This window comes from Microvirga sp. GCM10011540 (assembly GCF_042650665.1).
Classification (GTDB): Bacteria; Pseudomonadota; Alphaproteobacteria; order Rhizobiales; family Beijerinckiaceae; genus Microvirga; species Microvirga lenta.
Genome location: NZ_JBHSBQ010000139.1, coordinates 56173 through 111806, shown reverse-complemented (window position 1 = coordinate 111806; position 55634 = coordinate 56173). Strand labels below are relative to the sequence as shown.

Here is a 55634-nt window from a genome sequence, read left to right as displayed (position 1 = left end):
GGCCCACAACCGACGCCGCACACAGAAGACGGTCGTGAAAACGCTGGCGCGCATCCCGCAACAGACGCTGCTTGCGCGCCAGAGGCTGAAAACCAACACCCCTGTCAACCACAACCGAACGAGCGGCTCAATCAAGGCTGGACAAACAGACGTGGCTCGTCTCCCTTGTCTCCATCGCAAGCAAAGAGGTGCACGGTGGCGACGAACAATTCCTCCATCGACGACTATATCCGCCTCGCGCCCGTGATCCCCGTGGTGACGATCGAGGACGCCCGGGCCAGCATCGACCTGGCGCAGACACTCCTGCAGGCCGGCCTTCCCGTCATCGAGATCACCCTGAGAACGCCTGCGGCGCTTGACGCGATCAGTGCCATCGCCAAGGCCGTGCCGGAAGCCGTCGTGGCCGCAGGAACCATTCTGCACGCGAGTCAGATCAGTGAGGTCGTCGATGCGGGAGCCAAGTTCATCGTCACCCCAGGAACGCCACTGCTGCTCGCCGAACAGCTGCGGCAGGCTCCTATCCCGGTGATGCCAGGCTGCTCGACAGTCTCGGAGGCGATGACCCTCGCCAGCCTCGGGTTCGACCGGCTGAAGTTCTTTCCAGCTGCTGCATCCGGCGGAGCCGCCTGGCTGAAGTCGGTACAGGGACCGCTCCCTGGAATTGCCTTCTGCCCGACCGGCGGCATCGATCAGGCGAATGCCGCATCCTATCTGAAGCTCCCCAACGTGGCCTGTGTCGGCGGCACATGGGTGACCCCTGCCGATGCCCTCAAGGCGTCCGACTTTGCGACGATCCGACGCCTCGCCTCCGAGGCTGCGGCTCTGCGCACGGCAGGCTGAACCATTCCTGGGCGCCTCCGTTGTGTACTTAGCTCAGCTTGAGGACCAACCGAGGAGGCCCCCATGGTCGATTACAGGAAACTTCTGGATGCCGTCGTCGGGGCATTGAGCCGTCCCGGTCAGCACCAGGGAGGGCAGGGTGGCCTCGCCGGGCTCGGAAGACAGGTCGAGACCGTCACCGGACAGTCCCCGGATCAGCTGCTGCAGAAGGCCAAGGACGTTGCGGCTCAGAATCCAGGGCTCACGCAGGCCGCCATCGTGGGCTTGGCGGGCCTCATGTTCACGAGGGGCCGGAAGAGCGGGTTGACCGGCAGTCTGGCCAAGCTCGGCGGCTTGGCGCTGATCGGCGGGCTTGCTTATCGGGCCTATCAGAGCCGGCAGGCCGGCCAAGGGGCACAGACGACGCCCGAGGGGGCGTCGGCCGGATCGACGGCGGCCGAGATATCCGCACCGCAGGACACCCTGGAACTGCCGGAAACCTCGCGCTTCCATCCCGTGTCGCAGACGGAGGACGATGCCCTTCTCTTCCTGCGCACCATGGTTGCGGCCGCCTCGGCGGACGGCCAGATCGACGAAACCGAGCGCGGGCGCATCGTCAAGGGCCTGACGGAAGCGGGAATCGATCCGCAGGCGACCCGCTGGCTCGAGAGCGAAATGGCCTCGCCTGCGGATGTGGAAGAGCTTGCCGCCACGGTCGATGACCCGGAGAAGGCGGCGCAGGTCTATGCCGCGGCGCGGATTGCAATCGATCCCGACACGATTCAGGAGCGCGAGTTCCTGCATCAGCTCGCCGAGGCTCTGGATCTCGACCAGGCATTGAGGGCGCAGATCGACGATACCGCCAGCAGCCTGCGCTAGAGATACCCGGGTTTTTCCGCACAGGCCCTATGCCCGGGCGTCGCGGGCCTCGATGCGCCGGCCTCCGAATTCCGCCAGCTCGACATTCTGTCCGCGCCGCCTTCTCGCGGACGGTTGATTTCCGTCGCGGCAAGGGGTCAAATCACGGCATGCGCATCAATCGGCAGTGAAAAGGACCGAAGAATGGCTGACAGGCCTCACCGTCGCACGCCCGAACAGCTCCGTTCCCGCCTGTGGTTCGACAATCCCGACAACCCGGGAATGACGGCGCTCTATCTGGAGCGCTACCTGAATTTCGGCCTGACGGGGAAGGAGCTCCAGGGCAAGAAGCCGATCATCGGAATCGCCCAGACCGGCTCCGATCTGTCGCCGTGCAACCGTCATCACCTCGATCTCGCCAAGCGGGTCCGGGACGGCATCACGGCAGCCGGCGGAGTCGCCTTCGAGTTCCCATGCCATCCGATCCAGGAAACGGGCAAGCGTCCGACAGCCTGCCTGGACCGCAATCTCGCCTACCTGTCTCTCGTCGAGGTGCTCTACGGCTATCCGCTCGACGGGGTCGTGCTGCTGACCGGGTGCGACAAGACCATGCCGGCCTGCATCATGGCCGCGGCCACGGTGAACATCCCCGCCATTTCCCTGAATGTCGGGCCCATGCTCAACGGATGGCACCACGGGGAGCGGACAGGATCCGGCACCGTCGTCTGGAAGGCCCGCGAACGCCACGCGGCGGGCGATATCGACTACCAGCAGTTCATGGACATCGTCGGCTCTTCCGCTCCCTCTGTCGGCCATTGCAACACCATGGGCACCGCCTCCACCATGAATGCGCTCGCCGAGGCGCTGGGAATGGCGCTGCCGGGCTCAGCCGCGATTCCCGCTCCCTACCGCGAGCGCGGGCAGGCGGCTTACGAGACGGGAAGGCGCATCGTCGACATGGTGTGGGAGGACCTGAAACCCTCCGACATCCTGACTCGGGAGGCCTTCGAGAACGCCATCGTGGCGAATGCGGCCATCGGCGGCTCCACCAACGCTCCCATCCACATCAATGCCATCGCCAAGCACATCGGTGTGCCGCTCGACTGCGACGATTGGGAGCGCATCGGCTTCGAGATCCCGCTGCTCGTGAACGTGCAGCCGGCCGGAGAATATCTCGGCGAGGAATACTTCCGGGCCGGCGGCCTGCCGGCGGTCCTGGCGGAGCTCATCGGCGCCGGCAAGATCCACGAGGATGCGCTCACCTGCACAGGCCAGACCATCGGCGAGAACTGCAGGGGCAAGCACACCTGGGATCGGGATGTGATCCGTTCCTACGACAATCCGCTGAAGGAAAAGGCAGGCTTCCTGAACCTCAAGGGCAACCTGTTCGATTCGGCGATCATGAAGACGAGCGTGATCAGCGAGGAGTTCCGCGAGAGATACCTTTCCAATCCCGAGGATCCGAATGCCTTCGAGGGGCGTGTCGTGGTGTTCGAGGGGCCCGAGGATTATCACCATCGGATCGACGATCCGTCCCTCGAGATCGACGAGAACACGCTGCTCATCATGCGGGGAGCCGGACCCGTCGGTTATCCGGGAGCGGCCGAGGTGGTCAACATGCAGCCGCCGGCAGCCCTCATCAAGAAAGGTGTGCTGTCCTTGCCCTGCATCGGCGACGGGCGGCAATCGGGCACCTCCGCGACGCCCTCGATCCTCAATGCCTCGCCGGAGGCCGCCGTAGGCGGCGGACTGGCCTTGTTGCAGACCGGAGACCGCGTGCGCATCGACCTGAACAAACGCCGCGCCGATATCATGATCACGGACGAGGAACTGCAGCGGCGGCGGGCCGATCTGAATGCACGCGGCGGCTTTCCCTATCCGGCGAGCCAGACGCCCTGGCAGGAGATCCAGCGGGCCATGGTCGATCAGCTCTCCGAGGGAATGACCTTGCGGCCTGCCGTGAAGTTCCAGAGCATCGCCCAGACCTTCGGCGTACCGCGGGACAACCACTAAACATCCGGCAGGATTTCAGCGCGAGGAGCATCATGGCTGACCGGCTACAAGGCAAGACGGCCCTTATCACCGCCGCCGGGCAAGGCATCGGCCGGGCCATCGCCGAGGCATTCGTGCGCGAGGGCGCAAGGGTCTGGGCGACCGATCTCAACCCCGAGAAGCTCGAAGGTCTTGCCGGGGCGGAGCATCGCAGGCTCGATGTCCTCTCGGATCAGGACGTGGGAAGGCTCCTGGCCGAGACCGGGCCTCTCGACATCCTCGTCAACGCGGCGGGATTCGTGCACCACGGCACGGTCCTCGATTGCTCGGACCGGGATTGGGATTTTTCGTTCGACCTTAACGTGAAATCCATGCACCGGACGATCAAGGCGGCGCTGCCGGGGATGCTGGACAGGGGAGGGGGCTCGATCGTCAACATCGCGTCCGGCGCTTCCTCCGTGCGGGGCATTCCGAACCGCTATGTCTATGGCGCCACGAAGGCGGCGGTCATCGGGCTCACCAAGGCGGTCGCGGCGGATTTCATCCGCCGCGGCGTCCGCGCCAATGCCATCTGCCCCGGCACCATCCAGTCGCCCTCCCTCGATGAGCGGATTCAGGCCCAGGCGGAGAGTTCAGGCCAGGGCCTCGATGCCGTGCGACAGGCTTTCATCGATCGCCAACCCATGGGGCGTCTCGGCACGGCGGAGGAGGTGGCCTGGCTCGCCGTCTACCTAGCCTCGGATGAATCCAGCTACACCACCGGGCAGGTTCATCTCGTCGACGGCGGATTTGCCCTTTGATTTGCCCTTTGAGAAGAGGGCGGAGCCTCCCTCGGAAGGCTCCGCCCAGGAAGTTGAGTGGCCCGCACCGGGACGTTGTTCTTATATCCTCGCGAATGCGAATTGGTGCCGGGTCGGCCGGTCCCAGACCGAGAGTGGGTGGATCATTCCATTCTCCTCACCCTCGGCCTGAGAGGCCTGTCGACGAAGGGTGATCCTATGGGCTCGTTCTGCCCTATCGATCCATATGACCACCCTCTCGTTGCGCCAATCGAGGCGCAAAACCTTGCTGAAGTCAGCAACAGCATTCTTATTGGCTCCTAGCAAGTAGAAGATCACTCCACGCAACAAAATGAATTTCGATTTTATTTCCTGCGCTAAAGGCGCGATATGGTGACTTATTATCTTGAAAAGTGAATGGTTATAGAAATATCGCTGAAGGAAGTTAGAGAGGCGATTATTTACTCTTGATGCGGTCGCTGATTTCATCTCTGCCTCCGAACAAAATTATTTCTCTTTCTTGTGCCGGTATTTCTCAGCGGTTAGCGTTGATTGCTTGCTGCTGTGAGAAAAAATTTGACAGGATTGTTTGCTGGGAGAAATCGGAAAGCCGCACGTCTTGTCGGAAAAGCGTAAGAATAGTAGCGTCTCTACGTCGTAACGTAGCTGAGAAGGCGGCCGATATGGCGAGAAGTCAGTATTCGAGTCGCGGTGATAGTAGTTTCACTCCGTTATTACCATCTCAGATTACCGGTTCTTCTAAATGCAACCTAGAGACGTCTCCGCAGACCATTCCTGAAGAAACCCTAAGTTATATGATAACTATCAAGGGGTTCTCTCCGGCATTTCGCGGTGCTCGTTTCGAGGGCAGTCCCGACCCCATCTCGTCGATGCGTCTTCTGCCAGTGCGTGGAACACGTCGGGAAGCGGAGCTCGGTTTGGCGAGGATCGCCGCTCTTCATGGGAGCGCTTGCGGCAGAATACCGAAGCGCACCCTGCACAGAAGCGGCAATCGGGCGGCGGGCCCCGGTCCAAGGGATGTCGGCCATGGCCGGATCTAGACATTCGAATGGCGGCGGAGACGCCTCGTCTCCCGAGAGCAGCTTGATCGCCGAATACAACTTCAGAACGGCTCGGCTCGACGAGTTCGAGCATGTTCTGAAAAACACCGTGACCGAGCACAGGCTCAGCCCCTATTCCCGAGGTGTGACCGTCGACGGCGAGTTCGGGTTCAACGGCTGGAGCGACCTGAGCGTCTTTCATGTTCGTTTCGGCTGCAAACTGGAGGCGGAGCTTGCGCCGGAGGATTCGGATGACCGGATCGGCTTCGCGATGAACACGGAAGGCAGCGGCCAGTTGCTTCTGCGGGGCCGCGAATATCAAAACGTGGGGCAGATGGGCGTCGTCTTCACCTCCGGCCCCCCGCGGATCCTGCGCTTCAGCGAAGACTGCCATGGTTCGGGCGTCATGATGAGCCGGCACCGGATCGCGGAGTACTGCTCAAAGCTCCTGGGCCATGAGATCGACGGGCAAGTGGAGTTCGAGACTCAGTTTCGCCTCGACGACGCGGCTGGGCAGAGCTGGCTGCGGCTCGTGCAGTATACGACCGGCGAGCTCAGGGATCCCATGTCTCTCGCAAGACGCCTGCCGGCCGCGCGTCAGCAGCTGGAGCAGATGGTGGTGACGGGGTTTCTGCTCGCGCATTCCCACAATTACTCGGACGAGCTTCTCCGCCCGCAATCTCCTGCTGTCCCGTACTACGTGAGGCGGGCGGAAGCCTATATCGAGGCGCATTTCTCCGAACCTCTGTCGCTTGCCGAGATCGCCGCTCAAGCTGGCGTAAGTGCGCGGAGCCTCCAGAACGGGTTCCAGAACTTCCGCCACACGACGCCGATGGCTTTCCTCCGCCAGATGCGTCTCCAGCACGCTCACCGGGCGCTCCTGAAAGCAGACCCGGCATTCGCTACCGTGACGGACATCGCCGTCAGTTGCGGTTTCGGCCATTTGGGCGAGTTCGCGACCCTCTACAAGCGAACGTTCGGCGAGACGCCGAGGCAGACCCTGCACCGCATCCGCTAAAGCCGAGAGGCAGCATCCATGGCAGCACACCATCGCCTGAATGGATTCAAGCCCGAGAGTGCTCTCGTGGACGACTGCGCCTTCAGGACACCCAGGCTCGACGAGTTCGAGGAGGTCGTCAGCAAAGCCATAATCGGCCACAAGCTGACCCCCTTGCATCGCGGCTCGGATTTCGACTGTGCCTTCGCGTTCAACGGGTGGAAGGAGCTCTGCATCTTCAGCATGAGTTTCGGACGCCCCCTCACGATCGAGCTCGATGCCGAGGAGGCCGATGACCGGATCGGCTTCTCCATGACATCGAAGGGGAGCTGCGACCTGCTGTGGAAGGGCCGACGCTACAAGAATGACGGTTCGCGCGGTCTGACCTTTTCGTCAGGCCCGCCCAAGGCCCTGCTCTTCGGCGAGGACTGCGTCGGCCTCGGCATGGTCATGAGCCGTCACAGGATCGCAGAGATCGGCGCGAAGCTGATCGGATGCGACATCGGCGAGCCCATCGAATTCGAGCCCGAGCTCCGTCTCGACGACGGGTTGGGGCGGAGCTGGCTGCGCCTCGTGCAATACGCCGCGGGCGAAATAAGCAATCCGCACTCCTTCGTCCGGCAGATTCCAGCAGCCCGCCTGGAGCTGGAGCAGACGGTGCTGACCGGATTTCTCCTCACCCACACCCACACTTATTCGCGGCTGCTCCATCAGCCTCAGAGGGCCGCAGCACCGCATCACGTGAGGCGGGCGGAGGCCTATATCGAGACGCATTTTTCGGAGCCGCTCTCCCTGGCCGACATCGCGGCCGAGGCGGGCGTGAGCGCCAGGAGCCTGCAGAACGGCTTCCAAGACTTCCGCCAGATGTCGCCCATGGCTTTCCTGCGTGCGGTCCGTCTCCAGCATGCCCATCTGGCCTTGCTGAAGGCGGATCCGGCCCTCGCATCGATGGCTGAAATCGCCGTCGGAAACGGCTTCAGCCATATGGGCGAGTTCTCGAGGCTCTATAAGCGCGCCTATGGGGTCGCCCCGCGCGAGACCCTTCTGAAAAAGCTGAGGGCCTGAGCGCTCAGCCGGCCGCTGCCGGGAGTTCCACGGCGGACCAGGGCGTCTCCGGCACAGGCGTGAGCGGTCCCTTGCCTTCGAACCACGAGATCAGGTTGTCGACGACGAGCTGCCCCATGGCGCGTCGCGTATGCACGGAGGCGGAGGCGACGTGGGGAAGAAGAACCACGTTCTCCATGTCGATCAGCTCCTGGGGAACGCGCGGCTCGTCCTCGAACACGTCGAGGCCGGCGGCCAGGATCGTCTTGCTGCGCAGCGCCTCGATCAGGGCCCGCTCGTCCACGACGCTGCCGCGGGCCACGTTGATCAGCACGCCGTTGGGGCCTAGCGCCTTCAGGATCTCCGCATTGATGAGGTGCTTCGTCGAGGCGCCGCCAGGGGTGATGGCGATCAGCACGTCGCAGGCCTCGGCCATTCCCTTCAGGGTCGGATGATAGGCATAGGCGACGCCCTCCTGCCGTGTCCGGCCGTGATAGGCGATGCTGACGTCGAAGCCTTCGAGCCGCCGGGCGATGGCCTTGCCGATGCGTCCCAAGCCGATGATGCCGACCTTCCGCTCCCGCAGGGTCGGCGACAGAGGGAACGGAGCCTTGAGCCACTGGCCTGCGCGAAGGTAGCGGTCGGCCTGGGGGATCTGCCTCAGCGTCGCGATCAGGAGGCCGATCGTCAGGTCGGCGACCTCCGCATTCAGCACATCGGGCGTGTTGGTCACCACGATGCCCCGCCTGGCCGCTTCCACCACGTCCACGTTGTCGTAGCCGACGCCGAAGCTCGCGATCACCTCGAGATTGGGAAGGTAGCCGAGCAGCGTCCCATCCGTGCGGCCCGCCACCGTGCTGGCCGCGAGGCCGCGGATCCGCGGGCCGACCTCGCGGAGGAAGGCATCCCGATCGCTCTGCTCCCACAGGCGGTGCAGAACGAAATCCCGGTCGAGCGCCTCGATCACGCTCGGCATCATCGGTCCCGGCATCAAGATATCGGTCTTCGTCATCGTCCTGTCCTGTCTGGGGTCGCGGTCTGGTCTAGAGGCTGCAGCGGGAGGCTGCGCCCTTGAGAAGGGCTTCGTCGATCGTCCTCGCCTCCTGCTGAAGCGCGGACTTCACGGAAGGCGGCAGGTCGAGCCAATGGCAGCCCCGCAGGGCGGCCTCGATCCCGTAGAGGGCGTTGAGGCTGACGCGGCGCGGGAACATGAACTTGAGCCGCCGATAGGCATCGACGGATCCCACCGCCCGGAGCTCCGCAACGGTGCGGATGCCTGCCTCCTCCAGCCAGCCCTGGGTCACTGGCCCCACGCCGGGAAGGGTGCCGATGGGCGCGTCATTCATGCCGAACGCTCCGGTTCCTGATGCCTTACCCGCTCACGATAGAGCAAGTAGAGCCCGGAGGCGATGACGATCCCGGCTCCCGCGAAGGTCCAGGGATCGGGCCAGTCCCCGAACAGGATGTAGCCCAGGGCCAGCATCCAGATGATCTGGGAGTAGATGAAGGGCGACAGGATCGCGGCCGGAGCACGCGCGTGGGCGAGGATCAGGAGCCAGTGCCCCAGGCCGCCGAAGACGCCCGTCAGGGCCAGGAGAAGCCATGTCAGGGGCGAGGGGGGTGTCGTCCAGATCCAGGGCAGCAGCGGCGTCATGAGGACGATGCCGGCCAGGCCCGAATAGAACGTCGTCGTCGCGGTCGAGTCGTGGGAGGCGAGCATGCGGGTGGTGATGCCGTAGAAGGCATAGGCGACCGCTCCGGCCACGGAGAGCAGCACGGCCGGGTGCATGGCGCCGAGGCCGGGGCGCGTGATGACCAGAATGCCGACGAAGCCGACCCCGATCGCCGCCATCCGCCGGGCGCCGACATATTCCCCCAGGATCGGACCGGCCAGAAGCGCCACGAGAAGGGGAGTCGAGAAGATGATCGACATGGTCTCGACGAGCTGCAGATACTGCAGGGCGACGAAATTGCACAGGGTCGACAGGAAGAGCAGGGTGGAGCGGACGAGCTGCAGGGGGAGACGGCGCGTCTTGAGGAGACCCGGCTGGGTCCAGGGATTGAGCACGGCCGCCGTCAGGAGGAACGCCGACATGTAGCGGGCCCAGACCGTCACGAGCGGATCGACGGAGCGGTTGACCCATTTGGCCGTCGCATCGAGGCAGGAGAAGCAGATCAGCGCTCCGCACATGAGAGCGATGCCGATCAGCCGCTGCCGGCGCAGGGAGCTCCTGGTCAGAAGCGGGTGTGTCGTCGTGTCTGCCATGCACAGGATGCTAGCGGCACGGCTGCGTTACGGCGAATGTCCGTGACGCACGGCCCTCCTGCGCCCCGGACAGGGCTCGGAAGGCCGCCACGCCTCAGGCGGTTGCCGCCAGGGGCTCCTCGACAGGGGGAAGCTCTTCCAGTTCGTCGTCGCCGTCGAAGCCGGTCTGATCCGCCCCCGACACCTTGGCGAGGTTCTTGGCGGCTCGGCGCAGGAGCTTCCTGAGGCGCTTGCGATCCTTGTTGTCGAAGCCGTCCAGCAACTCGGCCTCGACCTCGTCCCAGAGGGCATTGATGGACGCCGCCTTCCGCTTGCCGTCCTTCGTCAGCTTCACGCGGACGATGCGGGCATCGCCCGGTTCCGTATGGCGTTCGACGAGCTTCAGGGCCGAGAGCCGCGAGACCGTCTTGGAGGCCGTCGGGGGGCGCACCCGCAGGATGGCGGCCAATTCGCCCATCGTCATGGGGCCTGAGTTCGCAAGGGCCTGAAGCACTTGTTCCTGTCCGGCGAAGAGGCCCAGATCGGAGAGTTTGTCGCCCGTGCGGCTCCGGTGAAGCCGCGAGGCCTGGACCAGAGCCCAACCGACGCTCTTCACGCCAGGATGCTTGACCTCGTTGTCCATGCCCATTTCCCCCGATGGTGCCAGCTATGGTTCCGCACTCTGAGCAGGATCTCGTGACAGTTCGATGACAGGCCGACACAATTCGAGGGAGCCGCTGCCCAAGGGATATGGGGCACAGGAGGCTTGAATAAGAGTGCCGGAAGAGCGCCGAAGCTCCCGGCGGCCCGAGGGCCGTTCAGGAGGCCCGCCTCCCATGGCCGGGCGCCGGGCGATCTCCGGGCGCCTCCCGGGCGGCGAGCGGCAGACCCGATACCATCTGCAGGCATGTGGCCTGATGGTGCAGGGAGCATACCAGCTGAACGAGCGGCTCCCGTTCGCGCCTGCGGCGCTTGGAGAGCTGCTCCAGACGCCAGTCCTTCCACGGCTGGGGATGGAGTGTTTCTTCGATGGCCGCCTTCTCCCAGTCGTACCGTCTTTCGATCTCCCTGAGGGCCAGGAGCGCCCGGTCGAGCGCCTCCTCATAGGCGTTTGGGTCAAGGTCCGGGGCAGGGGCGCGCACGTTCCAGCGGCCTTCGTCGATCAGGGCAAGGCGCAGGTTCGACATGTCAGCATCCTTGGCTAGAACACCGATGAGGTTGCTTCGTAGGGGGAACTCCAAGGCAGGTTGCGTTGCGCGTCGTCCCCGGTGCAGACGAGGCGCCTGTATTCGCCGCAGAGGATCCGGTGGCAGCCACAGGCCTCGGCTTCGAGCTTCGGCCTGTCCAGGATCTCGACCCGCCCACGCCCCCGGCTCACGATGCCGGCCTCCTCCATCTGCCCCATGGCGATGGTCACGCTGGCCCGCCGGACGCCAAGGGCGCGGCTCAAGATCTCGTGCGTCAGCGGGAGCTCGTTTTCCCCTAGACGGGTGCTGGCGACGAGGAGCGACCGCGCAAGCCGCTGCTTCAGGTTGTGGCAGGAATTGCACACGGCGAGCTGCGCCGCTTCGGTCATGGCGGCCTGCGCATAGCCGAGCAGGAGACGGTGCAGGGCCGGGAACTCCGCAAGGGCATTCTCCAGGTCGTCGGCTTCGATCCGCAAGGCCGAGCCGGGTGCCTGGACCACGCACCGGCAGGGCGTGCGGCGGCTGTTCATGACGAGAGGTACGCCGACGAAATCGGAGCGTCCGAGGGTGCTGACCTCCATCATGCCCTCGTCTCCCGCCCGCAGGAGCAGCGATGCCGCACCTTGCTCCAGAAAATAGGCATGGGTCAGGGGAATGTGCCGTTCGTGGAGGATCTGGCGCCGCTTGAGCTCCACGCGCTCCAGGCGGGGGCGCAGGCCGTCGGCCACATCCTGCTGCAGCGCCTGAAGGAGCCTGTTCCGGAACGGAGCCTCGGATCTGTGCTGATCCCGCAGGAGGACCGGCGAGGGGCCGGAATGCGACGAGAGAATGAAACCTGGGCCGAGATTGGGCCTGGTTGGCATTGGCAACCTCCAACTTCGTGCGCGACCCGTGTTTCGACACGAATCGCATTGCCCCGGATTCCCCTTCTGCTTGAGGTCTATGATGGAGGTTCGACGGCATCGTGCGTAGTCGGGCAAGACCGCATCCCTGTCAGGAAATGCCTGACAAGGGGCGTGTCAGGAGCCGGTCCGACAGCGTGGCTGGAGCGTTTCAGGGCCGGTCGATATCCTCGAGCCAGCCCTGCGCCACGCCATACCGGACGATCTCCGCACGGGTGCGCAGGCCAAGCTTCGCAGCCGCACGGGCCTTGTAGGTCTCGACGGTCTTGATGCTGACTTCCAGGCGCAAGGCGATCTCCTTGTTGGTGAAGCCCTGCGCCGTCAGCTTGAGGACGTCGCCTTCGCGCGCGCTCAGCTCTTCCTGGGAGGTTGCATTCGGGTCCTGGCCGTTCGGCTTTGCCGGGTCCGCGAGGGCCCGTTCGGCTACAGAGGGATCCAGATAGATCCCGCCGGACGCGATGGCCCGGATGGCGCGAGCCAGATCGTCGGCGGCGGAGCGTTTAAGCAGATAGCCTCGGGCGCCCGCTTGAAGCAGGCGCTGCACGTAGGCCCTGTCCTCATGCACGGTGAGGGCGAGGATCTTCACCTGCGGGCAAGCCTGCGCGAGCGTCTCGGCCAGGTCGAGGCCGTTGAGATCGGGCATGGAAATGTCGATTACCGCCACGTCCGGCCTGGTTTCGACGAAAAGCTCCAGCGCGGCTTGGCCCGAGACGGCCTCTCCGACCACTTCGAAATCGGGGGCCGCCTGCAGGAGGGCCTTTACTCCGGCCAGGACGACGGGATGATCGTCTGCGAGGGCAATGCGGATAGGGCTCATGCTGAAGGTCCAGGTGATTGAATCGGCACTTGGATGATGACGGTTGTCCCGGATCCCGGCGAGGATTCCAAGGTCAGGGTTCCGCCGAGCAGGCCCAGACGCTCCCGCATGCCGATGATGCCGAGGTGAATCCGCTTCTCGCTGGTGTCGGTCAGGCTGCCTGCTCCGTCGTTCGTTGTCGTCTCCGGGTCGAAGCCCCGGCCGTCGTCCTCGACGAGCACGCGCAGCTGCCGCGCCCTGTATTCCAGGACAATGCTGACGCTTCGAGCCTCGGCATGCTTGAGGACGTTCGTCAGGGCCTCCTGAACCACCCTGTACGTTGCCGTTTCGATGGGAGCCGGCAAGCGGCGAACCTGGCCGATGGTCTGCAGGTCGACCTCGATCTGCGAAACCTTTCCCCATTCGGCCACATAGGCGGCCAGCGCCTTGTGGAGCCCCAGGTCGTCGATGGCGCTCGGCCTCAGATCGGAGGCGGCGCGATGAATGTCGCGTCCGATCTCGTTGGCGAGTGTCTGCAGCCACCGCAACTGCTCGCGGACGCCGTCCGAAACCGTGCCGCTCTCCAAAGCACGCTCGAGACCCTTCAGGCCGAGGGAGAGCCCCGTTACCGTCTGGCCCACCTGATCGTGCAGTTCGCGCGCGATGCGGCGCTGCTCGTTCTCCTGTGCTTCGGCCAGGCGCCTCAGGAGGTGCAGGCGCTCGGCCTCGGCACGCTTCCGCGGTTCGATGTCCGAAACGACCCCATGGATCACGGGAGGAGCGCCGGAGGCGTCCATCGGACGGCGGCCATTGAAGCGCACCCAGTGAGAATGTCCGTCCGGGCGAATGGCGCGGACCTCGATATCGATGGGGCTGTTCTCCTCCAGGCAACGGCTGACGGCGTCCTGCATGCGGGGCTGGTCCTCCGGATGAAGAGCCGCGAGGAAGCGGCTCGCCGGCCAGACGGCTTCCGGCCCTGCGAACGACGACGGGGGCAAGCCGAGAAGCGTGCGCAGTCGCTCCGATCCCATCACCTCCTGGCGCTCGGGATCCCAGCGCATGGTGCCGAGATCGGCAGCCTCCACGGCCACCGCGCCACGCTCCTCGCTGACGCTCAGGGCCAGCATGCTCCGGGCCTCTTCCTCGCGGCGGCGCTGAGCGATGTCGCGGGCGACGAGGAGGGCCAGTCCTCCTGCGAGAGCCAGGCTTGTGACGCCTCCGGCGACGAGGGCCGCGAGGGACCGCAGGACCGGTCTGTTGAGAGCTTCCGTGGGGATGCCGAAATGGACCGACCATCCGCCCATATCGGGGATCTTGCGATAGACGGTCTCGACTTCCGTGCCCTCCAGCGTACGACCGTCATAGAAGCCTTCGGATCCGCGCCGGATCGCCTCGCGGACCGAGATGCTTGCCGGCTGGCCGATCTCCGTGCTCTCCGCGAGTGTGCGGGCAATGACGTTGCCCCGTGCGTCGACGATGACGCCGACCCACGATTCCGGAGCGCCCGCATCCCGGAGAATGGCGCTGATCTGGCTCGGAACGAGACTGATGGTCAGAACGTAGCGCAGCGCCCCGTTCCGGTTGACCGGCACGCGCAGGGAGACCAGCCGCTTTCCCGATAAGGGACCGACGGGACCGATGCCGCCGATGGCGAAGGGAGCGCCTTTGATGATCTCGTCGAAGCTCTCCTGGTCCGGCGTCAGGCCGAGCGGCTCGCCCAACGGTCGCAGGATGTTGAGAACCTGGGTGCCGTCGGGCCTGATCAGGGAAACGGTCTCCCATAATGGTCGCGCGGCCGTGAGGCGCTGCGCCTCCTCGTAGAACATCTCCAGATTCGTCCCGTCCAAGGCCGATGTGCCGGCGAGCGCCTCAGCGACCTCGAGTTCCTTGGCGATGCTCGCGCTCACCTGCTCCGCAACGCGCGCCACCGTAGCCTGCGCCGCGCGGCGGGCTTCCGTTCTTTCCTGGTCGGCCGTCAGGTAAGCCATCCAGCCCCCGAACAGGAGTACGGGGATCGCAGCCGCGAGGATGAGCGAAACGATCAGGCGCTGCGAGCGGACGAGCGAACGGGCACTCGCCGGCATGCCGGCGATGCCCGATCTGCCGGGTTGAGGCAGTCCATCCTGTCGGTCCAAGGCGCTAGCCATCGGGCGGCATCCTCTCGCATAGGCTCAGGCCACGCTGAACGGAACATTCCGACTTTGCCGCTGCCGGTGCAAGTCTTCTGCCCTCTCGCGGCGGCTCCGCCTGCGCCTGGGAAACCCTGGGAGGCGCCGGAGCTTCCGAACAGCCGCCGATCTCGGCAAAGACAGTACGCTAATGAACCCTGTCACGAACAATTCACCTGTTCACGGGTTGGGCCCTTGTCGTATGGCAGAGGCTTCGCCATGGAATGAACAGGGGCTCTTCTGCGGCCTCTCCGGCCGGAACGAGGCGGAGGAGGAAATGGATCTGCATCAAAGGGTCGTTCGCACGACCGCTTTCCTCGGAGGCTGTCTGATTGGGGTGGCTGTGCTGGCCTATGAGGGCTTTGCATCCATGTCCCCGCCCGAAACCGCGCTGCTGCGGGAGGCCCGGCCTGCGAGCCCGCGCCCGGAAATCGGCCATTCGGGCCGCTCCATAGTCAGGGCGGCAACCGCCGTTTCCGCCAAGGACAGCGATTCCGAGCTCGAAGCCCAGATCCGCCAGACGACCTACAGGTCCCTGCTGAGGGAGAAGGGAATAAGGGCGATCAGGAACTGGCGGCGCGAGGGCGACGTCTACCGCGCCACGGCGGAATGGCACGGAGAACCTGTCGAGCTGTACGTCGACGTTCACACGGGCGATCTCAAGCAGCCGCAGCGTCTCAAGAGTTCCCAGGTGGAAACGATGCTCAGGCGACAGGGCTGGGCGCGCGTCCAGGAGATCAAGCGCAGCGGCGATACCTTCAGCGTCCGCGCCCAGCGCGAAGACAAGCTGTACGAGCTGAAGATCGATGCCCGGTCCGGTCATATCCAGGACCAGGAAATCGTTCTGAGCCAGCCTTTTCGAGCGTAGATGGACGCGCTCCGGGGACGCCTCTCGTCGGCAGGTGCGCCCCCTCAGACATGCACGTCGCCATAGATCATCTCACCCTTGCGGACCCGCTTGCGGAATGTCGCAAAGAGGATCCAGGCATAGAAGATCACGACCGCGATCACCACGATCCAGCCGGGGATCGGGCCGACCGCTGCGTTGCGCCACCATTCGTCGAGGGAATCGACGAGCTCGGCCTGAACCGCGCTCTCCGTCATGCTGATGAAGGTCGTCTTGACCAGCCATGCCATCAGCAGGATCAGAAACATCCAGCAATAGTTGCGGCGCAGGCGCCGGGAGATCGCCTGGTTCGTGCTGATGAGGAACAGGGGCTTGCGAAGGTCCGCCCCCAGGGCGTGGATCCACTCGTCGGTCGTGCCGGATTCCGGTGAGAAGATCTGCGCGAAGTAATTGCGCTCCATCCGTCGCACGCGACTGCGATAGACGTCGAAGAACCGGTAGCGCCTTGCCTCGATCACGAGGAGCAGGAGGACGAGAACCATCGCGAAGAGCAGCACGCCATGGTGGGCTGTCGGGGTGGACAACGACAGGGACAGCATGGCGGCCACCACCGTGATCGCCCAGTTCGTGGTGCGGTCGATGCGATCGCGCCAGCCGGCCATTCGGGCGATCTCGGCGCGATGGTAATGCGCCATGACATTGATGAATTCGGTGGATGTCGTCGGAAAGACCGGAGCCTGGATCAGCGGTTTGAGATGCAGGTCGGTGTTCTGCTGATTCTGCGAAAGCATCGGGTCCCCTCCATGGACGCCGGCACACGGAAACGAGGTGCTGGCGCAGAAAGTTCAATACACCATCATCCCGCGGGTCAGCCAGGAAGGGGGGACTCTCAAAGAAAGCCCCACCTGGCTGCCGGGAGCCAGATGGGGCTGCAGTAGAAGCATGGATCGCGCATTCAACGAACCGGAGCAGGAGCGGTGGCCAAGGAGCAGTCTGGGAGCAACGGCCCTGCGCCAGTTCACAGGGAGAATTCGGTCGAGGCCGCCGAGGTCCCGTCCCTGAAGGCCTTCCGTGCGCTATCGTACAGAGTTTGTCAGCCCAGGAACCGTGTCACCGCGTGGCCGACCATCTCGTCGGGGACGACGTGTCCGCCGCCGAACTCGCGGTAATCCACGTCGTAGCCGGCACGCTGCAGCAGCGGCACGATGCGGCGGCTGCAGGCGCCGATGGGAAGGACCTCGTCCTGCTCTCCGTGGGAGATGAAGATCCGGGGGGCGTCGTCCTGCTGCGTGGGTGCCATGAAGCCGGGCGAAAAGGCGAGAATGTCGCTGAACAGGGTGCCGTTGGTCAGTCCCAGGGAGAGCGCATAGGATGCTCCGTCCGAGAAGCCTGCAACCGCAAGCCGCTCCGGATCGACCGCATGCTGCTGAAACACCATCTGCAGGGCCCTGTCGATGAACTCCACGTCAGGTCCGTATCCTCCTCGGATGACATCCCAGCTCGACGTACGCGATTCCGGCGCCAGGACGATGATGCCATGGGCCTCGGCATGTTTCGCGAAGAGATCGATCACCTGAGCGGCAACGCCGCCGGCCCCATGAAGCGCAAGGATCAGCGGTGCCGGTCGAGTCCTGTCGGCCGCGGAACGCACGAGAACCTTTCCGTCCCGCCCTCTCCCGAGGCCCAGGTCCTGCAGGCCGGATGGGCCGCCTTTCGGCGGCTCGATGGACTGGGGCCTTGAGTGCAGAATTCCTGACTCGGCCCCGGGAGTCTGTTCTCCGGGTGCTTGCGGCATGTGATGGGGTTCCCGTTGGCTCGGAGCCAACATTGCTCATGCCTTGTTGTTCCCGAATCCGCTCGCGAGTCCGAGCCCGACGGAACGGTCGGCTCCGCGGTCAATCGTCGATGTGGATCAGGGGCAGGCCCGTTTCGGAATCCTCCTTCCGCCGCAGGTGCGCGGGAGCCTCTGTGACGATGACCTCCAGCGTCGGCCGGACACGCGCGTTCATCAGATGCCCGCCGATTGTCGAGCCGTCGCGGCGCCCGAGCACCGCGTGCAGGTGAAGCTTCGGCCTGCCGTGCTCGTCCAGCGCAATGTCGCCGTTGAGCGAAAGCACCTCGACCTGCTCGCGCACCGGAATCTCCTCGTATTTCCTGGTTTCCCAGACCCAGAATGCGAGGGTTGCCTCCTCGAATGCGCCGATGGCGGTCACCTGGGCTGCGGAAAGCCGTTCCTTCTCGGCGAAGGTCTGCAACACATGGCCGATTTCATCGCCGATCGCCAGCACGACGGCGTAGGTGCGCAGTCCCTGAGCGTCATGAATGAGTTTGGACTTCATGGAGGCGCCTCGACCGTACGATGGGCTTGTTCCTCCCCGACAACGGACTTCTCTCCCGGCGCGTTCGGATATCCGGCGCAAATTGTACGATGGTGTACTGGGAATGCGGACTTCCCGAAGCTCGGGCGGGAACGGGCCAGGGGGGTGATCGTTGGCCTTTTGATGACGGCGCTCTGCGGAACTGCCGCGGTTCGGCGTGTGGCCTCGCCGGCTTCGCTCCAAAGCAGATCCAGGAGACAATATCGGGAGAGGGATCATGGCTACCACTGCTGCCGACGTGCTCGTTGACACGCTGATCGACTGGGGAGTCGACACCATCTTCGGCATTCCGGGCGACGGCATCAACGGGATCATGGAGTCGTTGCGGCAGAGGAAGGATGCGATCCGCTTCGTCCAGGTTCGCCACGAGGAGGCGGCCGCCTTCATGGCCTGTGCCTACGCCAAGTACACGGGGCGCCTCGGGGTATGCCTCGCGACCTCCGGTCCGGGCGGCATTCATCTCCTCAACGGCCTCTACGACGCGAAGCTCGACGGGCAGCCGGTGCTCGCGATCACCGGGCTCCAGTTCCACGATCTCTTGCACACCTACACGCAGCAGGATGTGGAGCTCGACAAGCTGTTCATGGACGTGTCCGTCTACAACACCCGCATCATGGGGCCGACCCATGTGGAGAACGTGGTGGAGCTGGCCTGCCGGACGGCCCTTGCCTATCGCGGCGTCGCCCACATCACCATGTCGGTGGACCTGCAGTCCCAGCCGGTCTCGTCCGGAAAACGGTCCAAGCGCAACCTGCCCGACCACGTCTCCGACCTGATGGCGGAAAGCGCCCACATGCCGGACGAGGATCAGCTCGCGCGGGCGGCGGCAATTCTGAACGAGGGCCAGAAGATCGCGATCCTGGCGGGGCGCGGGGCGCTGCACGCCCGCGACCTGCTGATCGCAGTGGCCGAGCGGCTCGGGGCGCCGATCCTGAAGCCGCTTCTCGGCAAGGGCGCCGTGCCTGACGATCACCCTCTGACCACGGGAGGAACCGGCCTCCTCGGAACCCGTCCCTCGCAGGAGGCGCTCGAAGAGTGCGACACGCTTCTCATCGTCGGATCGAGCTTCCCCTATATCGAGTACTACCCTGAGCCAGGACAGGCGAAATGCGTCCAGATCGAGCTCGATCCGAAGCGCGTCTCCCTGCGCTATCCGGTCGATGCGGCGCTGGTCGGCGATTCCGCCCGGGTCCTGCAGATGCTCCTCCCGCGCCTCGACCACCATCAGGACCGGTCATTTCTCGAAAAGGCGCAAAAGGGCATGGAGGAGTGGCGGGAGCTCATGCATGAGCGCGGCACCCGCATGGACACGCCCATGAAGCCGCAGGTGGTGGCACACGAGCTCAACAAGCTCCTGTCCGACGATGCCATCCTGGCGACCGACTCCGGCACCATCACCACCTGGATCGCGCGGCACGTGGATATTCGCGGCAACATGATGTTCTCGTGCTCGGGCAATCTGGCCACCATGGCGTGCGGGTTGCCCTATGCGAATGCGGCGGCCGTCGCCTATCCGGGGCGCCAGGTCGTCGCCTTCGTGGGCGATGGCGGGCTCACCATGCTCTGCTGCGAACTTGCCACAGCCGTGAAGTACAACCTCGACGTCAAGATCGTCGTCATCAAGAACAACACGCTGGGACAGATCAAGTGGGAGCAGATGGTCTTCCTCGGCAATCCGGAATACGGCTGCGAGCTTCAGCCGATCGACTTCGCGACGGTCGCGAGGGGGTTCGGCGTGCAGGGCTTCACCATCGACGATCCCGAGCGGTGCGGAGACATCCTCCGGCAGGCTCTCGCGACGCCGGGACCGGTCCTGATCGAGGCCGTGGTCGACCCGCACGAGCCGCCGATGCCGCCGAAAGTCGACGCGAAGCAGGCGGCGAAGCTGGCGCAGTCCCTCGCGAGCGGAACGCCGAACGCCTCGAAGATCGCGCTGACCGTGGCCTCCAATACGGTCCGCGAGATCATCTGAGGCGGGAGGCGCGCAATGCGCCGGGTCGAAGCACCGATCGAGGAGGTCGCCGCTCGGGCCTATCGCATACCGACCGATGCGCCCGAGGCGGACGGCACCTTCGCCTGGGAGCGCACGACCCTCGTCACGGTCGAGATCGCCGCCGGCGGAAGGACCGGGCTGGGCTATACCTACTCGACGCTCGCTGCCGTGCCTCTGATCGCCTCGACCCTGGCTCCTGTTCTCATGCAGGAGGACGCCTTTGCCATTCCGCGTCTCTGGCAGGCAATGGTGGCGCAGATGCGCAATCTGGGTTCGCGAGGGATCGCGGCGACGGCAATCTCCGCGGTCGATGTCGCTCTCTGGGATCTCAAGGCGCGCCTTCTGGGGATTCCTCTGGCGCAGCTGTTCGGTCAGGCGCGGGATGAGGTGCCGGTCTACGGAAGCGGCGGCTTCACGACCTATTCCCACGACCGCCTCAAGGAGCAGCTGGGTCGCTGGGTGCACGAGGATGGCTGCCGCTTCGTGAAGATGAAGATCGGCAGCGAGCCCAGGAAGGACATGGACCGCATGACGCTGGCAAAGGAGGCGATCGGCGATGCCGCCTTGATGATCGATGCCAATGGCGCCTTCGACCGCAAGGAGGCGTTGATGTTTGCCGAGCGCGCCGCCGACCTCGGCGTGATCTGGTTCGAGGAGCCGGTCTCCAGCGACGATCTCGACGGCCTGCGGCTCCTGCGGGACCGGGCTCCGGCCCCCATCGAGATTGCCGCCGGCGAATACGGATACGACTCGTTCTATTTCAAGCGGATGATGGATGCGGGCGCCGTCGACGTGCTCCAGGCGGATGCGACCCGGTGCTGCGGTTATACCGGGTTCCTGAAGGCCGCGGCCCTGGCCGATGCCCAGCCGCTGCCGCTGTCTGCGCATACCGCACCCGCGCTCCATCTCCCCGTCTGCTGTGCGGCCCCGCGGCTGCGTCATGTGGAGTGGTTCCACGATCACGCCCGCATCGAGCAGATGCTCTTCGATGGAGCGCCGGTAGCCAAGCACGGGGTCATCGGGCCGGATCTGTCGCGGCCCGGCCACGGACTTACGTTCAAGCACGCGGATGCCGAACGCTTCGCGGTATGAGCCGCGATCGGAATGCGAGAGGAGGTGCCTCTTGGCGAATGTGCTGAAGACGGATTCCCGCCGCTCCCTACAGGAGCGTCGACGCCGGTGGACGCCGGGCGGTAGGATCAAGAGCGCCTCGATCCCCGCGCCCGATCCGGACACCCTCGTGCGCGAACTGAAAGCCGCCATCCAGGGCGAGGTGCGCTTCAGCAACGGCGACCGGGCGCTCTATGCCACCGATGCGTCCAATTACCGTCAGGTCCCGATCGGCGTCGTCGTGCCGAAGACGACCGAGGATGTGGTCAAGGCGGTGGAGGTCTGCCGCAGGCACGAGGTGCCGCTCGTGGCCCGAGGGGGCGGCACGAGTCTGGCAGGTCAGACCTGCAACACGGCCGTGGTGATCGACTTCTCGAAATACCTCAACCGCATTCTCGAGCTCGATCCGGAGCGGCGGCGGGCCAGGGTCGAACCGGGCTGCATTCTCGATGCCCTTCGGGACGCGGCCGAGCGCCACCATCTGACCTTCGGACCGGACCCCGCCACGCACAGCCACAACACCCTGGGAGGGATGATCGGCAACAATTCCTGCGGGGTGCATTCGGTCCAGGCGGGACGTACCGCCGACAATGTCGAGGCGCTGGACATCCTGACCTATGACGGCCTGCGCCTCAGCGTCGGCCCCACCAGCGATTCCGAACTGCGCTCCATCCTGGCGGCGGGTGGGCGGCGGGCGGAGATCTACCGGAGTCTCGACGCCTTCCGGCGCCGGTATGCCGACCTGATACGGGAGCGTTTCCCGAAAATTCCGAGACGGGTCTCGGGCTATGCCGATCTCGACAAGCTGCTGCCGGAGAACGGCTTCGATATCGCCAAGGCTCTCGTCGGAACGGAAGGCACCTGCGTCACCATGCTCGGAGCGACGCTCACGCTCGTTCCGAGCCCGCGCGAGCGCGTTCTCGTGATCATCGGTTTTCCCGACATCTTCCAGGCTGCCGATATGGTGCCGCGGATCCTGGAGCACGAGCCGCTGGCCGTGGAGGGAATCGACCACTTCCTCGTGGACTCGATGCTGCGCAAGCACCTGCACGAGAGCGACATGAATCTTCTGCCGCAGGGCTGCGACTGGCTGGTGGTGGAGTTTGGCGGCGAGACCGAAGAGGAAGCCGCCGAGAAGGGGCGGCGGCTCGTCGCGCAGTTCGAGGCTCTGCCGCACGCGGAGGCCAAGTTGATCTGCCGGGACGAGGCGGAGGAGCGGATCTGGGCGGTGCGACGGGCGGGGCTTCCCGGCAGCGCCTACGTGCCCGACAGGCCCGAGACCTGGGAGGGGTGGGAGGACACCGCCGTGACGCCGGAAAGCCTCGGCGATTACCTGCGCGATCTGAAGGCCCTCTTCGACAAATACGGCTACATCTCGCCCATGTACGGCCATTTCGGCGATGGTCTGGTCCATTGCCGCGTCAGTTTCGATCTCGACAGCGAGGAGGGGATCGAGACCTGGCGTCGCTTTCTCGACGAAGCTGCCGATCTCGTGGTGCGTTACGGCGGATCCCTGTCGGGGGAACATGGCGATGGTCAGTCCCGCGCGGATCTGCTGGAAAAGATGTACGGGCCGGAGCTGATCCAGGCCTTCCGCGAGTTCAAGGCCATCTGGGATCCGCAGGGCAGGATGAATCCTGGCAAGATCGTGGATCCCTACCCGATCACGTCCAACCTGCGGCTCGGCCCGAGCTATCGGCCGCCGAAGCTCGACACCCACTTCCACTTCGAGGAGGAGGGCGGCTTCCAGGGTGCGGTCGAGCGCTGCGTCGGCGTCGGCAAGTGCCGCCGCCACGACAGCAAGGACCAGGTGATGTGCCCGAGCTACCTCGTGACCCACGAGGAAAAGAGTTCGACCCGTGGCCGGGCCCGCATGCTGTTCGAGATGCTGCACGGCGGGCCGCTGACGAAAGGCTGGCGCAGCGACGAGGTCGAGGATGCGCTCAAGCTCTGCCTGGCCTGCAAGGGCTGCAAGAGCGATTGTCCCGTCAACGTGGACATGGCGACCTACAAGGCCGAATTCCGCGCCCATTACTACAAGCGGCGGCTGCGTCCGCGCTCGGCCTATACGATGGGGTTGATCTATTGGTGGGCCCGGCTGGGCTCGAAGACGCCGCGACTCGCCAACCTCACCACCCAGATGCCGCTGCTGCGCAATGTCACCAAGGCATTGGGCGGCATCCATCAGCAGCGAACCATGCCTGCCTTCGCCCACCAGACCTTCACGGATTGGTTCAGGCGTCGCCGCAACCCGCCGACGGATCGGCCCCGGGTTCTGCTCTGGCCCGACACCTTCAACAACTTCTTCCGCCCCGAGACGGCAATCGCCGCCACGCGGGTGCTGGAGGCCATGGGTTATGAGGTCACGATCCCCGACCGCCCCCTGTGCTGCGGTCGTCCGCTCTTCGATCAGGGGATGCTGCCCACGGCGAAGCGGCTGTGGCGGCAGACCATGAGGACCCTTCATGCGGAGATCGAGGACGGCACCCCCATCGTCGGCCTCGAACCGGCCTGCGTCGCGGCCTTCAAGGATGAACTCACGGGCCTTTTCCCGGACGATCCCCGTGCCAGGCGGTTGAAGGAGCAGACGGTCTTCTTCAGCGACTTTCTTTGTCAGCAGGCCGAGGAGCTGAACGTCGCGAGAGGCGGCGGCAGGGCCTATGTGCAGATCCACTGCAACCAGCATGCAGTCATCAAGACCGAAGGCGAGCGCCACCTGCTCGACAGCCTCGGTCTCGACTACCGCTTCCTGCCGTCCGGCTGCTGCGGCATGGCAGGGGCCTTCGGGTTCGCGGCCGAGACCTACGATGTCGGTCTCGCGGCCGGTGAAAGGGTGCTGCTGCCGATGGTGCGGGAGGCGGATGAGGATGTGCTGATCCTGGCAAACGGGTTCAGCTGCCGGGAGCAGATCGAGCAGGGGACCGGCCGTCAGACGCTCCACGTCGCCGAACTGGTGGAGAAGTTCTGCGACCTGTGAGCCTTGGACAAGGCCTATGCCTCGCGCGCCAAGGCGCTTTCATGCCATCGCCGCAGCAGGAAGTGGGCGAAGGCGGAGAGGAGAAGGAAGACGATCACGCCCGTCAGCGCCAGGAGCACGAGAGCCGCGAAGAGGCGCGGGATGTTGAGCCGGTACTGGCTCTCGATGATGCGGTAGGCGAGACCCGATCCCGCTCCCGCCGAGCCTGCCGCCATCTCGGCGACGACGGCGCCGATCAGGGAAAGGCCGCCGGCGATGCGCAGTCCGGTGAGAAAGGCGGGCAGGGCCGCCGGGCGGCGCAGGATCCAGAGCGCCCTGAGACGCGCGCGGAAGCGTGTCCAAGGGGTCTGCAGGGGCGAGGTGCCGTAGAGCTCGAAAAGCTCCAGCAGGTTCCTGTCGACGGAATGGAGGCCCAGCATCGTGTTCGACAGGATAGGGAAGAATGCCACCAGCCACGCGCAGGCGAGCACGGCCGCATCCTGCGGCATGTAGATCAGGAGCAGGGGTGCGATGGCGATGACCGGCGTGACCTGCAGCACCACGGCGAAGGGATAGAGCGAATATTCCACGATCCGCGACAGGCTCAACAGAACCGCCAGAGCCACGCCGCCGACGACGGCCAGGATCAGGCCCAGGAGCGTGGTCTTAAGGGTGGTCAGCAGGGATGCCGACAGAAGCGGCCAATCCGCGACCATCGTCCGCAGGATGAGGCTCGGGGCAGGCAGGATGTAGGGCGGCACGGCAGCGGCGCGGATATAGATCTCCCATGTCCCGACCGCGATGGCGAGGACGGCTGCCGGCAGCAGCAGCCTGAGGAAACCGCGTGGCGTGACATTCGCCGGTTTCATGACGATGCACCGGCAATGGGCGCTTCGAGCTGCCGCGAAATCCGCCGGCACAGCTCGGCATAGCGGGCGCTCGTACGGAAGTCCGTGCCGCGCTCGTTGCGCGCAGTGCCCTCGATTTCGGCGACGATCCGGCCCGGCCGCGGCGACATGATCGCGATGCGGTTGGAGAGATAGGCGCTCTCGTAAATGGAGTGGGTCACGAACACGACGGTGCAGCCCAACTCGCCCTGGAGCCGCAGGAGGTCGTCGTTCAGCCTGAACCGCGTGATCTCGTCGAGGGCTGCAAAGGGCTCGTCCATCAGCAGCAGGCGCGGCTTGAGGCTGAGGGCTCTCGCGATGGAGACGCGCATCTTCATGCCGCCGGAGAGTTCGCGAGGATAGGCTGCGGCGAAGCCTTCAAGGCCGACGAGGGCGAGAGCAGCCGCGATGCTCCCGGCCGCATCGCGCCTCGAGACGCCGCGCAGGCGCAAGGGGAGCCATACATTGTCGGCCACGTTGGCCCAGGGCATCAGGGTCGGCTCCTGGAAGACGAAGCCGATCTCGCCCCGGTGGTCCTGCGCCGCGGCGCCCGGCCAGGCGACGGATCCGCTCGTCGGATGCGCGAGGCCGGCGATGATCCGCAGGGCCGTCGACTTGCCGCATCCCGAGGGGCCGAGCAGAGAGAGAAGCTCGCCCGGCCGCACGTCAAGATCGAGATCGGACAGGGCGGTGACGCCGCTGGCGAAGACCTTGGTCACGCCTTGCAGGCAAACGAGGGACGGGACGGCCTCGGTCATCGCTCGCGGCAGGGCCGCCACTCCTAGTGCCGCAGGTTCAGCCCGACGCCCTTGTTCACGAACCGGAGCGTATAGGCCTTCTTGTAGTCGAGATCGGCCTTGAACAGGCCCGCCTTCACCATCTTGTCGAAGAAGTCCTTCATGCGCGCATCCGTCATGGCGCCGATGCCGAGGGTCGCGGTGTCGCCGGAATCGACGATGCCGTGCTCCTTCATCTTGGCAACCGAATAGGCCAGGAGCTCGTCGGTCATCTCGGGATTGTCGCGCTTGATCAGCGCGTTCGCCTCGGCATTGTCGCCATAGAGATAATTGTACCAGCCGATCGTGGAGGCATCGACGAAGCGCTGCACCAGGTCGGGGTTCTTCTCCACCACCTCGCGCCGCGTCTCGACCGTCGTCGAGTAGGTGCTGAAGCCGTGATCCGCGAGGAGGAACACGTTGGGCTTGAAGCCCGCCGCCTTCTCGATGGTGAGCGGCTCGGAGGTGACGTAACCCTGCTGGACGGCCTTCTTGTTGGCCATGAAGGGAGCCGGGTTGAAGCCGTAGGGCTTCACCTGCTCGTCCTTGAAGCCGAATTCCGCTTTCATCCATTGATAGAAAGTGGCGAAGCCGTCCTTCGAGAGGAGGATGTCGTTGGATTTCTTGAGGTCCGGAAACGTGTCGAAACCCTGCCCCGGATGGCTCAGGAGCATCTGGGGCTCCTTCTGGAAATGCGCGGCGACAACGACCGTCGGGATGTCCTTTTCGACCGCCGAGAAGGCCTGGATCATGCTGCCGCCCATATAGAAGTCGAGCTTGCCGACCGTCATGAGCATGCGGTTGTTGGCGCGCGGGCCGCCGGGCACGATGGTGACCTTGAGGCCGTACTTCTCGTAGGTCCCGTCCGCGACCGCTTGATAATAGCCGCCGTGCTCTCCTTGCGCGATCCAGTTCGTCCCGAAGGTCACCTCGGTCAATGGCTGCTGCGCCAGGGCGCGATCCGCGCCCCAGCCGAGACAAAGGGCCAACATTCCAGCCAGGCAAGCATTCGGCTTCATGCGCAGCAATCCCTCATCCGGCAGGAGATCCGCCGTTCATGCCAGCTTCTGCGCGCTCCGAATGCCCTTGGCAAGATCTCCTGCCGCCGGAACGATCAATCGACGGACCAGGGATAGGTCCAGGTTTCGGTCAGGGTCCGGTTCCCGGCCTTGAGGAATGCCCGCAGATCGGTGGACTGTCCCGGCTCGAGCTTCACGTCGATGGCGGCCCGGAAGCCCTTGGTGTGATCGTTGGGAACGATGAAGGTGTGGGTGATCGTCCCGGCCGAGGTGGAGGGGACGAGCTGCACCTGTCCCGGGTCGCCCAGGTAATAGGGCAGGTTCCCGCCCGCGAAGTCGATGATGAAGCGGCGGTGGGTCGGATCGCTCGGGGCGTTCGTGCCGCTGGCGCGGGGAGGAGCCTGGAAGGTGTTGATGGCCTTGCCTCCCGGGTGCATCCCTCCGACCGCCGCCACGGCGCGGAGCCGATAGGAAATGGCGATCTCCTGTCCCGGCTCGTATGGCTGGTTCGGCTGCCAATAGGCGACGATGTTGTCGTGGGTCTCGTCCGGCGTCGGGATCTCGACCAGTTCCACCTGACCCTCGCCCCAGTTGCCCATGGGCTCGACCCAGTAGCCGGGCCGCTTGTGGTAATAGGCTTCGAGGTCCTGATAGTTCTCGAAGACCCGGTCGCGCTGCATCAGGCCGAAGCCGCGCGGGTTGTTGTCCTGGAACGACGAGATCGTCTTGCGCTCGGGGTTGCGCAGGGGGCGCCAGATCCATTCGCCGGCGCCCGACTGGATCAGGAGCCCGTCCGAATCATGGAGTTCGAGCCGGAAATCGTCCGTCTGGTGCCGGTCGTTCTCACCCTCGAAGTACATGGAGGTGAGGGGGGCGAGACCCACATTCGGGATGCTCTGCCGGGGGAACAGCGTGGCGGTCACCTCGACGGTGGTTTCCTTCGAGGGGTAGATGTGGAAGCGGTAGGCCCCGGCCACGGAGGGGCTGTCGAGCAGGGCGAAGACCGTCGCCCGCTCGGCGTGGGGCTTGGGCATTTCGACCCAGAACTCGCGGAAATGCGGGAACTCCTCCGCCTCGCCGCCTTCCACATTGATGGCCAGTCCCCGGGCGGAGATCCCATATTTCTGATCCATGCCGAGGAAGCGGAAATAGCTGGCGCCCAGGAAGGCGATCACCTCGTCGAGGACCTTCGGGTCGTTGAGCGGGTAATGGAGGCGGAAGCCCGCAAAGCCCAGATTGACCGGCAGCGGTCGTTCGATGCGGTTGCGGCCGTAATTGAACAATTCCCGCTGATAGGGGACCGGCGTCGGCACCCCGTCCCGCAGCACGTTCACCGTAACAGGGCGGCGATAGAGGAAGCCGAGATGGAACAGCTGCATCCGGAACGGTCCGCCCGCGCTTCCCAGGAGGGCCCGGTCGGGATTGAAGCGGATGTCCCGGTAATCGTCGAAGCTGAGCGCGTTGAGAGGCTCCGGAAGCTGGGCCGGAGGGGCCTCGTAGGGAGCCCTGGAGAGCTCGCGCGCCCGGCTGACCACATCCTCGTAGCGGAAGGGATTCGGGCCGGGAACGCCGTTCGGCTGGGCCAAGGCGGGCATGGCGGCGGTGGCCAGGAGACTTTGCAGCAGGGTCCTGCGGGAGAGAATCGTCATGGGCAGCGGAAACTGTTTCTTTTTGAGCTGGAACGGGCCGGCAGAGTCCCAATATAGGGCTTGAGCGGACGTCCTTGAGCCCCCGGCACTTAATGAAGGCTGAACGGCTCCTCTTAGGAAAGGATGCCGATCCTGCGGGCTAAAAAAACCTGAAAAAGGTCCCCAAAAGGACTTGTGGTCCGGGGGCATTAAGCTTATTTGAGTCTTGCCCAATTTCGCACGTGCCTGTGGTCGCGTGCCGGTTGGTGGGCATCCGGACAAGAGGCCGGACAGCCGCCCGAGAACGACCTAGTTCTCGATACCCCTAACCGGCAGCCGGAGGCGAAACCGGCGTACCTCGTTCTCAACGGGGGACGTGACTTAAAGCAACGACGAACGGGCTTTTTTGGTCTCGTTGGCCCTCCAAAGGTCAGCACCGAAGAGGCTTGTTTATCATTGCCGCGCGTGCGGACAGGGGACTCCCCTTTCCAATCCAAGGCAGCATCGTCGGGTGAAGAACCCATTGCCTTATCGTGTCTCCATCGCACGAGAGCGCAATGTCGTCTTCCCTCGCTGACGCCGGACGGTTCGCCGTCTGAACTTCAATCCGAGGCCTGAAGAGCCTCCATTGAACCTTTGGTGGGGAGAGCGCCATGACTGAGCGCATTCGTGAATTTCTGCGCAACCGACGCGAGGATGGCCCGTGCGTGGTCGTCGATCTCGACATCGTGCGCGACAACTACTCGAAGTTTGCCCGTGCGCTGCCCGACACGCGTGTCTTCTACGCCGTGAAGGCCAATCCTGCGCCCGAGGTGCTGAAGGTCCTGGCCGAGATGGGCTCGTGCTTCGACACGGCCTCCGTCGTCGAGATCGAGCTCGCGCTCGCCGCCGGCGCCACGCCGGACCGGATCTCCTTCGGCAACACGATCAAGAAGGAGCGCGACATCGCCCGCGGTCTCGAACTCGGCGTGCGCCTGTTCGCGGTCGATTGCGAGGCGGAGGTCGAGAAGATCGTCCGCGCCGCGGCTCTGGTGGGCGTGCCCTCCGGCGAGGTGAAGGTGTTCTGCCGCATCCTGTGCGACGGCGCCGGCGCCGAATGGCCGCTCTCGCGCAAGTTCGGCTGCGTGCCGGAGATGGCGGTCGACGTGCTGGAGCATGCCTACCGGAACGGGCTCGAGGCCTATGGCGTCTCGTTCCATGTCGGCTCGCAGCAGCGCAACACGGAAGCGTGGGATCAGGCCCTCGGCTCTGCCTCCACGATCTTCCGGGAATGCGCCGATCGCGGCATCCACCTGTCGATGGTCAACCTCGGCGGCGGGTTCCCGACGAAGTACCTGAAGACGGTCCCGATGGTCGAAGCCTATGGCGAGTCGATCTTCCGGGCGCTGTCCAAGCACTTCGGCAACCGTCTCCCCGAGACGATCATCGAGCCGGGCCGCGGCATGGTCGGCAACGCCGGCATCATCGAGGCTGAGGTCGTCCTCATCTCGAAGAAGAGCCAGGACGAGGACGAGGTGCGCTGGGTCTACCTCGACATCGGCAAGTTCGGCGGCCTCGCCGAGACGATGGACGAGTCGATCCGCTACCCGATCCGCAGCGAGCGCGACGGCGACCGCAAGGTTCCCTGCGTGCTTGCCGGCCCGACCTGCGACTCGGCCGACGTTCTCTACGAGAAGGAGCCCTATCCGCTCCCCATCTCGCTGGAGATCGGCGACAAGGTGCTGATCGAAGGCACGGGCGCCTACACGACCACCTACTCGGCGGTCGCGTTCAACGGCTTCCCGCCGCTGAAATCCTACGTGATCTAATTCACGTCCCGCCTGCCTCAGCCCTGAGGCAGGCACCAACCCCCCAAAAGTTGTCCCGGACGGCCTGCCCGGCATGGGCAGGTGCGAGGGCTGTCGCTCACCCCACGCTTGGGAGGCCACGGCCATGATCACGATCCGCGAAGAAACCTTCCGCGATGTCGAAGCGCGCGAGGCGCTTCTCGATGCCTGCTTCGGACCGGAGCGGTTCCAGAAAACCTGCGAGCGCCTGCGCGAGGGCCGGCGCCCGGCGGAGGGCTTGTCCCTCGTCGTCGAGCAGAACGGCGCCCTGGTCGGCACCGTTCGCCTCTGGCACGTCTCCGCGGGGCCGAACCGTCCTGCCCTGATGCTCGGCCCGATCGCCGTCGATCCGTCCCTCCAGGGGCTGGGGCTCGGCGGCAAGCTTATGCGCGAGGCCTTGAAGGAGGCGGATGCCCGCGGCCACGGGGCGGTGCTGCTGGTGGGCGATGCGCCCTATTACGAGCGCTTCGGCTTCTCGACGGAGAAGACGCAGGCCCTGTGGATGCCCGGCCCCTACGAGCGCAGCCGCTTCCTGGCGCTGGAACTGAAGGCCGGCGCCCTCGACGGCGCGCGGGGCCTGGTCTCGGCGACCGGCGAGCCGGAGCAGAAGCCGGATCTCGCGGCTCTGGTCGCGGCGGCCGCGCAGAGCCTGTGGACCGGCATGCGCCCGGCGGCCTAGCGGGCCGATCCTTCCGAGGGCCGCAGAGGCTCGGCCCTCGGATTAGGAAGCGTGAAGGTGACGGCGGCGGCGGCGATCAGGTAGGCGGCGAAGCCCAGGGCCACCGCGTCGATTCCGACACCGATATCGAAGAGGGGGCCGGCTACGACCGGCCCCGCGGCCGACGCGATCACCATGATGGCTCCGGCGAGCGCACGGATCTTGCCCAGATGCCGTGTGCCGTAGATCTCCGCCAGAACCGCCGCGATCACCACATTGGTGCAACCCGCCGTCAGGCCGATCAGGCTGAAGAACAGGAGCGGCACGAAGGGACCGCTGGCGGTGGCCAGCGTAACCGACGCGAGGATCATGCCGACGAGATAGAAGTGACTGAGCCGCACGGCCCCGAACCGGTCGGCGAGTGTGCCCGCCGTCATGGTCACGGCGACGGAAACCAGCGCGAAAACGGTGATGCCGGTGGCCAGCAGTTCCAGGGGCCATCCCTTCGCCTCCGCGATGAAACGCTGATGAAAGAGATAAGCCGTCATGATCGCCGGATAGCCGATCATCGTGGGAATGAGAGCCAGGAAGCGCCAGTCGCGCAGGGTGTCGATCCAGCGGGGCCCTGCCTCGTGGGGCTCGCTCGCGCTCGACGCGTCCGGGAGACTCGAACCGCGGGCTTTGAGGAAAGGGCTGAGAGCCCAGCCGATGGCGAGGCATGCGAGCGCGACCAGCGCGGCGGTTCTCCAGGTGCCGGTCCATCCGAGGGAGGCGATCAGGGCGACCGCGATGGCGGGAAACACCGCTTCTCCTCCCGAGAAGCCGAGGGTCGCCACGCTGACGGCCCTGCCGCGGATGCCGGCGGGCAGGCGGGCCGTGCTCATGATGCCCGCATGGCTCAGCATTCCCTGTCCGAACAGGCGCAGGAAGAACAGGCTCAGGCCCAGCACGAGCAAGTTCGGAGCAACCGACAGGCTGGCGGCCGCCGCCGCAAGGCCCAGCAGGGCGACGGTCGCATAAAGAGGAATGCTGACGCGATCGATCAGGCTGCCGATCCAGATCATCAGGATGCCCGACGCCAGCGTGGCGAGCGAATAGATGAGCCCGAACCCTCCATGGGTAAGCCCGAAGGCATTGCGGATATTGGGGCCCGACAGCGAAATGAAGAAGGTCTGACCGAAGGAGGACACGAAGGTCAGTGCGAAGCCGAGCCCGATGGCGCGCCAGTGGTGTTTCAGAAGATCATGGAATGTCATCGGGTCGGGCCGGATTGGATGAGGTTGAACGCCGATCATGAAGCTTTGTTGCATGATGTCGAGGCGGATACGCGCATGGCAGGGCTGCTCCTGTCATCAGGTCTTCGCCATCCGCAGGGGAATTTGCCCTCCGGCGCATGTTGGAAGCCCCAGGCATTGACCCCGAGGGCTCGTCAATCCTAGATGCCGCCCACATCCGTTGTCCGGCGTTGAGCCGCCCCACTTCCTGCCGCAAGGAGACAGATTCGATGAGCGCTTGGCCCATCCATGCCCGTATTACCGGCCCCATCGTGATGATCGGCTTCGGATCGATCGGCAAGGGAATGCTGCCTCTGATCGAGCGGCATTTCGAATTCGACAAGAACCGCTTCGTCGTCGTCGATCCCGTCGATACCGACCGCAGCATGCTCGACGTGCGCGGCATCACCCTCGTCAACAAGGCCCTCGCGCGGGAGAACTACCGCGAGATCCTCACCCCGCTTCTCACCGAGGGTGGTGGGCAAGGCTTCTGCGTGAACCTGTCGGTCGATACCTCCTCGCGGGACATCATGGAGCTGTGCCGGGAGATCGGGGCTCTCTACATCGACACCGTGGCCGAGCCCTGGGCCGGGTTCTATTTCGACAAGAGCGCCGGCCCCGCGGCCCGCACCAACTACATGCTCCGCGAGAACATCCTCGATGCCCGCCGTCAGTCGCCGGGCGGCCCCACGGCGGTGAACTGCTGCGGCGCGAATCCGGGCATGGTGTCCTGGTTCGTCAAGCAGGCGCTCCTCAACATCGCCAAGGATACCGGCCTCGACCACGAGGAGCCGAAGACCCGCGAGGATTGGGCGCGGCTCATGCAGCGCGTCGGCGTGAAGGGCATCCACATCGCCGAGCGCGACACCCAGCGTTCGGAAAACCCGAAGCCCATGGGCGTGTTCGTGAACACCTGGTCCGTCGAGGGCTTCGTGTCGGAAGGCATGCAGCCGGCGGAGCTCGGCTGGGGCACCCATGAGAAGTGGATGCCCGAGAACGGCCGCACCCACGACAAGGGCTGCGGAGCCGCGATCTACCTGCTCCAGCCCGGCGCCAACACCCGGGTGCGCTCCTGGTGCCCGACGCCCGGGCCGCAATACGGCTTCCTCGTCACGCATAACGAGGCGATCTCGATTGCGGACTATTTCACCGTCCGCGACGGCGACAAGGCCGTCTACCGTCCGACCTGCCACTACGCCTATCATCCCTCGAACGACGCGGTTCTGTCGCTGCACGAGATGTTCGGGAACGAGGGCAAGGTGCAGGAAAAGCACCACATCCTCACCGAGGACGAGATCCAGGACGGCGCCGACGAGCTCGGCGTTCTGCTCTACGGCCACGGCAAGAACGCCTATTGGTACGGCTCGCAGCTCTCCATCGAGGAGACCCGCAAGCTCGCGCCCTATCAGAACGCGACCGGTCTCCAGGTCACCTCAGCCGTGCTCGCCGGCATGGTCTGGGCGCTGGAGAATCCGGATGCGGGGATCGTCGAAGCGGACGACATCGACTTCCGGCGCTGCCTCGAGGTCCAGACGCCCTATCTCGGACCCGTCGTCGGCGTCTACACGGACTGGACGCCCCTCGACGACCGCCCGGGCTTCTTCCCGGAGGACATCGACACCTCCGATCCGTGGCAGTTCCGGAACATTCTGGTGCGGTAAAACCGTTCATTGTCATCCCGGCCGCCCGATGCGGCCGGGACCGACAGACGAGGAAGACAGGCATGCCCCATTTCGAGGAATTCTACGCCGACAAGCTCCGGGGCTCTCTCGGGGTCACGGACGCGGAATCCGTTCTCGACCTGCGCGAGGCGTCGCGGGAGCAGGCGGCGGCCTCGATTCAGGACATGCTGGAAAGAAGCCGTTTCGCCCAGAGCAAGACGGTCGCGATCCGGCTCTCGCCCCCGCCGGAAGGGGGCGGGGAAACCCTCTTCCAGCCGATCGGCAAGGCCCTGCTGGAGGCCAAGAAACGCGGCTGGATCGAGCGGCTGCAGACCCTTCCCGCTCAGGACGGGCTGGGCTTCTACATCGTGCTGGCCGGAAAGCCGGAGAAGGCCTGATCAGGCCCGGGCCGGGCCCCGTGACCGGGGCCGCCTGAGAAGGCTGCGCAGGAATCCACCGAGCAGCAGGATAGCGCCCCAGACCGCCACGAACCCGGCAGCCGCCGAGAGGATTCCCTCCTCCGTCACCGGCACGGCCGGCTCGAAATCGCGATAGGTGGCCTCCATGAGGTCCCGGTCGCCGTTGCGCACCATCAGGGCGATGCGGGAGAAGGGGCCGGCCTCGATCATCGCCTGGCGATGGGCCTCCAGCCGGTCCAGGCGCTCCACGTTGCCCTGCATGGCCGCGCCCTGGCGGGTGACGAAGCTGTCCGCATTGTTGCGCAGGCGGAGAATGGCGCTGTCCCGGGTCTCGCCGCTCGCTGCGGCATCCGCATCGAAGCGCGTGACGACCTGCCGGAGCTCGTCCACCGCGCCGCCGAGGCGCTGGCGGTACTGCTGGGAATATTCAGGACCCTGGGAGGCCACGAGCCCGCCCAGCAGGCCGAACCCGAATGCGACGATGCGGACAATCCTGGGCAAACGACACCTCCTCAGAGATCAAGAGCGTCGCTGATATCTTGTTCCACGACCTCGTCCAGGGCCTTGGCGACCTTGTAGGCGCGGGTTCTCGCACCCGGCTCCATCACGAGGATCACGGTCTCCATGCCCGGGCAGGCGGGGTCGGCGCAGACGATCTCGTTGACGGAAAGGACCGTCTCGGGCGACGCCCGAAGGGCCTTGCGGGCCCAGCCTTTGACCCGCTCCACGGCCTCCCGGTCGACCTTCTGCCGACCGAACGCATTCCGCAGGAGCGCTCCGAAACCCGCCATGGCCGGCCTTTAGGCGGGAAGGGTCAGAATGCCGGCCTGGCCGTCCGCGCAGCCGAAGGCAAGCCGCCTGCCGGCCTTGTCCCAGGCCATGGCGGTGATGCCGCTGTCCTTGACGGCGGGACGCACCAGCAGCTCCGAGGCATCGGCCATGCGGATGAGAAGGATGCAGCCGTCCTCGTAGCCGACCGCCAGCACGTAGGTGTTGGGATGGAAGGCGACGCGGCTGACCTTGGCGTGGCGCACACCGCATTCCCGCGGCTGCTTGCCCATCGGGCCTTCCTTCGACTCGAAGGGCCACACGATGGCGGCCTCGGCCCCGGAGGTGGCGAGCCATTTGCCGTCATGGGACCAGGAGAAGGAGCGCGTCTTCGACGGGTAGCCGCTCATGCGCATGTGCCCCTTGTCGGGGATCAGGCGCCAGCCGTGCAGGGCGTTCTCCTGCATGGAGGTGACGACGAAGCGGGCATCCGGCGACCAGACGACGTCGAGATGCGAGCCCTTCCATTCCAGCACCTCGGGCTTCGTCTCCACGTTGGGAAACCACAGGGTGGCGCCATTGTAATGCGAGATTGCGAGCCGGTAGCCCTTGGGCGCGAAGGCAAGGCCGCGGGCCGTGGAGGGAACCTCGAGGGTCTTCTCCCGCCCCTTGTCGTCCCGGGCGATCACGCGCTTGCCGGCACCGTAGGCGAAGGCGCCGCCCGGGCTGATCGCCAGCGAGTCGATCCAGGCGCCCTTGGTCTCGGCCAGGGTCCTGGTGCTGCCGTCCGCCCCGGTCACCGCCACGCGGCCGTCGTCGCCGCCGGTGACGAAGCGCTCGCCGTCGCTGGCGCCGACCAGCACGCCCGCATCCGGGTGGGCCTCGGCGCGATGGGTCTCGCCGTCCTTGGCAAGCACGACGCCGCCGTCTCCGAGGCCGAAGGCGGCGGTGCCTTTCAGCCAGCCGAGGGCAGTGACATGCTCACCCGCATCGACAGGGGTGACGCTTTGGGTCAGTGACGGAGCAGTTCCAGCAGTCATTGAGGCGATCCCTTCGGGGGAGCGATAGCACAGGATTGTGGTTCGGCGGCAGTGGGGGGAAACCCACCCGCGTCATTCCGGGGCGGCCCGCAGGGCCGGGCCCGGAACCCATAGCCTCAAACGGCGCGATTCGAAGCGGGACGCCGATCGTCCGATGTTGAAGCGCCGATGTTTATGGGTTCCGGGCTCCGCTGCGCGGCCCCGGAATGACCGAGGTGGTATGTCTTCACGCCGCGCAGGACAGGAACCCCTCGCGGATCGCCTGCTCGTCCAGGTCGCGGCCGATGAACACGACCTTGGAATCGCGCTTCTCGCCCGGCTTCCAGTCGCTCTGGACATCGCCGTCGAGGATCATGTGCACGCCCTGGAAGACGAAGCGCTTCGGCTCGTTCGGAAAGGCCACGATGCCCTTGCAGCGCAGGATGTTCGGCCCCTCGACCTGGGTGAGGTTCGAGATCCACGGCATGAATTTCTCCGGGTCGACCTCGCCGTCGATCTTCACCGCGACGGACTGCATGTCCTCGTCGTGGTGGTGATGGTGGCCTTCCTCCAGGAAGTCGGGCTCCAGCTCGATGATCCGGTCGAGGTCGAAGGCCTTGCGGTCGAGCACCTCCGAGATCGGAATGGCGCAGTTCTGCGTCCGGTGGACCTTGGCATAGGGGTTGATGGCGCGGATGCGCGCCTCGACCTCGTCCAGCTCCTGGGGGCTGACCAGATCGATCTTGTTGAGGATGATCACGTCCGCGAACGCGATCTGGTTCTTGGCCTCCGGCGCGTCCTTCAGGCGGTCCGAGAGCCATTTGGCATCCGCCACCGTCACGACCGCGTCGAGGCGGGCGGTGTCGGACACGTCCTGGTCCATGAAGAAGGTCTGGGCGACGGGAGCGGGGTCGGCGAGGCCGGTGGTCTCGACGATGATGGCGTCGAACTTGCCCTTGCGCTTCATGAGGCCGTCGAGGATGCGGATCAGGTCGCCGCGCACGGTGCAGCAGATGCAGCCGTTGTTCATCTCGAACACTTCCTCGTCGGCGCCGACGACGAGTTCGTTGTCGATGCCGATCTCGCCGAACTCGTTGACGATCACGGCGTACTTCTTGCCGTGCTGCTCGGTGAGGATCCGGTTGAGAAGTGTCGTCTTGCCGGCGCCGAGATAGCCAGTGAGCACGGTGACGGGGATCTTGTCGGACATCGGATGTTCCAAAAAGGCGAAGTTGCGGGTGTCATCCCGGCGGCCTGCCTTCAGGCCGGGAAGGGGATCCGGCGTCCGGCGCGAGCCGTATTCGGATTCCCTTCCCCCGCGCCGCTCGCCGGGAATGACACGCGACGAGCCCGCGAAGGGGATGATCAGCTCGACAAGGCCGAGCTGAAGGCCCTTATATTGTGTCGCATCATGTCAATGTAAGTCCCGGCCGGTCCGCTCGGCTCCGAAAGGGCATCGGAATAGACCTGGCTGCCGACGGCGGCTCCGGTCTCCTTCGCGATGCGCTCCATCAGACGGGCATCGGAGACGTTCTCCACGAAGACGGCCTTGATCTTCTCCTGCTTGATCTGCCGGATGATCTTCGCCACGTCCTTGGCCGAGGCCTCGGAATCGGTGGAGACGCCCTGCGGCGAGATGAACTCGATTCCGTAGGCATCCTCGAAATAGCGGAAGGCGTCGTGGGAGGTGATGATGCGGCGGCGGTCCGCCGGAATCTTCGACACCAGCCCCTTGATCTCCTCCTCGAGCCCGTCGAGCTGCTTGAGATAGGCGGCGGCGTTGGCCTCGTAGACGGCCTTGCCCTCGGGATCGGCCGCGATGAGGGCGTCGCGGATGTTGGTCACGTAGGTCTTCGCGTTGGCGATGCTCTGCCAGGCATGGGGATCGATGCCCGCGTGACTATGACCGTGGCCGTGGCCATGTCCGCCGGCCTCCTCCTTCAAGGGCTTCACGCCCTTGGCGGCTTCGGTCACGGCGGCCTTGGTGCCGGAGGACTTGATGAGCCGGTCGATCCAGCCTTCGAACTTGAGGCCGTTGGTGATGACGACCTTGGCCTCCGTCAGGCGCCGTCCGTCCGCCGGGGTCGGGGAATAGACGTGGGCGTCCCCGTTCGGGCCGACGAGGGTCGTCACCTCGGCCCGGTCGCCGCCGACATTGCGCGCCAGATCCCCGAGAATGGAGAAGGTGGCGACGACTTTCAGCTTGTCGGCGGCCTGGGCCGCGACCGGCAGGGCGGTTCCTGCCAGGGCAAGGCAGCCCAGGACCAGCGAGAGGGCATGTCTGCGAGTCGGCATCGGCGATGGTCCTTCTGTTGCAAAATCAAAGGAAGCGTCAGGCTTCCAGGTGCCTGCCGGGCCATGCGAGCCACAGGAGCCCGCCTTCCCGGCCGAAGATGAGCGAGCCGGCATAGATGATCCCAGCCGCCAGAATGACCGAGGGACCGGCCGGGAGCTCCACATGGAACGACAGGAGCAGGCCGGCGAAGCCCGATACCATCCCGATCACCACGGACAGGATCATCATCATGGTGATGTCGCTGCTCCAGAACCGGGAGGCGGCGGCCGGCAGCATCATCATGCCGACCGCGAGAAGGGTGCCGAGCGCGTGGAACCCACCCACGAGGTTGAGCACCACGAGGCCGAGGAAGATCAGGTGCGTCGGCGTTCCGGCCCGGCTGACCGAGCGCAGGAAGGTGGGATCGACGCATTCCAGCACCAGCGGACGATAGAGAACCGCGAGCGTCAGCACCGTGGCCGACGAAATGCCCGCGAGCAGCAGGAGGGTGCTGTCGTCGAGGGCCAGCACCGTGCCGAAGAGCACGTGCAGCAGGTCCACGTTGGAGCCCCGGAGCGAGACGATCGTGACGCCGAGCGCGAGGGAGAGGAGATAGAAGGCCGCGAGCGACGCGTCCTCCTTCAGGGAGGTGAGCCGCGAGACGAGGCCCGCCGCGACGGCGACGATCACGCCCGCGAACAGCCCGCCGATGGTCATGGCCGGCAGGGACAGGCCGGCGAGAAGATAACCGATGGCGGCGCCGGGAAGGATCGCGTGGGCCATGGCGTCGCCGGTGAGGCTCATGCGGCGCAGCATCAGGAACACGCCGACGGGGCCGCCGCCGAGCGCGATGGCGATCACGCCGACGAGCGCCCGCTGCATGAAGTCGAACTCGGCGAAGGGGCCGTAGAGCATCTCGAACATGTCTGTAACCGTCACGCGGCACCGCGATGGCAGGGGGCTGCGTGGGGATCGTGCGCCTCGACCATCCGGCGGGCCTTCAGGAGGTTCTCCGCGCTCAGGACATCGCTGGTCTCGCCCCATGCCACGGGTTCCCGGGCGATCAGGAGCGTCTGCGGGAAGACCCGCTTCACCGTGTCGAGGTCGTGCAGCACGGCCACGACCGTGCGGGATTCGTCGTGCCAGCGGCGCACCACGTCGAGGAGGTCGGCGGTGGACTTGGCATCGATGGCGGTGAAGGGTTCGTCCAGGAGGATCACGGGGGAATCCTGCAGGAGAAGGCGGGCGAACAGGGCGCGCTGCATCTGTCCGCCGGAGAGGGTGGCAATCGGGCGGCGCTCGAAACCGATGAGGCCGACCGCGTCCAGGGCCTGCTCGACCCGGGCGCGGTCCTTGGCCCCGATGCTGCCGAACAGGCCGGAGCGGGACCAGAGGCCCATGGCCACGAGGTCGTAGACCGAGAGCGGAAACGTGCGGTCGATCTCGGCCGCCTGGGGCAGATAGGCAATGCGCGCATTGGCCGGGCCGGTGAGCCGGATCCGGCCTTCGAGGGGACGCAGGGTGCCGACGATGCCCTTGAGCAGGGTCGACTTGCCGGCGCCGTTGGGGCCAACCACCGCCGTCAGGCTGCCGGGAGCGATCTCCCCGTGCAGATGATGGACGGCGGGCCGCCGGCCGTAGCCGAGGGTCACTTCGTCGAACTGGATCGATGTGGCGGCTGCGGGCATGGTCCTACCCCAGAACCCAGAAGACCAGAAGCCACAAGTCGGCCAGGAGGATCGCGGCCCCTCCGAGACGCTCCCAGGCCGAGAGGCGCAGCAGCGAGAACGTCGGAGCGGCGGCAACCGCCCGATGGGCATGATCGTGATGGTGGTGGCTATGCGGCATACCGTTCAGATAGAACGGATTTTGCTCCCGTTCCAGAGGGCGTATAGTATTTTATACGCATTTTTTGGTTGCATAGCCCGCCGTTCGCAGCCTTAAAAGGCAGGATGGTACTGGTAGAGCCAGGTTTCGCTCAGCACCTCGTCGCCGTTTCGCAGGTAGCCGCGCATCTCGACGGGCTCCGTTCCGGTCACGGTGAGGTCGAACTGGGTGCGCCAATGGCCCGGCACGTTGTTGGGGACGGCCTCTGTCAGGACGTTCGAGAACTCGCCGCGGGATGCGGTGAGAACGGGCTGGGGAATGACGCCATTGGGGAGCTTGGCCAGGGGCGGCCCCAGGAACTCGACCATGAACTTGCGCACGCCCTTAGGGCGTACGGTCCCGGCCTGGCCGCCATTGCCGAAGCGGGTCGCCACGACCCGGGCCAGAGGGGTCGGGTAGGGCTCCTCCGCCGACCAGGACATGCGGTAGCGGAAATCGAAGGACTGCCCCGCCCTGGCCGGCTCCGCCGGCACCCACATGGCCACGATATTGTCGTGGATCTCGTCGTCGGTCGGGATTTCCACGAGCTGGATCGAACCCTTGCCCCAGTTGCCCTGCGGTTCGATCCAGAGGGACGGGCGCCGGTCGTAATAGACGCCGTCGAGATAGTGGTCGAAATTGCGGTCGCGCTGGAGCAGCCCGAAGCCCTTCGGGTTCTCGTCCACGAAGGCCGAGGTGATGATCCGCGGGGGATTGTTGAGAGGGCGCCAGATGCGCTCGCCGCTGCCGGTCCACATGGCAAGGCCGTCGGAATCATGGATTTCCGGGCGCCAGTCGATCGCCGTCGTCTTGGCCTTCTCCGAATACCAGTACATGGAGGTGAGGGGGGCGATCCCGAGGCGGCTCACGTCCTGGCGCAGGAAGACGGCGCTCTCGATATCCATGATGACCGCCGCGGCCCGCTGCATGACGAAGCGGTAGGCGCCCGTGACGCTCGGGCCTTCGAGGAGGGCGAAGACCGTGACCGTGTCCGAGCCCGGCTGCGGGGTGTCGAAATAGACATGGGTGAAGTCCGGGAACTCCTCGTTCTTGCCGTGGACCGCCACGTCCACCGCCAGGCCGCGGGCCGACAGGCCGTACTGATAGAGTTCGCCGATGGCCCGGAAATAGGACGCGCCCAGGAAGGCGACCCAGTCGTTCTTGCGCCAGTCGAGCCTGCCGTTGCGCGATTCCTGGAAGCGGAAGCCTGCGAAGCCCGAGTTTTCCGGCAGTTTCCGCGCCGGGGAATCCGCCGGCATGTCGAAATAGGCGCTGTCGTAGATGATCTCCCGCGCCTGCCGGTCGCTCACCACGTGCATCCGCACGGGCTTCTGGAAGAAGCGCCCCATGTGGAAGAACGTCACCGGAAACTGGCTCGGCCCGTCGGCCCAGAGCGCGAGGTCCGTCTTGAAGCGGATCTTGCCGTGGGCATCGTAGTCGATCTGCTCCAGCACCTCCGGCGAGGGGCGGGGCGGGGCGGAATAGGGCTCCTTCGCCATCTCCCGCGCCCGCCTTTTCAGGGCTTCGAACGAAAACGGAGCGGGCTCGCCCATCTTCAGGCTCTGCTGGGCCAGGGCCTTGGTGGAGAAGCCGGTGGCGGCCAGACCGGCCGTGGCTGTTGCGACTTGGAGAAACTGACGACGGTTGAACATGGAACGACGTATTGACCTGTGGAGACAAGACCCCTACCCACCAAGGCGGCAGGATTAAGACCCTCATAACCTCTTGAGGTTTCGGCGTCAGCCGCCAAAACTAGGCTCACACACAGGCGCCGGAGAACCCGGCGTCGCAAACAGGGAGCTACGCCTATGCGTTCCACCTTCAAGCGCCGCCTCATCGGCGCCGCGACAGCCCTCGCCCTTGCAGGCGCCAGCGTTCCGGCCCAGGCGCAGGACTTCATCAACATCCTGACCGGAGGCACCTCCGGCGTCTACTATCCTCTCGGCGTCGCCATCTCCAAGGTGTTCACCGACAAGATCCAGGGCAGCCGCCCCTCCGTCCAGGCCACGAAGGCCTCGGTCGAGAACCTGACCCTGCTGCAGCAGGGCAAGGGCGAACTCGGCTTCACCCTCGGCGACAGCCTCGCCATGGGCTGGGCCGGCGATCAGGAGGCGGGCTTCCGCTCCAAGCTGGACAAGCTGCGCGGCGTGACCGCGATCTACCCCAACTACATCCAGATCGTGGCCTCCAAGGATTCCGGCATCAAGACCCTCGCCGACCTCAAGGGCAAGCGCCTCTCCGTCGGCGCCCCGAAGTCGGGCACCGAGCTCAACGCCCGGGCGATCCTGCAGGGCGCGGGCCTGTCCTATGACGACCTTGCCAAGGTCGAGTACCTGCCCTTCGGCGAGTCCGTCGAGCTCATGAAGAACCGCCAGCTCGACGCGACCCTGCAGTCGGCCGGCCTCGGCGTCTCCTCGATCCGCGACCTCGCCACCTCGGTGCCGATCCAGGTCGTGGAGATCCCGGCGGACGTCGTGCAGAAGGTCGGAACTCCCTACGTGACGGCGACCATCCCGCCGAACACCTACGAGGGCCAGACCGCCGCGGTGCCGACCGCCGCCGTGGTGAACTACCTCGTGACCCATTCGGGCGTGAAGGACGAGACCGTCTATCAGATGACCAAGTCCATCTTCGAGAGCCTGCCGGAACTGGCCGCCGCCCACGCGGCCGCCCGGGACATCAAGCTCGAGAACGCCCTGTCGGGCATGCCGATCCCGGTGCATCCAGGCGCGCAGCGCTATTTCGACGAGAAGGGCGTGAAGAAGCAGGGCTCGTAACGCTTCAATCCATTTGACAAAACGGCCGGGGCGGGTGAACTGCTCCGGCTTTTTCATGTTCATCTACAAAGCCCGAATGGGAGACTGCACGCCATGAGTCACGGTGTGAACGCGTCTGAAGTCGCAGAGTTGGAAGCGCCGTCGACTCCTGCGAACCCCGAGCACGGCCTGCCCGAGAATTTCGGCGAGGGCATGCTCGGCAAGCTCCTCTTCTGGATCGCGGTCTCGTTCTCGACCTTCCAGATCGTCACGGCTTTCGGCATTCCCCTCGACCGCCCCATCCTGGCCGGCCTCTCGCTGATCACGATCATCGGCGGGGTCTTCGTGCTCTGGGCGGCGTGGCTCATCTTCTCCCGCATGCGGGGGAACGACGTGGTCGACGGAGCCCTGGCCCTCCTGGCGCTCGCCGTCACCTACGGCCTCGTCCTCAAGTTTCCCGGCGGCCTGCCGAGCCAGGTCGTCCGCGCCCTCCATGTGGGCTTCCTCTGCCTGGTCGCGGGCGCCATGCTGGCGAACCACCGGGCCCGGAGCCCCGTGACCTATGCCCTCGGCTGGGTCATCGGCCTCATCGGCTTCGGAATCGGCCTCTATCACTGGGCGCTCTATGACGAACTCGTGATCCGGGCGGGCGAGGTCACGCCGGCCGATCTCGTCGTCGGCATTTCGGCCATCGCGGTCCTGTTCTATCTCGTCTGGCGCGTCATGGGTCCGGCCCTCCCGATCGTGGCGGGGCTGTTCCTGGCCTATTGCCTCTTCGGCAATTACCTGCCGGCGCCCTTCGACCACCGCGGCTATTCGCTGGATCAGGTGATCGAGCACATGTCCTTCGGCACCGAGGGGCTCTACGCCACGCCGACCCTGGTCTCGGCCACCTACATCTTCCTGTTCATCCTGTTCGGGGCCTTCCTCGAGCGCGCGGGCATGATCCAGCTCTTCACGGACGTGGCCATGGGGGCCTTCGGCAGCGCCAAGGGCGGTCCGGCGAAGGTGTCCGTGTTCTCCTCGGCGCTCATGGGCACGATCTCGGGCTCGGGCGTCGCCAACGTGGTCTCGACCGGGCAGTTTACCATCCCGCTCATGAAGCGGTACGGCTATCGTCCGGAATTCGCAGGCGGCGTGGAAGCAACGGCCTCCATGGGCGGCCAGATCATGCCGCCCGTGATGGGCGCCGTGGCCTTCATCATGGCCGAGACCATCGACGTGCCTTACGTCGAGGTGGTCAAGGCGGCGATCATCCCGGCCATCCTCTACTACGCCTCGGCCTTCCTGGCGGTGCATCTCGAGGCCGGAAAGTCCGGGCTGCGGGGTCTGGCCAAGCACGAGCTGCCGAGCGCCATGAAGGCCCTGAAGGAGAAGTGGCACCTCATCCTGCCGCTCGCGGTTCTCGTCTATCTGCTCTTCTCGGGCTACACGCCGCTCTTCGCCGGCTCCATCGGCCTGGCGCTCACGGTGGTGCTCATCCTGGCGGGATCCATGGCTCTCGGAATCCTGAACCAGACCGTCCGCGTCATCTTCTGGATCGGCCTCGGCCTGATCGCCGCCGCGCTGCTGCGGTTCGACATCACCCTGGTTCTGGCCCTCGTGGCGGTTCTGGTCCTGGTCAGCATCTTCATCCGGGGCGGCCCCGAGACGCTGCAGGCCTGCCGCGACGCGCTGGCGGACGGGGCGCGCCAGGCGCTTCCCGTGGGCCTTGCCTGCGCCGTGGTCGGCATCGTGATCGGCACCATGACCCTGACCGGCATCGGAACGATCTTCGGAAACTGGGTGGTCTCCATCGGCCGCGACTCGCTCATCCTGTCGCTGGTGCTGACCATGTTCGTCAGCCTCATCCTCGGCATGGGCATCCCGACGATCCCGAACTACATCATCACCTCGTCGCTGGCCGCGCCCGCGCTGCTGACCCTCGATGTGCCGCTCATCGTCTCGCACATGTTCGTCTTCTACTTCGGCATCATGGCGGACCTCACGCCCCCGGTGGCGCTGGCGGCCTTCGCGGCCGCGCCCATCGCGAAGGCGTCCGGCTTCCGGATCGGCTTCTCGGCCCTGCGCATCGCCCTGCCGGGCTTCGTGATCCCCTATATGGCGGTCTACGATCCGGCGCTGATGATGCAGCAGGCGGGAGGTCTTGAGGGCTGGGCCTTCTGGCTGAAGGTCGCCTACATGGTGGTCAAGGCCGGCCTCGCGGTCCTCCTGTGGGGTGCCGCCTCCGTCGGATACTTCCGCACGACCATGTACTGGTGGGAGAGGGTGATCGCCGTGGCTGCGGCCGGCACCCTTGTCCTGGCCCTGCCCATCACCGACGAGATCGGCTTCGGGCTCGCGGCGATCGTGATCGGCTACCACCTCTGGCGCAGCCGCGGGACCGGTGCCGCGGCCCCTGCGGCACAGCGGTGATCTGCCTCGTCGCAGGCCAGGTGATCGCGCCCCTCATGGCGGGCGCGCTCACCCTGGCCTGGACGCATTCCGTCGAAAAGATCGCCTGGGAGGAGGACTGGCGTTCCGGTCCGGCCGGGCTCGAACTCGTGGAGGCGCGGGTGCGCGGATCGGGCGCGGGCATGGAGCCGCCGCCGGATGCCCGCTTCGACAACGGCGTCTGGAAATGGCGTCCGGCCGTTCCGCCTCAAAAGGAAATCGTCATGCGGCGCTCGGGCGCCACAGCGGATTGGCGGATCTGCATCTCGGGCCAATGCCGGCCGATGGAGGCCTATGTGCCGGCCGGGGCGGACCCGATCGTGATGAAGGTGTGCGACAGGCCTTAGGCGGCTTCGCTGATCGGCTCCACGACGACGCAGCGCCGCCAGAGGATGAGCATGGTGTAGGCGCCGAGGAGGCTGAACAGGACCATCAGGGCGTAACCGACCGTGTCGCCCAGCTCGAACAGGCCCGCGATCGCCCAGCCCGCCGCAACCGCGACGCCGAACACTTCCGTGCCGATCAGGATCAAGAGGCTGATGACGGTAATGAGATTGCGCCAATTGGTGCGGGTCGGCTGTGCCACGGTCGCGTACTCCATTCTTTGACGGAAGGGACTACCCTAAACGCCCCCTTCGGTGCAAGTTTCTCCACCCTCCTCAAACTGTCGCGTCCATGCCCGAAACACCTGTCTTCTCCACCGCCGCGGTTGCCGCACCCCACACCCTCGCCGCCGAGACCGGCCAGACGATCCTCGCCGCCGGCGGAAACGCCGTCGAGGCGATGGTCGCCATGGCGGCCACCATCGCGGTCGTCTATCCGCATATGAACGGATTGGGCGGCGATGGCTTCTGGCTCGTCCGAGAGCCCGGAGGCCGCGTCCATGCCCTGGATGCCTCGGGGCCGGCGGGGGCACTCGCCACGATCAAGCGCTACCGGGACAAGGGCTACGATGCCATTCCCTCGCGCGGCGCCGATTCCGCCCTCACGGTCGCGGGCGCCATCGGCGGCTGGGGCCTGGCGCTCGAGCTCGCCAAGGCCCTGGGCGGCCAGCTGCCTCTCGACCTCCTGCTCGGCGATGCCATCCGCCATGCCCGCGCCGGCTATCCGGTCTCGGGCTCGGAGGCGCGCTTCAAGACCAGCGAGGAGGCCGCGCTCTACGCCGTTCCCGGTTTCGCCGAAGCCTTCCTGACGGAGGGCAAGCGCACCCCTCCGGGCACGCTGCGGCAGGTGCCGCGGCTCGCGGACACGCTGGAGCAGCTCGTCCATGCGGGCCTTGCCGATTTCTACCGGGGCGATATCGGACGGGAGATCGCGGCCGACCTGGAGCGAATCGGCGCACCGATCCTGCGGCGGGATTTCGAGACCTACCGTGCGCGGGTCGTGCAGCCGCTGGAGCTGCGCGTCGGCAATGCGACCGTCTATAATCTCCCGCCGCCCACCCAGGGACTGACCACCCTGCTCATCCTCGGCATGTTCCAGCGCCTCGGCGCCATCCGGGCGGAGACGCCGGAGCACCATCATGCGCTGATCGAGGCGTCGAAGCGCGCCTTCACCATCGGCGAGAACGTGGTGGCGGATCCGATGAACATGATTCACGATCCGTCCGCCTTCCTCACACCTTCGGCGCTGGAGAGGGAGGCCGCGGCCATCGACATGCGCCGGGCCGCGCCCTATCCGCTGCCGCGCTCGCCGGAGGGCGACACGATCTGGATGGGGGCCATCGACAAGGACGGGCTGGCGGTCTCCTACATCCAGTCGGTGTTCTGGGCCTTCGGTTCCGGCTGCGTCCTGCCGGCGACGGGCATTCACTGGCACAACCGGGGCTCGGCCTTCTCCCTCGATCCCGCCAGCCATAACGCGCTCGAACCGGGCCGCAAGCCGTTCCACACCCTCAACCCCCCGATGGCGGCGTTCGACGACGGGCGCGTCCTGTCCTTCGGCACCATGGGCGGCGAGACGCAGCCTCAGATCCTGGCCCAGATCTTCACCCGGTACGTCCTGGGCATGGGGCTCGCCGATGCCGTGGACGCCCCGCGCTGGCTTCTCAACAAGGGCAAGGGGACGTCGCCGGCGATCGTAAGGATGGAGGGGCGTTCCGATTCCGGCCTCATCCGTGCGCTATCGGCCCTCGGTCATGAGATCGACGAGAGCCCCGAGCCCTATACGGACAATTTCGGCCACGGAGGCATGCTGGTGAAGCACCCCCGCAACGGCCGGGTGGAGGCCACCCACGACCCTCGCTCCGACGGCGGAGCGCTGGGGCTTTAGGGGCTCTAGCTCGCGGCGGCTGACGCCCACATGCCGAACAGCAGGCTCATGCCCAGCACGAGCACGAAGGCCGCCGCCAGAAGCTCGATCCCTGCAATGGCGACCGCGCCGGAGAGGCCGCGGCCGCCCGCGACCCTGAGGGCCAGCGCCTTGGCGAAGACCGCCAGGGCGGCAATCGCCCCGGTGGTGAGCGCGGTGCCGAGCGCCATGGCGAAGGTGGCGGCGATGCCGGCGGCGAAGAGGCCCTGGGAGAGGGCGAAGACCAGCACCACGAGAGCCCCCGCGCAGGGCCGGATCCCGGCGGCGAGGGCGACGCCGGCCATGTCCCGCCAGCGGGTCAGGCGGCGCAGCTCCTCCGGCGGCGGCATGTGCACATGGTCGCACCCGTCGGCCTGTGGTCCGGCGAGAGGGTTCTTCGACAGGGCCAGCACGCCCGTCACCTTGCCGGCCTTGCGCCAGGTGATGGCCGCGCCGAGAAGCGCCACGGCGGCGAAGCTCATCAGCTCGACGCCCTTCGTGACCTCGTTCATGGTGGCGGCCGTGGCCCTGAAGACGAGCGCGATCACGCTCACGAGAAGGATGGCGACCAGGGCCTGGACCAGAGCGGCCGCGAGGCTCAGGCCGAAGCCCTTCCGGAGGGCGCGTTCGTCCGCCACCAGATAGGCCGCGATCACTCCCTTGCCGTGTCCGGGGCCCGCTGCATGGAAGACCCCGTAGGCGAAGCCGATGGCCAGGAGCGGCCAGATCGCCGCTCCTTCGCCCTTCAGGGATGCGACCGCCTGCTGCAGGCTTCTGTAGAAGCCGCTCTGAACCTCGAGGATATAGGCGCCGAAGCTGCCCGAGGGCGTGGCTTCGCGCAGGCCCATGCCGAACGGGTTGCGGACGGGTGGCGCCGCTGCGGGCGCCAGCCACCAGGCCAGGATGGCCATGGCGCCGGCGACGATGGCGATGGCTGCCGCCGCAAGGGCGAGGCGCGGCCACAGCCGCGCCCTGTCCGTGGCGGGGAGGGTTGCGGGACTGGCCGTCACGGACATGCGACGATCACCCGGTTGGCGAACTGCACGCCGAAGCTGGAGGCGGCGGTGAGGGTCTCGAAGAAGGATTCCGTGAGGTTCTGCTGCTGGGCGGCCTCGGCGGCCTTGGCCCGGGAGACGTTGGTGGCGCAGCCCTGGGGCGCGCTCGCCAGCTTCACCGCATCATCGCCTTCCGCCAGCGTGAAGGCCACGAAGAAGGTAGGGTCGTAGATCTCCACCGACATGGTCTTGGCGGTCGTCGATGCCTTCAGGGGCAGGAAATAGCTCAGGGTCGCCGCCTCGTCCTGGTAGGTCATGGCATAGTCGCGGGGAGAGGCGAAATCCTGCTTCTTCCCGTTCGCCTTCAGCACGGTGAAATAGTCGAACTCGACCAGGGATTCGGTGTTCTCCTTGGCGAGGTCCCGCAATTCCTCCGCCGTGAGCTTGCCGTCGCCGTTCTTGTCGAGGCCCTGGGTCACATAGGCCGAATAGGCCTTGTCGAAGGTCCAGGCATGGCGGACCCCCGTCACCCTTCCCTCCGGATCGTAGATCACCTCCGCCTTGGCGGTCACCCAAACGTGAGGGTGGGCGAGGGCGGGCGCGGCCCATATTCCGAGAAGGGCGGCGAGAAGCGAAATGGGACCAAGGCGATGTGTCATGCGTTTATCTCTTATGGCAACGCTGTGAGGAGGCACCGAACCGGCCATCCATCGAGTATGACCCATCATGGTTAATGGAGGCAAAAGAGAGGCCCAGTTGATTGACGTTCTAAACTACATATGTCAGCATTACTGACGTAATCACAAAAGAAGACCGGCCAACCGGCAGCGGGGCGAGGGCTCCAAGGAGGATATCGGCAATGGCCGTAGGTCATGTAGCGCTCCGTGACGTTACTCTCGACGACAAGTACGATCTGACGAAGGACCGTGTCTTCATCACGGGAACCCAGGCCGTGATCCGCATGCTGATGATGCAGCATGAGCGGGACAGGCTGGCGGGATTGAACACGGCAGGTTTCGTGTCCGGCTACCGCGGTTCGCCCATCGGCGGGCTCGACCAGAATCTCTGGCGGGCCAGGAAGTGGCTCGACGCCTCCAACATCGTATTCCAGCCGGGCCTCAACGAGGAGCTCGCCGCCACGGCGGTCTGGGGCTCGCAGCAGGCCGAGATCCGCGGCGACGGCAAGTATGACGGCGTCTTCGGCCTCTGGTACGGCAAGGGTCCGGGCGTCGACCGCTCGGGCGACGTGTTCCGCCATGCCAACATGGCCGGCTCCTCGAAGTACGGCGGCGTGCTCGCCCTCATGGGCGACGACCACACGGCGGAATCCTCCACGGTCGCCCACCAGTCCGAGTTCCACTTCGTCGACGTGATGATCCCGATCCTGAACCCGGCAGGCGTTCAGGAAATCCTCGATTACGGCCTCTACGGCTACGCCATGAGCCGCTTCTGCGGCACCTGGGTCGCCTTCAAGTGCGTGAAGGACAACATCGAATCGACGGCCTCGGTCGACGGCTCCCTCGACCGGGTGAAGATCATCATGCCCGATGACTTCGTCATGCCGCCCGGCGGCCTCAACATCCGCCCGCGCGACGGCGTGCTCGACCAGGAGGCGCGACTCCAGGACTACAAGCGCGACGCCATGATGGCGTTCGTGCGCGCCAACAACCTCAACCGGATCGTGCTTTCCGGCGGGCGCAGCCCGAAGATCGGCGTCATCACGGTCGGCAAGTCCTATCTCGACGTGCGCCAGGCGATGGACGAGCTCGGCCTCGACGAGGTCAAGGCCAACGACATGGGGCTTCGCCTCTACAAGGTCGCCTGCCCCTGGCCGCTCTCGCAGCGCGAGCTCCTGCAGTTCGCCGACGGCCTCGACCTCATCATCGTGGTCGAGGAGAAGCGCTCCCTCATCGAGGTGCAGGTGCGCGAGGAGCTCTACGGCACGGCGAACCAGCCGCTCTGCATCGGCAAGAAGGACGAGCAGGGCAACTGGCTCTTCCCGGTCAAGGGCGCGCTCGATCCCAACGACATCGCCATCGTCATCGGCGAGCGGCTTCTGAAGTACCACAACAACGACGATCTGCGCGGACGCGTCGCACGCCTGCGCCATGCGCAGGAGGTGCTCGCCATCACCAGCGACGTGGCGACCCGCGTGCCGCATTTCTGCTCCGGCTGCCCGCACAACACCTCCACCAAGGTGCCCGAGGGCATGCGCGCCTATGCGGGCATCGGCTGCCATTACATGGTCCAGTGGATGGACCGCTCCACCGACGGCTTCACGCAGATGGGCGGCGAGGGCGCGAACTGGATCGGCGAGGCGCCGTTCTCCAAGCGCGGCCACGTGTTCCAGAATCTCGGCGACGGCACCTACAACCATTCCGGCGTTCTGGCCCTGCGCTGGTCCATCGCGACCAAGACCAACGTCACCTACAAGATCCTCTACAACGACGCCGTCGCCATGACCGGCGGTCAGAAGCACGAGGGCGGCCTCACGGTCGACATGATCGCCCGGCAGGTGCGGGAGGAGGGCGTGGAGCGCATCGCCCTCGTCACCGACGAGCCGGACAAGTATCCGAAGTCGATCCGCTGGCCGTCCGGCATGACGATCCACCATCGCGACGACCTGGACGCGGTGCAGCGCGAGCTCGCCGAGATCCCCGGCGTCACGGTCATGATCTACGACCAGACCTGCGCCTCCGAGAAGCGCCGCCGCCGCAAGCGCGGCGAATTCCCGGATCCGGACAAGCGCGTCATCATCAACGATCTCGTCTGCGAGGCCTGCGGCGATTGCTCAGTGCAGTCGAACTGCGTCGCGGTGCAGCCGGTCCAGACCGAGTTCGGCCGCAAGCGGCAGATCGACCAGTCGAACTGCAACAAGGACTTCTCCTGCGTGAAGGGCTTCTGCCCGTCCTTCGTGACGGTGCACGGCGCCAAGATCAAGAAGGCCGTTCCCGAGACGGTCTCGACCGACGGCATGTCGTTCAAGCCGCTGCCCGATCCGGTGATCCCGGCCATCGACCGCACCTTCAACGTGATCGTCACGGGCGTAGGCGGAACGGGCGTCGTGACCATCGGGGCGATTCTCGGCATGGCCGCCCATCTCGAGGGCAAGGGCCTCGGCATGATCGACATGGCGGGCCTCGCCCAGAAGGGCGGCGCGGTCTACAGCCACGTGCGCCTCGCCAACTCGCAGGACGACATCCATTCCATCCGCGTCACCGCGGAGGCGGCCCATCTCGTGCTCGGCTGCGATTTCGTCGTGACCGGCACCAAGAAGGTTCTGGCCTCGGTGAAGAAGGGGCAGACGGCCCTCGTGGTGAACACGGCCGAGGTGATGCCGGGCGAGTTCACCCGCAACGCCGATTTCTCGCTGCCCACCGAGCGTCTGCGGCGCGCGATCACCTCCGCAGCGGGGCCCGAGGGCGTCGCCTTCGTCGATGCGACGGCGATTGCCACGGCGCTTCTCGGCAATGCCATCGCGGCCAATATGTTCACGCTCGGCTACGCCTATCAGACCGGCCATGTGCCGCTGACGGCGGCGGCCATCGAAAAGGCCATCGAGCTGAACGGCGAGGCGGTGAAGATGAACCTCTCCGCCTTCAACTGGGGCCGGCGCGCCGCCGCCGAGCCCGAGGTGGTGGCAAGGCTCATGAACGAGCTGAAGGCGCCGGGCGACGAGTTCACGCTCTCCCAGACCCTGGACGAGGTGATCGACCGCCGCACCGCCTTCCTCGAAGGCTACCAGAGCAAGGCCTATGCCCGGCGCTACCGCAACTTCGTCGAGAAGGTGCGTGCGGTCGAGGCGAAGGTCGTTCCGAACGCCACCGCGCTGACCGAGGCGGTGGCCCGTTCGCTGTTCAAGCTCATGTCCTACAAGGACGAGTACGAGGTGGCGCGCCTCTACACGGACGGCCATTTCGAGCGTCAGGTCGCCTCCGCGTTCGAGGGTGAGAACCTCACTTACGAATTCCACCTCGCGCCGCCGCTCTTCGCCCGCAAGGACCCGGTCACCGGCGTTCCGCGCAAGATGAGCTTCGGTCCGTGGATGATGAAGGCCTTCCGGGCGCTCGCGCCGCTGAAGGTCCTGCGCGGCACGCCGCTCGACGTGTTCGGCTACACCCACGAGCGGCGGACCGAGCGCCAGCTGATCCGCGACTTCGAGGCCCTGATCCAGGAGATCCTGGGCAAGCTGACCCCGGAGAACCACGCGACCGCCGTCGGCCTCGCCAACATCCCGCAGAAGATCCGCGGCTTCGGCCACATTAAGGAGCGGAACCTGAAGACGGCAAAGGCCGAGGAGGCGGAACTCCTCGCCCGCTTCCGTCAGCCGGAGCAGCCGCTCCCGATCGCGGCGGAGTAAGTTGCCCACCGTCGTTCCGGAGCCGCATCGCGGCTTCCGGAACGGCCGCCGTGACTAGTCCAGCGGCCAGTCGATGGGCTCCAGCCCCTTTTGCGCGAGCCAGGCATTGGCGCGGCTGAAGGGCCGCGTGCCCCTGAAATCCCGCAGCCGGTTGAGCGGGGAGGGGTGGCCCGCCTCGATCACGAGGTGCTTGTCCCCGTCGATGAGAGAGGCCCGCTTGCGCGCCGGGCCTCCCCAGAGCAGGAAAGCCACGGCCGGCTGGTTGTCGGACACGGCCGTGACCGCCTGATCGACCAGATCCGACCATCCGAATCTCAGATGCGCCCCCGCCTTTCCGGCTTCCACCGTCAGGGCCGTGTTGAGCAGGAGGACGCCCTGCTTCGCCCAGTGGGTGAGATCCCCGGCCTTCGGCATGGGCTGGGCCAGATCCTCGGCCATCTCGGCCAGGATCGTGCGCAGGGAGGCGGGCAGACGCCGCGAGCCGCGATAGGAAAAGGCGAGGCCGTGAGCGTCGCCCGGCGTAGGGTAGGGGTCCTGGCCCAGGATCACCGCCTTCACCTCCTCCAGGGGCGTCAGCGTCAGGGCATTGAAGACGGCCTCGGGCGGAGGCAGTACCTCGGCTCCGCCCGCGATGGCGTCGTCGACCCGGGCGGCGACCCGCTCCGCAGCGCCGGACGAAAAGAAGGGGAGCCGGCGCCACGCCGCGGTCCTGCCATCGGCGCGAAAGGCCTCGAGAGCCTTGGTGACGGGGCCTGTCATGGGAGCGGTCGCCTTTTCGAAAACGGTGAATTCATGCGCTGGCTAACGGAATGCTTTCCGCGGCTAAGGATCGGTTTTCGGGCGGCGCCGCGACCACCCGAAAACAGGGGCGGTCAAGGCACCGATCCCGTGGCCGGAGGGCGTCGACAGGATGTTACTTCTGTGACACGTTGATGGTCTAGGTTCACCCTTTCCAGATGTGAACCAATCTGATGCGAGGATATTCGACCATGCTGCAAAGCCGCCCCTTCGCCCTGTGGCGCGCCGGCTTCCTGGGCCTCTCCCTGATGATCTCGGGCTCGGCGCTGGCGCAGGAAGCCGTGACGATCCGGTTCGTCCAGACCAACGACATCGATCGCATGGGCCCGGAAAAGGGCCGCGGCGGCTTCGCCCGACTGGCCACGGTGGTGAAGGAGGAGCGCGCCAAGGGCAATGCCTTCTTCCTCCATGCGGGCGACACCATCTCGCCCTCGCTCCTGTCCGGGTTCGACAAGGGCGCCCACGTCATCGACATCCTCAACAAGATCGGCGTCGACGCCATGACGCCGGGCAATCACGAATTCGATCTCGGGCCCGACGCCTTCCGGGCCCGCATGGCCGAGGCGAAGTTCGACGTTCTGGCGACGAACATCATCGACGGCAACGGCCTGCCGAACAACACCAAGCCCGATAAGATCGTGGACGTGCAGGGGGTCAAGGTCGGCTTCTTCGGTCTGACGACCGAGGACACGCCCATCGCCTCCAGCCCCGGCGACATCAAGTTCCGCTCCACCATCGACACGGCCCGGGCTAAGGCCAAGGAGCTGCGCGAGAAGGGCGCCGACATCGTCGTCGCCATCGCCCACACGCCTCTCGAAGTGGACATGATCATCGCCCGCTCGGCCGGCGTGGACGTGATCATCGGTGGTCACGACGAGCACCTCCTCGCCTTCTACGACGGCAAGGTGGCTCTCACGGAGGCCGAGTCCCAGGCCAATTTCGTCGTCGTCACCGAACTCTCGGTGAAGAAGGCCGAGAAGGACGGCAAGACCACCGTCTCCTGGTCGCCCAACTTCCGCATCGTCGACACCGCGACCGTCAAGCCGGATCCGGAGATCGAGGCGGTGGTGAAGGGCTACGAGGACAAGCTCTCCAAGGAGCTCGATGTGGAGATCGGGGTGACCGAAACCCCGCTCGACAGCCGCCGGGCGACGGTTCGCGGCGGCGAGGCCGCCATCGGCAATCTCGTCGCCGATGCCATGAGGGCGGCCGTCGGCGCCGACGTGGCCATCACCAATGGCGGCGGCCTGCGCGCGGACAAGCAGTATCAGGCCGGCCAGAAGCTCACCCGCCGCGACCTGCTCTCCGAAATGCCCTTCGGCAACACGACCGTGCTCCTGGAGGTGACGGGCGAGCAGCTCAAGGCGGCGCTGGAGAACGGCGTCAGCCAGGTGCGCGAGCTGGGCGGCCGCTTCCCGCAGGTCTCCGGGCTCACCGCCGAGGTCGATCCGAAGGAGCCCGTCGGCAGCCGCGTGAAGTCGGTCAAGGTCAATGGTCAGCCTCTCGACCCGGCCAAGACCTACAAACTCGCCACCAACGACTTCATGGCCCGCGGCGGCGACGGCTACAAGGCGTTCGCCGAAGCCAAGCCGCTGATCGACGCCTCGGCCAGCCAGCTCATGGCGAGCCAGGTGATCGATTACGTCGCGAAGGCCGGAAAGGTGGCGCCCAAGGTCGAGGGACGCGTCGTCCTGCGCTGAGCCACCGTCATGCCTGCCAGGGCTCGCCCTGAGCCCCGGCGCCTCGCGGCGCACCTTTGGTCCAATGTGACTCTGGGGCGCATCGAGTTCGAAAC

49 protein-coding genes are annotated in these 55634 nt (G+C 65.8%); 20 read left to right on the top strand and 29 right to left on the bottom strand.

What is annotated here, in order from left to right; translation table 11 throughout:
• Positions 1-195 precede the first annotated feature (195 nt).
• The 6 genes from eda (at position 196) to ACFOYU_RS22400 (ending at position 7571) form a co-directional block, all read left to right on the top strand.
• Positions 196-840 carry a bifunctional 4-hydroxy-2-oxoglutarate aldolase/2-dehydro-3-deoxy-phosphogluconate aldolase gene (eda, locus tag ACFOYU_RS22425; RefSeq protein WP_377035293.1) on the top strand — a complete coding sequence of 215 codons (645 nt, stop codon included), beginning with the start codon at positions 196-198 and terminating at the stop codon, positions 838-840.
• A 63-nt stretch (positions 841-903) separates the two neighbouring features.
• Positions 904-1698 carry a tellurite resistance TerB family protein gene (locus ACFOYU_RS22420; RefSeq protein WP_377035292.1) on the top strand — a complete coding sequence of 265 codons (795 nt, stop codon included), beginning with the start codon at positions 904-906 and terminating at the stop codon, positions 1696-1698.
• A gap of 183 nt (positions 1699-1881) precedes the next feature.
• Positions 1882-3690, top strand: a complete 1809-nt coding sequence (locus tag ACFOYU_RS22415; protein ID WP_226742360.1) for an IlvD/Edd family dehydratase — start codon at positions 1882-1884, stop codon at positions 3688-3690.
• A 32-nt stretch (positions 3691-3722) separates the two neighbouring features.
• Complete coding sequence (locus tag ACFOYU_RS22410) at positions 3723-4469, top strand: SDR family oxidoreductase (RefSeq protein WP_226742359.1); 747 nt, start codon at positions 3723-3725, stop codon at positions 4467-4469.
• Between the two features lie 1026 nt (positions 4470-5495).
• Positions 5496-6527, top strand: a complete 1032-nt coding sequence (locus tag ACFOYU_RS22405; protein ID WP_377035291.1) for an AraC family transcriptional regulator — start codon at positions 5496-5498, stop codon at positions 6525-6527.
• Positions 6528-6545: 18 nt separating this feature from the next.
• Positions 6546-7571 (top strand): AraC family transcriptional regulator, encoded by a 1026-nt coding sequence (locus tag ACFOYU_RS22400; RefSeq protein WP_377035290.1) that lies wholly within the window; start codon positions 6546-6548, stop codon positions 7569-7571.
• A 4-nt stretch (positions 7572-7575) separates the two neighbouring features.
• Here ACFOYU_RS22400 and ACFOYU_RS22395 read toward each other — a convergent pair whose 3' ends face one another.
• From ACFOYU_RS22395 to ACFOYU_RS22360, 8 genes are all read right to left on the bottom strand, one after another.
• Positions 7576-8562, bottom strand: a complete 987-nt coding sequence (locus tag ACFOYU_RS22395; RefSeq protein WP_377035289.1) for a 2-hydroxyacid dehydrogenase — start codon at positions 8560-8562, stop codon at positions 7576-7578.
• Positions 8563-8593: 31 nt separating this feature from the next.
• Positions 8594-8896: a TfoX/Sxy family protein gene (locus tag ACFOYU_RS22390; protein ID WP_226742355.1), complete on the bottom strand. Its 303-nt coding sequence runs from the start codon at positions 8894-8896 to the stop codon at positions 8594-8596.
• Positions 8893-9816: a DMT family transporter gene (locus ACFOYU_RS22385; protein WP_377035288.1), complete on the bottom strand. Its 924-nt coding sequence runs from the start codon at positions 9814-9816 to the stop codon at positions 8893-8895. Before ACFOYU_RS22385 ends, ACFOYU_RS22390 begins: the two co-directional genes overlap by 4 nt.
• Positions 9817-9910: 94 nt before the next feature.
• A complete protein-coding gene (locus ACFOYU_RS22380) occupies positions 9911-10438 on the bottom strand; it encodes a MarR family winged helix-turn-helix transcriptional regulator (protein WP_226742353.1) in 528 nt (175 codons plus the stop codon).
• Between the two features lie 175 nt (positions 10439-10613).
• Positions 10614-10982 (bottom strand): hypothetical protein, encoded by a 369-nt coding sequence (locus tag ACFOYU_RS22375; protein WP_377035287.1) that lies wholly within the window; start codon positions 10980-10982, stop codon positions 10614-10616.
• Positions 10983-10996: 14 nt separating this feature from the next.
• Positions 10997-11845, bottom strand: a complete 849-nt coding sequence (locus ACFOYU_RS22370; RefSeq protein WP_377035286.1) for a Crp/Fnr family transcriptional regulator — start codon at positions 11843-11845, stop codon at positions 10997-10999.
• A gap of 190 nt (positions 11846-12035) precedes the next feature.
• On the bottom strand, positions 12036-12701 hold the full coding sequence (locus ACFOYU_RS22365) for a response regulator (RefSeq protein WP_377035285.1): 666 nt from the start codon (positions 12699-12701) through the stop codon (positions 12036-12038).
• Positions 12698-14827 carry an ATP-binding protein gene (locus tag ACFOYU_RS22360; RefSeq protein ID WP_377035284.1) on the bottom strand — a complete coding sequence of 710 codons (2130 nt, stop codon included), beginning with the start codon at positions 14825-14827 and terminating at the stop codon, positions 12698-12700. The genes ACFOYU_RS22365 and ACFOYU_RS22360 overlap by 4 nt, the downstream gene beginning before the upstream one ends.
• 298 nt (positions 14828-15125) lie before the next feature.
• Here ACFOYU_RS22360 and ACFOYU_RS22355 point away from each other — a divergent pair, with 298 nt between their 5' ends.
• The gene (locus ACFOYU_RS22355; protein WP_377035283.1) at positions 15126-15716 is read left to right on the top strand and encodes a hypothetical protein; all 591 of its coding nucleotides are present in this window, start codon (positions 15126-15128) and stop codon (positions 15714-15716) included.
• Positions 15717-15760: 44 nt separating this feature from the next.
• On the opposite strand, the gene ACFOYU_RS22350 is transcribed toward ACFOYU_RS22355, so the two are convergent.
• From ACFOYU_RS22350 to ACFOYU_RS22340, 3 genes are all read right to left on the bottom strand, one after another.
• A complete protein-coding gene (locus tag ACFOYU_RS22350) occupies positions 15761-16486 on the bottom strand; it encodes a DUF2270 domain-containing protein (RefSeq protein ID WP_377035282.1) in 726 nt (241 codons plus the stop codon).
• A gap of 302 nt (positions 16487-16788) precedes the next feature.
• On the bottom strand, positions 16789-17490 hold the full coding sequence (locus ACFOYU_RS22345) for an alpha/beta hydrolase (protein ID WP_377035281.1): 702 nt from the start codon (positions 17488-17490) through the stop codon (positions 16789-16791).
• A gap of 100 nt (positions 17491-17590) precedes the next feature.
• Positions 17591-18034, bottom strand: a complete 444-nt coding sequence (locus ACFOYU_RS22340) for a PPC domain-containing DNA-binding protein (protein WP_377035280.1) — start codon at positions 18032-18034, stop codon at positions 17591-17593.
• Positions 18035-18290: 256 nt separating this feature from the next.
• Between ACFOYU_RS22340 and ACFOYU_RS22335 the strand changes: the two genes are divergently transcribed.
• From ACFOYU_RS22335 to ACFOYU_RS22325, 3 genes are read left to right on the top strand one after another with little or no spacing between them, the layout of a single operon-like run.
• Positions 18291-20045, top strand: a complete 1755-nt coding sequence (locus ACFOYU_RS22335; protein WP_226742345.1) for a thiamine pyrophosphate-dependent enzyme — start codon at positions 18291-18293, stop codon at positions 20043-20045.
• 15 nt (positions 20046-20060) lie between these two features.
• Entirely contained in the window at positions 20061-21158 is a 1098-nt protein-coding gene (locus ACFOYU_RS22330) for an enolase C-terminal domain-like protein (protein WP_377035279.1), read from the top strand.
• A 40-nt stretch (positions 21159-21198) separates the two neighbouring features.
• The gene (locus ACFOYU_RS22325; protein ID WP_377035295.1) at positions 21199-24153 is read left to right on the top strand and encodes an FAD-binding and (Fe-S)-binding domain-containing protein; all 2955 of its coding nucleotides are present in this window, start codon (positions 21199-21201) and stop codon (positions 24151-24153) included.
• Between the two features lie 14 nt (positions 24154-24167).
• Here the strand turns inward: ACFOYU_RS22325 and ACFOYU_RS22320 are convergent, their stop codons facing one another.
• The 4 genes from ACFOYU_RS22320 to ACFOYU_RS22305 form a co-directional block, all read right to left on the bottom strand.
• A complete protein-coding gene (locus ACFOYU_RS22320) occupies positions 24168-25001 on the bottom strand; it encodes an ABC transporter permease (RefSeq protein WP_377035278.1) in 834 nt (277 codons plus the stop codon).
• Positions 24998-25777: an ABC transporter ATP-binding protein gene (locus tag ACFOYU_RS22315; RefSeq protein WP_377035277.1), complete on the bottom strand. Its 780-nt coding sequence runs from the start codon at positions 25775-25777 to the stop codon at positions 24998-25000. The genes ACFOYU_RS22320 and ACFOYU_RS22315 overlap by 4 nt, the downstream gene beginning before the upstream one ends.
• A 23-nt stretch (positions 25778-25800) precedes the next feature.
• On the bottom strand, positions 25801-26814 hold the full coding sequence (locus ACFOYU_RS22310; RefSeq protein WP_377035276.1) for an ABC transporter substrate-binding protein: 1014 nt from the start codon (positions 26812-26814) through the stop codon (positions 25801-25803).
• 95 nt (positions 26815-26909) lie between these two features.
• The gene (locus ACFOYU_RS22305) at positions 26910-28463 is read right to left on the bottom strand and encodes a glucan biosynthesis protein (protein WP_377035275.1); all 1554 of its coding nucleotides are present in this window, start codon (positions 28461-28463) and stop codon (positions 26910-26912) included.
• A gap of 632 nt (positions 28464-29095) precedes the next feature.
• Here ACFOYU_RS22305 and ACFOYU_RS22300 point away from each other — a divergent pair.
• Both ACFOYU_RS22300 and ACFOYU_RS22295 read left to right on the top strand, forming a co-directional pair.
• Positions 29096-30250, top strand: coding sequence for a type III PLP-dependent enzyme (locus ACFOYU_RS22300; RefSeq protein ID WP_377035274.1), 1155 nt, complete (start codon positions 29096-29098; stop codon positions 30248-30250).
• Between the two features lie 124 nt (positions 30251-30374).
• The gene (locus tag ACFOYU_RS22295) at positions 30375-30947 is read left to right on the top strand and encodes a GNAT family N-acetyltransferase (RefSeq protein WP_226742339.1); all 573 of its coding nucleotides are present in this window, start codon (positions 30375-30377) and stop codon (positions 30945-30947) included.
• On the opposite strand, the gene ACFOYU_RS22290 is transcribed toward ACFOYU_RS22295, so the two are convergent.
• A complete protein-coding gene (locus tag ACFOYU_RS22290; RefSeq protein WP_377035273.1) occupies positions 30944-32182 on the bottom strand; it encodes a nitrate/nitrite transporter in 1239 nt (412 codons plus the stop codon). The genes ACFOYU_RS22295 and ACFOYU_RS22290 overlap by 4 nt on opposite strands.
• Before the next feature lie 248 nt (positions 32183-32430).
• Between ACFOYU_RS22290 and ACFOYU_RS22285 the strand changes: the two genes are divergently transcribed.
• Positions 32431-33861 (top strand): homospermidine synthase, encoded by a 1431-nt coding sequence (locus tag ACFOYU_RS22285; protein WP_377035272.1) that lies wholly within the window; start codon positions 32431-32433, stop codon positions 33859-33861.
• Between the two features lie 62 nt (positions 33862-33923).
• The gene (locus ACFOYU_RS22280; RefSeq protein ID WP_226742336.1) at positions 33924-34259 is read left to right on the top strand and encodes a hypothetical protein; all 336 of its coding nucleotides are present in this window, start codon (positions 33924-33926) and stop codon (positions 34257-34259) included.
• Here the strand turns inward: ACFOYU_RS22280 and ACFOYU_RS22275 are convergent, their stop codons facing one another.
• The 9 genes from ACFOYU_RS22275 to ACFOYU_RS22235 form a co-directional block, all read right to left on the bottom strand.
• Positions 34260-34781: a DUF2937 family protein gene (locus tag ACFOYU_RS22275; protein ID WP_377035271.1), complete on the bottom strand. Its 522-nt coding sequence runs from the start codon at positions 34779-34781 to the stop codon at positions 34260-34262. It abuts the gene before it with no gap.
• An 11-nt stretch (positions 34782-34792) separates the two neighbouring features.
• The gene (locus ACFOYU_RS22270) at positions 34793-35071 is read right to left on the bottom strand and encodes a hypothetical protein (RefSeq protein WP_377035270.1); all 279 of its coding nucleotides are present in this window, start codon (positions 35069-35071) and stop codon (positions 34793-34795) included.
• Between the two features lie 9 nt (positions 35072-35080).
• The gene (locus tag ACFOYU_RS22265) at positions 35081-36088 is read right to left on the bottom strand and encodes a WD40 repeat domain-containing protein (protein WP_226742333.1); all 1008 of its coding nucleotides are present in this window, start codon (positions 36086-36088) and stop codon (positions 35081-35083) included.
• Between the two features lie 226 nt (positions 36089-36314).
• Positions 36315-37277, bottom strand: coding sequence for a CobW family GTP-binding protein (locus tag ACFOYU_RS22260; RefSeq protein ID WP_377035269.1), 963 nt, complete (start codon positions 37275-37277; stop codon positions 36315-36317).
• Positions 37278-37432: 155 nt separating this feature from the next.
• Entirely contained in the window at positions 37433-38362 is a 930-nt protein-coding gene (locus tag ACFOYU_RS22255; protein ID WP_377035268.1) for a metal ABC transporter substrate-binding protein, read from the bottom strand.
• Positions 38363-38399: 37 nt separating this feature from the next.
• The gene (locus ACFOYU_RS22250; protein WP_226742368.1) at positions 38400-39266 is read right to left on the bottom strand and encodes a metal ABC transporter permease; all 867 of its coding nucleotides are present in this window, start codon (positions 39264-39266) and stop codon (positions 38400-38402) included.
• An 11-nt stretch (positions 39267-39277) separates the two neighbouring features.
• Positions 39278-40030 carry a zinc ABC transporter ATP-binding protein AztA gene (gene aztA, locus ACFOYU_RS22245; RefSeq protein ID WP_377035267.1) on the bottom strand — a complete coding sequence of 251 codons (753 nt, stop codon included), beginning with the start codon at positions 40028-40030 and terminating at the stop codon, positions 39278-39280.
• 4 nt (positions 40031-40034) lie between these two features.
• A complete protein-coding gene (locus tag ACFOYU_RS22240) occupies positions 40035-40190 on the bottom strand; it encodes a hypothetical protein (RefSeq protein ID WP_377035266.1) in 156 nt (51 codons plus the stop codon).
• 92 nt (positions 40191-40282) lie between these two features.
• Positions 40283-41860: a glucan biosynthesis protein gene (locus tag ACFOYU_RS22235; RefSeq protein WP_377035265.1), complete on the bottom strand. Its 1578-nt coding sequence runs from the start codon at positions 41858-41860 to the stop codon at positions 40283-40285.
• Between the two features lie 156 nt (positions 41861-42016).
• Here ACFOYU_RS22235 and ACFOYU_RS22230 point away from each other — a divergent pair, with 156 nt between their 5' ends.
• The 3 genes from ACFOYU_RS22230 (at position 42017) to ACFOYU_RS22220 (ending at position 45744) form a co-directional block, all read left to right on the top strand.
• The gene (locus tag ACFOYU_RS22230) at positions 42017-42985 is read left to right on the top strand and encodes a TAXI family TRAP transporter solute-binding subunit (RefSeq protein ID WP_226742327.1); all 969 of its coding nucleotides are present in this window, start codon (positions 42017-42019) and stop codon (positions 42983-42985) included.
• Positions 42986-43078: 93 nt separating this feature from the next.
• Positions 43079-45379: a TRAP transporter permease gene (locus tag ACFOYU_RS22225; RefSeq protein ID WP_377035264.1), complete on the top strand. Its 2301-nt coding sequence runs from the start codon at positions 43079-43081 to the stop codon at positions 45377-45379.
• A 20-nt stretch (positions 45380-45399) separates the two neighbouring features.
• Positions 45400-45744 carry a DUF1850 domain-containing protein gene (locus tag ACFOYU_RS22220; RefSeq protein ID WP_226742325.1) on the top strand — a complete coding sequence of 115 codons (345 nt, stop codon included), beginning with the start codon at positions 45400-45402 and terminating at the stop codon, positions 45742-45744.
• Here ACFOYU_RS22220 and ACFOYU_RS22215 read toward each other — a convergent pair.
• A complete protein-coding gene (locus tag ACFOYU_RS22215; protein WP_226742324.1) occupies positions 45741-45998 on the bottom strand; it encodes a hypothetical protein in 258 nt (85 codons plus the stop codon). The genes ACFOYU_RS22220 and ACFOYU_RS22215 overlap by 4 nt on opposite strands.
• A 74-nt stretch (positions 45999-46072) precedes the next feature.
• Between ACFOYU_RS22215 and ACFOYU_RS22210 the strand changes: the two genes are divergently transcribed.
• Positions 46073-47668, top strand: a complete 1596-nt coding sequence (locus ACFOYU_RS22210) for a gamma-glutamyltransferase family protein (RefSeq protein ID WP_377035263.1) — start codon at positions 46073-46075, stop codon at positions 47666-47668.
• 5 nt (positions 47669-47673) lie between these two features.
• Here ACFOYU_RS22210 and ACFOYU_RS22205 read toward each other — a convergent pair whose 3' ends face one another.
• On the bottom strand, positions 47674-48702 hold the full coding sequence (locus tag ACFOYU_RS22205; protein ID WP_377035262.1) for a nickel/cobalt transporter: 1029 nt from the start codon (positions 48700-48702) through the stop codon (positions 47674-47676).
• A complete protein-coding gene (locus ACFOYU_RS22200; RefSeq protein ID WP_226742321.1) occupies positions 48693-49340 on the bottom strand; it encodes a DUF1007 family protein in 648 nt (215 codons plus the stop codon). The genes ACFOYU_RS22205 and ACFOYU_RS22200 overlap by 10 nt, the downstream gene beginning before the upstream one ends.
• 200 nt (positions 49341-49540) lie before the next feature.
• On the opposite strand from ACFOYU_RS22200, the gene ACFOYU_RS22195 reads away from it, so the two are divergent.
• Positions 49541-53041, top strand: a complete 3501-nt coding sequence (locus ACFOYU_RS22195; protein ID WP_377035261.1) for an indolepyruvate ferredoxin oxidoreductase family protein — start codon at positions 49541-49543, stop codon at positions 53039-53041.
• A gap of 54 nt (positions 53042-53095) precedes the next feature.
• Here the strand turns inward: ACFOYU_RS22195 and ung are convergent, their stop codons facing one another.
• Positions 53096-53800, bottom strand: a complete 705-nt coding sequence (gene ung, locus ACFOYU_RS22190) for a uracil-DNA glycosylase (RefSeq protein ID WP_377035260.1) — start codon at positions 53798-53800, stop codon at positions 53096-53098.
• 230 nt (positions 53801-54030) lie between these two features.
• Here ung and ACFOYU_RS22185 point away from each other — a divergent pair, with 230 nt between their 5' ends.
• Positions 54031-55539 (top strand): bifunctional UDP-sugar hydrolase/5'-nucleotidase, encoded by a 1509-nt coding sequence (locus tag ACFOYU_RS22185; protein ID WP_226742318.1) that lies wholly within the window; start codon positions 54031-54033, stop codon positions 55537-55539.
• Positions 55540-55634 lie beyond the last annotated feature (95 nt).

What these genes read in the sequence shown, in the direction of transcription:
- ACFOYU_RS22420 (WP_377035292.1), top strand. Translation starts at nt 904, where the DNA reads ATGGTCGATTACAGGAAACTTCTGGATGCCGTCGTCGGGGCATTGAGC.
- ACFOYU_RS22415 (WP_226742360.1), top strand. Translation starts at nt 1,882, where the DNA reads ATGGCTGACAGGCCTCACCGTCGCACGCCCGAACAGCTCCGTTCCCGC.
- ACFOYU_RS22410 (WP_226742359.1), top strand. Translation starts at nt 3,723, where the DNA reads ATGGCTGACCGGCTACAAGGCAAGACGGCCCTTATCACCGCCGCCGGG.
- ACFOYU_RS22405 (WP_377035291.1), top strand. Translation starts at nt 5,496, where the DNA reads ATGGCCGGATCTAGACATTCGAATGGCGGCGGAGACGCCTCGTCTCCC.
- ACFOYU_RS22400 (WP_377035290.1), top strand. Translation starts at nt 6,546, where the DNA reads ATGGCAGCACACCATCGCCTGAATGGATTCAAGCCCGAGAGTGCTCTC.
- ACFOYU_RS22395 (WP_377035289.1), bottom strand. Translation starts at nt 8,562, where the DNA reads ATGACGAAGACCGATATCTTGATGCCGGGACCGATGATGCCGAGCGTG.
- ACFOYU_RS22390 (WP_226742355.1), bottom strand. Translation starts at nt 8,896, where the DNA reads ATGAATGACGCGCCCATCGGCACCCTTCCCGGCGTGGGGCCAGTGACC.
- ACFOYU_RS22385 (WP_377035288.1), bottom strand. Translation starts at nt 9,816, where the DNA reads ATGGCAGACACGACGACACACCCGCTTCTGACCAGGAGCTCCCTGCGC.
- ACFOYU_RS22380 (WP_226742353.1), bottom strand. Translation starts at nt 10,438, where the DNA reads ATGGACAACGAGGTCAAGCATCCTGGCGTGAAGAGCGTCGGTTGGGCT.
- ACFOYU_RS22375 (WP_377035287.1), bottom strand. Translation starts at nt 10,982, where the DNA reads ATGTCGAACCTGCGCCTTGCCCTGATCGACGAAGGCCGCTGGAACGTG.
- ACFOYU_RS22370 (WP_377035286.1), bottom strand. Translation starts at nt 11,845, where the DNA reads ATGCCAACCAGGCCCAATCTCGGCCCAGGTTTCATTCTCTCGTCGCAT.
- ACFOYU_RS22365 (WP_377035285.1), bottom strand. Translation starts at nt 12,701, where the DNA reads ATGAGCCCTATCCGCATTGCCCTCGCAGACGATCATCCCGTCGTCCTG.
- ACFOYU_RS22360 (WP_377035284.1), bottom strand. Translation starts at nt 14,827, where the DNA reads ATGGCTAGCGCCTTGGACCGACAGGATGGACTGCCTCAACCCGGCAGA.
- ACFOYU_RS22355 (WP_377035283.1), top strand. Translation starts at nt 15,126, where the DNA reads ATGGATCTGCATCAAAGGGTCGTTCGCACGACCGCTTTCCTCGGAGGC.
- ACFOYU_RS22350 (WP_377035282.1), bottom strand. Translation starts at nt 16,486, where the DNA reads ATGCTTTCGCAGAATCAGCAGAACACCGACCTGCATCTCAAACCGCTG.
- ACFOYU_RS22345 (WP_377035281.1), bottom strand. Translation starts at nt 17,490, where the DNA reads ATGCCGCAAGCACCCGGAGAACAGACTCCCGGGGCCGAGTCAGGAATT.
- ACFOYU_RS22340 (WP_377035280.1), bottom strand. Translation starts at nt 18,034, where the DNA reads ATGAAGTCCAAACTCATTCATGACGCTCAGGGACTGCGCACCTACGCC.
- ACFOYU_RS22335 (WP_226742345.1), top strand. Translation starts at nt 18,291, where the DNA reads ATGGCTACCACTGCTGCCGACGTGCTCGTTGACACGCTGATCGACTGG.
- ACFOYU_RS22330 (WP_377035279.1), top strand. Translation starts at nt 20,061, where the DNA reads ATGCGCCGGGTCGAAGCACCGATCGAGGAGGTCGCCGCTCGGGCCTAT.
- ACFOYU_RS22320 (WP_377035278.1), bottom strand. Translation starts at nt 25,001, where the DNA reads ATGAAACCGGCGAATGTCACGCCACGCGGTTTCCTCAGGCTGCTGCTG.
- ACFOYU_RS22315 (WP_377035277.1), bottom strand. Translation starts at nt 25,777, where the DNA reads ATGACCGAGGCCGTCCCGTCCCTCGTTTGCCTGCAAGGCGTGACCAAG.
- ACFOYU_RS22310 (WP_377035276.1), bottom strand. Translation starts at nt 26,814, where the DNA reads ATGAAGCCGAATGCTTGCCTGGCTGGAATGTTGGCCCTTTGTCTCGGC.
- ACFOYU_RS22305 (WP_377035275.1), bottom strand. Translation starts at nt 28,463, where the DNA reads ATGACGATTCTCTCCCGCAGGACCCTGCTGCAAAGTCTCCTGGCCACC.
- ACFOYU_RS22300 (WP_377035274.1), top strand. Translation starts at nt 29,096, where the DNA reads ATGACTGAGCGCATTCGTGAATTTCTGCGCAACCGACGCGAGGATGGC.
- ACFOYU_RS22295 (WP_226742339.1), top strand. Translation starts at nt 30,375, where the DNA reads ATGATCACGATCCGCGAAGAAACCTTCCGCGATGTCGAAGCGCGCGAG.
- ACFOYU_RS22290 (WP_377035273.1), bottom strand. Translation starts at nt 32,182, where the DNA reads ATGACATTCCATGATCTTCTGAAACACCACTGGCGCGCCATCGGGCTC.
- ACFOYU_RS22285 (WP_377035272.1), top strand. Translation starts at nt 32,431, where the DNA reads ATGAGCGCTTGGCCCATCCATGCCCGTATTACCGGCCCCATCGTGATG.
- ACFOYU_RS22280 (WP_226742336.1), top strand. Translation starts at nt 33,924, where the DNA reads ATGCCCCATTTCGAGGAATTCTACGCCGACAAGCTCCGGGGCTCTCTC.
- ACFOYU_RS22270 (WP_377035270.1), bottom strand. Translation starts at nt 35,071, where the DNA reads ATGGCGGGTTTCGGAGCGCTCCTGCGGAATGCGTTCGGTCGGCAGAAG.
- ACFOYU_RS22265 (WP_226742333.1), bottom strand. Translation starts at nt 36,088, where the DNA reads ATGACTGCTGGAACTGCTCCGTCACTGACCCAAAGCGTCACCCCTGTC.
- ACFOYU_RS22260 (WP_377035269.1), bottom strand. Translation starts at nt 37,277, where the DNA reads ATGTCCGACAAGATCCCCGTCACCGTGCTCACTGGCTATCTCGGCGCC.
- ACFOYU_RS22255 (WP_377035268.1), bottom strand. Translation starts at nt 38,362, where the DNA reads ATGCCGACTCGCAGACATGCCCTCTCGCTGGTCCTGGGCTGCCTTGCC.
- ACFOYU_RS22250 (WP_226742368.1), bottom strand. Translation starts at nt 39,266, where the DNA reads ATGTTCGAGATGCTCTACGGCCCCTTCGCCGAGTTCGACTTCATGCAG.
- aztA (WP_377035267.1), bottom strand. Translation starts at nt 40,030, where the DNA reads ATGCCCGCAGCCGCCACATCGATCCAGTTCGACGAAGTGACCCTCGGC.
- ACFOYU_RS22240 (WP_377035266.1), bottom strand. Translation starts at nt 40,190, where the DNA reads ATGCCGCATAGCCACCACCATCACGATCATGCCCATCGGGCGGTTGCC.
- ACFOYU_RS22235 (WP_377035265.1), bottom strand. Translation starts at nt 41,860, where the DNA reads ATGTTCAACCGTCGTCAGTTTCTCCAAGTCGCAACAGCCACGGCCGGT.
- ACFOYU_RS22230 (WP_226742327.1), top strand. Translation starts at nt 42,017, where the DNA reads ATGCGTTCCACCTTCAAGCGCCGCCTCATCGGCGCCGCGACAGCCCTC.
- ACFOYU_RS22225 (WP_377035264.1), top strand. Translation starts at nt 43,079, where the DNA reads ATGAGTCACGGTGTGAACGCGTCTGAAGTCGCAGAGTTGGAAGCGCCG.
- ACFOYU_RS22215 (WP_226742324.1), bottom strand. Translation starts at nt 45,998, where the DNA reads ATGGAGTACGCGACCGTGGCACAGCCGACCCGCACCAATTGGCGCAAT.
- ACFOYU_RS22210 (WP_377035263.1), top strand. Translation starts at nt 46,073, where the DNA reads ATGCCCGAAACACCTGTCTTCTCCACCGCCGCGGTTGCCGCACCCCAC.
- ACFOYU_RS22205 (WP_377035262.1), bottom strand. Translation starts at nt 48,702, where the DNA reads ATGTCCGTGACGGCCAGTCCCGCAACCCTCCCCGCCACGGACAGGGCG.
- ACFOYU_RS22200 (WP_226742321.1), bottom strand. Translation starts at nt 49,340, where the DNA reads ATGACACATCGCCTTGGTCCCATTTCGCTTCTCGCCGCCCTTCTCGGA.
- ACFOYU_RS22195 (WP_377035261.1), top strand. Translation starts at nt 49,541, where the DNA reads ATGGCCGTAGGTCATGTAGCGCTCCGTGACGTTACTCTCGACGACAAG.
- ung (WP_377035260.1), bottom strand. Translation starts at nt 53,800, where the DNA reads ATGACAGGCCCCGTCACCAAGGCTCTCGAGGCCTTTCGCGCCGATGGC.
- ACFOYU_RS22185 (WP_226742318.1), top strand. Translation starts at nt 54,031, where the DNA reads ATGCTGCAAAGCCGCCCCTTCGCCCTGTGGCGCGCCGGCTTCCTGGGC.